At 48.4% G+C, this 57,671-nt stretch carries 49 protein-coding genes and 1 riboswitch (1 of these 50 only partly in view); of the genes, 36 read left to right on the plus strand and 13 right to left on the minus strand.

Annotated elements, in window-relative coordinates; all coding sequences use genetic code 11:
• Positions 1–135: 135 nt before the first annotated feature.
• The 3 genes from EQP46_RS06540 to EQP46_RS06550 form a co-directional block, all read right to left on the minus strand.
• On the minus strand, positions 136–693 hold the full coding sequence (locus tag EQP46_RS06540; protein WP_129492870.1) for a maltose acetyltransferase domain-containing protein: 558 nt from the start codon (positions 691–693) through the stop codon (positions 136–138).
• Positions 694–740: 47 nt separating this feature from the next.
• A complete protein-coding gene (locus tag EQP46_RS06545) occupies positions 741–1,955 on the minus strand; it encodes a patatin-like phospholipase family protein (RefSeq protein WP_129492871.1) in 1,215 nt (404 codons plus the stop codon).
• A gap of 130 nt (positions 1,956–2,085) precedes the next feature.
• Positions 2,086–2,178, minus strand: coding sequence for a YnhF family membrane protein (locus tag EQP46_RS06550; RefSeq protein WP_129492872.1), 93 nt, complete (start codon positions 2,176–2,178; stop codon positions 2,086–2,088).
• 900 nt (positions 2,179–3,078) lie between these two features.
• Between EQP46_RS06550 and EQP46_RS06555 the strand changes: the two genes are divergently transcribed.
• From EQP46_RS06555 to panP, 11 genes are all read left to right on the plus strand, one after another.
• Positions 3,079–4,578, plus strand: coding sequence for a sodium-dependent transporter (locus tag EQP46_RS06555; protein ID WP_129492873.1), 1,500 nt, complete (start codon positions 3,079–3,081; stop codon positions 4,576–4,578).
• On the plus strand, positions 4,575–4,673 hold the full coding sequence (locus EQP46_RS06560) for a MetS family NSS transporter small subunit (protein WP_102316397.1): 99 nt from the start codon (positions 4,575–4,577) through the stop codon (positions 4,671–4,673). Before EQP46_RS06555 ends, EQP46_RS06560 begins: the two co-directional genes overlap by 4 nt.
• A gap of 185 nt (positions 4,674–4,858) precedes the next feature.
• Positions 4,859–5,581 carry a response regulator gene (locus tag EQP46_RS06565; RefSeq protein WP_129492874.1) on the plus strand — a complete coding sequence of 241 codons (723 nt, stop codon included), beginning with the start codon at positions 4,859–4,861 and terminating at the stop codon, positions 5,579–5,581.
• On the plus strand, positions 5,571–7,013 hold the full coding sequence (locus tag EQP46_RS06570) for an ATP-binding protein (protein WP_129492875.1): 1,443 nt from the start codon (positions 5,571–5,573) through the stop codon (positions 7,011–7,013). The genes EQP46_RS06565 and EQP46_RS06570 overlap by 11 nt, the downstream gene beginning before the upstream one ends.
• Positions 7,010–8,269: an ABC transporter substrate-binding protein gene (locus EQP46_RS06575; protein WP_161972843.1), complete on the plus strand. Its 1,260-nt coding sequence runs from the start codon at positions 7,010–7,012 to the stop codon at positions 8,267–8,269. The genes EQP46_RS06570 and EQP46_RS06575 overlap by 4 nt, the downstream gene beginning before the upstream one ends.
• A 314-nt stretch (positions 8,270–8,583) precedes the next feature.
• Complete coding sequence (gene ugpB, locus EQP46_RS06580) at positions 8,584–9,888, plus strand: sn-glycerol-3-phosphate ABC transporter substrate-binding protein UgpB (RefSeq protein WP_129492876.1); 1,305 nt, start codon at positions 8,584–8,586, stop codon at positions 9,886–9,888.
• Between the two features lie 115 nt (positions 9,889–10,003).
• On the plus strand, positions 10,004–10,885 hold the full coding sequence (ugpA, locus tag EQP46_RS06585; RefSeq protein WP_129492877.1) for a sn-glycerol-3-phosphate ABC transporter permease UgpA: 882 nt from the start codon (positions 10,004–10,006) through the stop codon (positions 10,883–10,885).
• Positions 10,885–11,733 (plus strand): sn-glycerol-3-phosphate ABC transporter permease UgpE, encoded by an 849-nt coding sequence (gene ugpE, locus EQP46_RS06590; RefSeq protein WP_129492878.1) that lies wholly within the window; start codon positions 10,885–10,887, stop codon positions 11,731–11,733. The genes ugpA and ugpE overlap by 1 nt, the downstream gene beginning before the upstream one ends.
• 48 nt (positions 11,734–11,781) lie before the next feature.
• Positions 11,782–12,852 (plus strand): sn-glycerol-3-phosphate ABC transporter ATP-binding protein UgpC, encoded by a 1,071-nt coding sequence (gene ugpC, locus EQP46_RS06595; RefSeq protein WP_129492879.1) that lies wholly within the window; start codon positions 11,782–11,784, stop codon positions 12,850–12,852.
• 337 nt (positions 12,853–13,189) lie between these two features.
• The gene (locus EQP46_RS06600; protein WP_129492880.1) at positions 13,190–13,723 is read left to right on the plus strand and encodes a hypothetical protein; all 534 of its coding nucleotides are present in this window, start codon (positions 13,190–13,192) and stop codon (positions 13,721–13,723) included.
• Positions 13,724–13,902: 179 nt separating this feature from the next.
• Entirely contained in the window at positions 13,903–15,543 is a 1,641-nt protein-coding gene (gene panP, locus EQP46_RS06605) for a pyridoxal-dependent aspartate 1-decarboxylase PanP (protein ID WP_129492881.1), read from the plus strand.
• A gap of 85 nt (positions 15,544–15,628) precedes the next feature.
• On the opposite strand, the gene EQP46_RS06610 is transcribed toward panP, so the two are convergent.
• The 3 genes from EQP46_RS06610 to EQP46_RS06620 all read right to left on the minus strand — a co-directional run bounded on the left by EQP46_RS06610 (position 15,629) and on the right by EQP46_RS06620 (position 19,386).
• The gene (locus tag EQP46_RS06610) at positions 15,629–16,432 is read right to left on the minus strand and encodes an IclR family transcriptional regulator (RefSeq protein WP_129492882.1); all 804 of its coding nucleotides are present in this window, start codon (positions 16,430–16,432) and stop codon (positions 15,629–15,631) included.
• A gap of 216 nt (positions 16,433–16,648) precedes the next feature.
• Positions 16,649–18,388, minus strand: coding sequence for a cobaltochelatase CobT-related protein (locus EQP46_RS06615; protein WP_129492883.1), 1,740 nt, complete (start codon positions 18,386–18,388; stop codon positions 16,649–16,651).
• Between the two features lie 2 nt (positions 18,389–18,390).
• On the minus strand, positions 18,391–19,386 hold the full coding sequence (locus tag EQP46_RS06620; protein ID WP_129492884.1) for an AAA family ATPase: 996 nt from the start codon (positions 19,384–19,386) through the stop codon (positions 18,391–18,393).
• 266 nt (positions 19,387–19,652) lie between these two features.
• Here EQP46_RS06620 and xsc point away from each other — a divergent pair, with 266 nt between their 5' ends.
• The 6 genes from xsc to EQP46_RS06650 all read left to right on the plus strand — a co-directional run bounded on the left by xsc (position 19,653) and on the right by EQP46_RS06650 (position 26,831).
• Positions 19,653–21,464, plus strand: coding sequence for a sulfoacetaldehyde acetyltransferase (gene xsc, locus EQP46_RS06625; RefSeq protein WP_129492885.1), 1,812 nt, complete (start codon positions 19,653–19,655; stop codon positions 21,462–21,464).
• 113 nt (positions 21,465–21,577) lie between these two features.
• Complete coding sequence (locus EQP46_RS06630) at positions 21,578–21,985, plus strand: nuclear transport factor 2 family protein (RefSeq protein ID WP_129492886.1); 408 nt, start codon at positions 21,578–21,580, stop codon at positions 21,983–21,985.
• Between the two features lie 70 nt (positions 21,986–22,055).
• Positions 22,056–23,507, plus strand: a complete 1,452-nt coding sequence (locus tag EQP46_RS06635) for an NAD(P)/FAD-dependent oxidoreductase (protein WP_129492887.1) — start codon at positions 22,056–22,058, stop codon at positions 23,505–23,507.
• 246 nt (positions 23,508–23,753) lie between these two features.
• Positions 23,754–24,752, plus strand: a complete 999-nt coding sequence (locus EQP46_RS06640; protein ID WP_129492888.1) for a TRAP transporter substrate-binding protein — start codon at positions 23,754–23,756, stop codon at positions 24,750–24,752.
• A 147-nt stretch (positions 24,753–24,899) separates the two neighbouring features.
• On the plus strand, positions 24,900–25,466 hold the full coding sequence (locus tag EQP46_RS06645) for a TRAP transporter small permease (RefSeq protein ID WP_129492889.1): 567 nt from the start codon (positions 24,900–24,902) through the stop codon (positions 25,464–25,466).
• Between the two features lie 24 nt (positions 25,467–25,490).
• Complete coding sequence (locus EQP46_RS06650) at positions 25,491–26,831, plus strand: TRAP transporter large permease (RefSeq protein WP_129492890.1); 1,341 nt, start codon at positions 25,491–25,493, stop codon at positions 26,829–26,831.
• Between the two features lie 422 nt (positions 26,832–27,253).
• Here the strand turns inward: EQP46_RS06650 and EQP46_RS06655 are convergent, their stop codons facing one another.
• Positions 27,254–27,652: a hypothetical protein gene (locus tag EQP46_RS06655; RefSeq protein WP_129492891.1), complete on the minus strand. Its 399-nt coding sequence runs from the start codon at positions 27,650–27,652 to the stop codon at positions 27,254–27,256.
• A 314-nt stretch (positions 27,653–27,966) separates the two neighbouring features.
• On the opposite strand from EQP46_RS06655, the gene EQP46_RS06660 reads away from it, so the two are divergent.
• Positions 27,967–28,956: a 2-hydroxyacid dehydrogenase gene (locus EQP46_RS06660; protein WP_129492892.1), complete on the plus strand. Its 990-nt coding sequence runs from the start codon at positions 27,967–27,969 to the stop codon at positions 28,954–28,956.
• A gap of 356 nt (positions 28,957–29,312) precedes the next feature.
• On the plus strand, positions 29,313–29,561 hold the full coding sequence (locus EQP46_RS06665; protein ID WP_017009999.1) for a DUF3297 family protein: 249 nt from the start codon (positions 29,313–29,315) through the stop codon (positions 29,559–29,561).
• 333 nt (positions 29,562–29,894) lie between these two features.
• On the opposite strand, the gene EQP46_RS06670 is transcribed toward EQP46_RS06665, so the two are convergent.
• Complete coding sequence (locus tag EQP46_RS06670) at positions 29,895–30,365, minus strand: DUF2947 domain-containing protein (RefSeq protein ID WP_129492893.1); 471 nt, start codon at positions 30,363–30,365, stop codon at positions 29,895–29,897.
• A gap of 25 nt (positions 30,366–30,390) precedes the next feature.
• Positions 30,391–31,104, minus strand: a complete 714-nt coding sequence (gene torR / locus EQP46_RS06675) for a two-component system response regulator TorR (protein WP_129492894.1) — start codon at positions 31,102–31,104, stop codon at positions 30,391–30,393.
• Positions 31,105–31,520: 416 nt separating this feature from the next.
• On the opposite strand from torR, the gene torC reads away from it, so the two are divergent.
• The 10 genes from torC (at position 31,521) to EQP46_RS06730 (ending at position 46,604) form a co-directional block, all read left to right on the plus strand.
• Positions 31,521–32,684 (plus strand): pentaheme c-type cytochrome TorC, encoded by a 1,164-nt coding sequence (gene torC, locus EQP46_RS06680; RefSeq protein WP_420841366.1) that lies wholly within the window; start codon positions 31,521–31,523, stop codon positions 32,682–32,684.
• An 86-nt stretch (positions 32,685–32,770) separates the two neighbouring features.
• Positions 32,771–35,302, plus strand: coding sequence for a trimethylamine-N-oxide reductase TorA (gene torA / locus EQP46_RS06685; protein WP_129492895.1), 2,532 nt, complete (start codon positions 32,771–32,773; stop codon positions 35,300–35,302).
• Positions 35,303–35,416: 114 nt separating this feature from the next.
• Positions 35,417–36,064, plus strand: a complete 648-nt coding sequence (gene torD / locus EQP46_RS06690; RefSeq protein ID WP_129492896.1) for a molecular chaperone TorD — start codon at positions 35,417–35,419, stop codon at positions 36,062–36,064.
• Positions 36,065–36,807: 743 nt separating this feature from the next.
• Positions 36,808–37,815, plus strand: coding sequence for an HTH-type transcriptional repressor PurR (gene purR / locus EQP46_RS06695; protein WP_129492897.1), 1,008 nt, complete (start codon positions 36,808–36,810; stop codon positions 37,813–37,815).
• 316 nt (positions 37,816–38,131) lie between these two features.
• Positions 38,132–38,219, plus strand: a riboswitch (cyclic di-GMP riboswitch).
• A gap of 114 nt (positions 38,220–38,333) precedes the next feature.
• Positions 38,334–38,927: a TfoX/Sxy family DNA transformation protein gene (locus tag EQP46_RS06700; RefSeq protein ID WP_129492898.1), complete on the plus strand. Its 594-nt coding sequence runs from the start codon at positions 38,334–38,336 to the stop codon at positions 38,925–38,927.
• Between the two features lie 1,311 nt (positions 38,928–40,238).
• On the plus strand, positions 40,239–42,389 hold the full coding sequence (gene lpdA / locus EQP46_RS06710) for a dihydrolipoyl dehydrogenase (protein ID WP_129492900.1): 2,151 nt from the start codon (positions 40,239–40,241) through the stop codon (positions 42,387–42,389).
• A gap of 63 nt (positions 42,390–42,452) precedes the next feature.
• Complete coding sequence (locus EQP46_RS06715) at positions 42,453–43,595, plus strand: ABC transporter substrate-binding protein (protein WP_129492901.1); 1,143 nt, start codon at positions 42,453–42,455, stop codon at positions 43,593–43,595.
• 34 nt (positions 43,596–43,629) lie between these two features.
• Positions 43,630–45,330: an ABC transporter permease gene (locus EQP46_RS06720; RefSeq protein WP_129492902.1), complete on the plus strand. Its 1,701-nt coding sequence runs from the start codon at positions 43,630–43,632 to the stop codon at positions 45,328–45,330.
• The gene (locus EQP46_RS06725) at positions 45,299–45,988 is read left to right on the plus strand and encodes an ATP-binding cassette domain-containing protein (protein ID WP_129492903.1); all 690 of its coding nucleotides are present in this window, start codon (positions 45,299–45,301) and stop codon (positions 45,986–45,988) included. Before EQP46_RS06720 ends, EQP46_RS06725 begins: the two co-directional genes overlap by 32 nt.
• The gene (locus EQP46_RS06730; protein WP_129492904.1) at positions 45,981–46,604 is read left to right on the plus strand and encodes a CDP-alcohol phosphatidyltransferase family protein; all 624 of its coding nucleotides are present in this window, start codon (positions 45,981–45,983) and stop codon (positions 46,602–46,604) included. The genes EQP46_RS06725 and EQP46_RS06730 overlap by 8 nt, the downstream gene beginning before the upstream one ends.
• A 92-nt stretch (positions 46,605–46,696) precedes the next feature.
• On the opposite strand, the gene EQP46_RS06735 is transcribed toward EQP46_RS06730, so the two are convergent.
• From EQP46_RS06735 to EQP46_RS06745, 3 genes are all read right to left on the minus strand, one after another.
• Positions 46,697–47,332, minus strand: coding sequence for a DsbA family oxidoreductase (locus tag EQP46_RS06735; protein WP_129492905.1), 636 nt, complete (start codon positions 47,330–47,332; stop codon positions 46,697–46,699).
• A 75-nt stretch (positions 47,333–47,407) separates the two neighbouring features.
• Positions 47,408–48,781, minus strand: coding sequence for a tetratricopeptide repeat protein (locus EQP46_RS06740; protein WP_129492906.1), 1,374 nt, complete (start codon positions 48,779–48,781; stop codon positions 47,408–47,410).
• 322 nt (positions 48,782–49,103) lie between these two features.
• Entirely contained in the window at positions 49,104–49,964 is an 861-nt protein-coding gene (locus tag EQP46_RS06745) for a PA4780 family RIO1-like protein kinase (protein WP_129492907.1), read from the minus strand.
• 238 nt (positions 49,965–50,202) lie between these two features.
• Between EQP46_RS06745 and EQP46_RS06750 the strand changes: the two genes are divergently transcribed.
• Positions 50,203–50,667 (plus strand): GNAT family N-acetyltransferase, encoded by a 465-nt coding sequence (locus EQP46_RS06750; protein WP_192545483.1) that lies wholly within the window; start codon positions 50,203–50,205, stop codon positions 50,665–50,667.
• Between the two features lie 29 nt (positions 50,668–50,696).
• Here the strand turns inward: EQP46_RS06750 and EQP46_RS06755 are convergent, their stop codons facing one another.
• Positions 50,697–51,569, minus strand: a complete 873-nt coding sequence (locus EQP46_RS06755) for a LysR substrate-binding domain-containing protein (protein ID WP_129492909.1) — start codon at positions 51,567–51,569, stop codon at positions 50,697–50,699.
• Positions 51,570–51,722: 153 nt separating this feature from the next.
• Between EQP46_RS06755 and EQP46_RS06760 the strand changes: the two genes are divergently transcribed.
• From EQP46_RS06760 to EQP46_RS06785, 6 genes are all read left to right on the plus strand, one after another.
• Positions 51,723–52,622, plus strand: a complete 900-nt coding sequence (locus tag EQP46_RS06760) for a DMT family transporter (protein ID WP_129492910.1) — start codon at positions 51,723–51,725, stop codon at positions 52,620–52,622.
• Positions 52,623–52,719: 97 nt separating this feature from the next.
• Positions 52,720–52,896, plus strand: a complete 177-nt coding sequence (locus EQP46_RS06765) for a DUF6435 family protein (protein ID WP_129492911.1) — start codon at positions 52,720–52,722, stop codon at positions 52,894–52,896.
• 145 nt (positions 52,897–53,041) lie between these two features.
• Complete coding sequence (locus EQP46_RS06770; protein ID WP_129492912.1) at positions 53,042–53,950, plus strand: LysR family transcriptional regulator; 909 nt, start codon at positions 53,042–53,044, stop codon at positions 53,948–53,950.
• A 105-nt stretch (positions 53,951–54,055) separates the two neighbouring features.
• The gene (locus tag EQP46_RS06775; protein ID WP_129492913.1) at positions 54,056–56,038 is read left to right on the plus strand and encodes an alkyl/aryl-sulfatase; all 1,983 of its coding nucleotides are present in this window, start codon (positions 54,056–54,058) and stop codon (positions 56,036–56,038) included.
• Positions 56,039–56,353: 315 nt separating this feature from the next.
• A complete protein-coding gene (locus tag EQP46_RS06780; RefSeq protein ID WP_129492914.1) occupies positions 56,354–57,382 on the plus strand; it encodes a polyamine ABC transporter substrate-binding protein in 1,029 nt (342 codons plus the stop codon).
• On the plus strand, positions 57,382–57,671 hold the 5' portion of the coding sequence (locus EQP46_RS06785; RefSeq protein WP_129492915.1) for a histone deacetylase family protein. Its footprint extends 751 nt past the window's final position; only the first 290 of its 1,041 coding nucleotides appear in the window; the start codon lies at positions 57,382–57,384; its stop codon lies beyond the right edge, outside the window. Before EQP46_RS06780 ends, EQP46_RS06785 begins: the two co-directional genes overlap by 1 nt.

Genomic DNA, 57,671 nt, shown 5'->3' on the forward strand with positions numbered 1-57,671 from the left:
TTCGGTCAAGCCTAGCAGAACTATAACCTTACCGCCAACCAATCAAATAAACAGTGATATACCGCAATATGCAACTTACAGACAATGTACCAAATCTTGGGGAATTTAGCGCGACTAGTTACATATTAAATGTGGTTATCTTAGTCGCCTGACCACTACCGCCGGATTTCCAGCAACTACTGCAAACGGTTCCACATCATCTTCAACCACGGCACCAATATCAATCACTGCACCTTCACCAATGCAAACCCCTGCTTTAATTGCACTACTGCCACCAATAACAACATTATTACCAATGATAATAGGCAGAGAAATCTCTTGCTCTCCGCGTAAAATATCAAGAGGAAGCAAGCATTGGGAGTTAGTGTAAATGCCCACACTTGGGCCGATGTGCACGTTATTACCAATCTCCACATGCCCACTGTCAATAATGGTGCAGTTTGGGCCAATGGCGACATTGGTGCCGAGGTGAACGTTCATGCCATACGTGCAGGTGAATGGCGCTTCAATCGCCACTTCTTTGCCACGCCGTGCAAACAACTTGGTCACCACCATGTCCTGCTGTTCTGTCGCAGCGGGGTCGAGGGCATTAAAGGTTTGACACAATCTGCGTGAAGCAAATCGAAATTGGGTCAATTCGGGATCAGCAGGGCTGTATGGCTTGCCCTGCTGCATCTTCTCAAATTCTGTCACAACTCATCCTTGATATAATGCGTTTATTCCCAATTGGTTACAGTAAGTTACACTGTAATCGTAGACGCATTTTTTAACACATCAGCGTATTTTAATAAGAATTGCTTACCAGCCTTTACCCCATCCTGATAATCATGTTCGAGTTGATGAGGTTTGCTTAACAACGCGCTGCTTGTAAGAGGCGTTTCAGGCGCAATCTGAATAAGCGCAGTGCGCGCGGGAGGATTCGATAAAAATTCGATTGAATCTTGGTAGGTATGATAATGCTTCGTCAGCATTTCAAGCATGTCGGCGTTGATTTTATGTCCAGACATCTCGTGAAGCCGATAGATGACATCACCACCGAATAACCACCTTTCACCGTTTCTTTGCATGCGCTCAGGCACAATCTCTTTCAGCTTCAACCACACGTTTTCATGGTTTTTCTCTGCGTAGCGAAACTTCAATTCATTGAGGCGTGTAGACACTTGATGATGGAGATCTGACAGCTTTTCAAGTCGATGCTCGATGTTAAATCGTGCGGCGTACTCGGGCAGTCTCGCCTCCACTTTGTGGCGAAGATTCTCAACAAACGGTGAACTCGTGTGCTGCTCCTCTTGAACCACAGGTTCTGTACGAATGACCACAATGATGTCAGCCCCCCGATTGAAGGCTTCGCGCGCCGGAATCGCCCCACTCACCCCACCATCAACATAGTGTTGGCCTTTAAGTTCCACGGTAGACTCATAGAGCAATGGGATTGCGCAAGTTGCTTTCAACACCGAGCGCCAATCCTCTTTGAACATATGGAAAAATTCTGGTTCAAGCGTGTGTGAGTTTGTAGCACAGGCGTAGGCGTAGCGATTTTTTAATGTCTGTCTCGCAGTTTCAAAGCACAACCCATTTGGATGCGTTGGTTCTGCAAGTTCGAGCGCCCAATCCAAATCCATAAATTGCTGACGGCGCACGTATTTCATGAGATTGAAAAAACGATCGTCTGTTGTGAATTCAGTAATGAATTGGTGACCGAACCCTTTCTGGCGACAAATAAACGCAGATAGGTTTAACGCACCCGCAGAAGTACCAATAAAGAGCTCGAAGGGATCAAACCCTGCATCAAGGAAGCTATCAAGCACACCAGAGGTAAAAATCCCGCGCTGACCACCGCCCTGAGCAACCAAAGCGATGCGTTTTTTGCGGGTTGGGTATGTGGTTGAGATATGATTCTTTTCGGCGTCGGACAACAAAATGTCAAAAGAGAAACCGTCTTTATGACTCTGCACGCTAACCTCAAAACATGTGGGTTATCAATTACCGCATTCTACCTGTAGCAAAGGCAGCAGAGCCATTAAATTTGTGACGAATGGAGAGGGTTAGATCCAAGGTACTGCAAAATCAATGCGTTTTATCTGATCAAGAAAAAACAATCGCGACTGTCGCGTAGGTAAAGATCATCGCCAGCGCGAAGCCAACAGTAACCAGTGCAATGCGTAAGTTCGTGTCCATATTTACTTTCCTTCTGCAAACAATCTGACTAACAAGCTTGTTACATATAAATAATGCAGTGAAAAGAGCGGTGCAAGCTAGATTATTCACTTTCGAATGCCTGATCGTCTATCTACTGATTCGAATGTTTCAAAATGTGACACACTGCAACCACCTATCATTACAGGCTTCCACAGAATATATTGCTGTCTGATAACACATGGAAATAACATCAATACCCCGCATAAGCCTTGCGCATAACTATTCCATAAATACAGATAAACTCCCCTCACAACCTCAATAAACTGGCACTTAATGTGTATTTATAAACACCCAATGAATTTAACATTGCGTTAACGATAATTTTATCACCCAACCTCAATCATTCATTTTAATGTCACCATTTCAGCATGTTATACATTCAACATCGCTTACCCGCTCGTTCTGGAAAGAGTTATCAATGAATTTCAAGCACAACAAAACCACCTATTAGTGACCACAAGCATTTAATTTCAGAGATAAGACGCAATTTTGTTCATTTTTCCAACAAACGAACAGCTTTACCAATTCACAACTTTTCACTAACAGACCTATCGCTAGTTAGTTCATTACTCCAACAAGCCCTGTAAACCCTTACATCACACTGAATCATGATTATTTAACAGGATATTTACGAATATCAAACCAATCAATGAAGACTTATGCGCTATTGATTTACCTAATTCCAATGCTTAGTCTGCATTTAACCTCGTGAGCAGTTTTTTATTTTGCTTTTGACGATGGGAAAACCAAAGAACGAGAACAAAGGTGGTTGGAACACCTTAAAACGCAGAGGTTTACGCTGCTTACCCAAGAATATCAGCGACCTATAACGTCATTTGTGACGTGAATAATGCGTAAAAACTTCGACAAGGAGAAGTTATGAAAAGAGAACAATGGGGCTCTCGCGCCGGCTTTATTTTAGCGGCGGTGGGTTCTGCAATCGGGCTAGGAAACATTTGGCGTTTCCCTTATATGGCTTATGAAAACGGCGGCGGCGCATTTTTTATTCCTTACCTTTTCGCCATGATCACCGCAGGTATTCCATTCATGATCATGGAGTTTGGTCTTGGTCATAAACTGCGTGGTTCTGCGCCGGTTGTATTTTCAAAACTGAATACAAAGTTTGAATGGTTGGGCTGGTTCCAAGTAGGCATCGCTGCAACCATTGCGGTCTATTATGTTGCCGTTATTGGCTGGGCAATGTCTTACGTTGGCTTCGCTATCGATCAAAGCTGGGGCACGGATACCAATGCTTTCTTCTTTGGCGAGTATTTGAAGCTAGGCGAAAACTCCCCCACTAATTTAGGTAATTGGCAGTTACATATTGCCATCCCGATGGCACTCGCATGGGCCATCACCTTTGCCGCGGTATTTACGGGTGTTAAAGGCGGCATTGAACGTGCAAGTAAAATCATGATGCCTCTTTTATTCATCATGGTGCTGCTACTTATCGCTCGCATGGTATTCCTTCCAGGAGCGGTGGATGGATTGAACTACCTATTCACTCCTGACTTCAGCAAGCTCAGCGATACAAAAGTGTGGTCTGCAGCGTATGGGCAAATCTTCTTCACACTGTCGGTCGGCTTTGCCATCATGCTTGCCTACTCTAGCTACTTGCCAGAGAAATCCGATGTCAGCAATAACGCCTTCATGACGGTACTGATCAACTGTGGTTTCTCCATCATGGCAGGTGTACTTATCTTCTCTATCCTGGGTTACATGGCAGGCGAGCAAGGTAAAGCCATTACTGAGGTCGTAAGTGGTGGCGTTGGTCTCGCATTTGTTACCCTTCCAGCAGCGATTAACCTACTGCCAGCCCCCTATATCTTGGGTCCAGTGTTCTTCTTAGCGCTTGTTGTTGCGGGCTTGAGCTCACACATTTCGATCATTGAAGCAGTAACCTCTTCAATCATCGACAAGCTCGGCATCAGCCGTAAGAAAGCAGCATCTTTGGTGTGTGGTATCGGTTTTGCAGTTTCCATGGCGTTTGCAACTAACGGCGGACTCCTGCTCCTTGACTTGGTCGACTACTTCATTAACAACGTTGCCCTCTTAGCGAGCTGCTTGATTGAATTGGTTATCCTTGGTTGGCTCATTAAGATCTCAGACATTCGCGCACACGTTAACAAAGTATCTGAATTCAACGTGGGTGTTTGGCTTGAAGTGTGTATCCGATTCGTTAGCCCTCTGATGTTGGCATGGATTGTCGGTTCAAACTTGCTAAACACATTCGAGAACGGCTATGGCGGTTATGCGCAAGACGAATTGCTTCTTCTTGGCTGGGGCCTGACGGCAGCCCTCTTGGTTGTTGGCATTATCATTAACCTTGTTTCGCGCCCAGCACGTGAAACATCAAACGAACAGGAAGGTGCGGCATGACAACAGGTGCAATCATCATGATGCTCATTGGTTTTGGTATCACTTGGGGCGGCGCAGCATGGTGTATTAACAAAGCAATGCATTCTGGCAACTAAGCCCTTACATTCCCCCTAACGCAAAAACGCCTCAACACATGTCGGGGCGTTTTTTTGTATACGAAATCAACAATTCGAACACTGATTCTGCCCTAAACGACAAAATCCCTCCCTACTGCTAGCACTGAACCCATATCTCTAAGATAATATTGACCTTAATCTCAAGAATAAGAGGACACCCTTGCATGGTTAATCAGAAGCGGATCCTAGTGGTGGATGACGATTTCGAAATCCGCGAACTGCTTCAAGAATACTTGTCTAAGGCCGGTTACGACGTAACGACCGCGCAGAACGGACAAGAAATGAAAGCAAAATTAGCTGTGCAATACCCAGACCTCATTCTGCTGGACATCATGTTGCCCGGTGACGACGGCTTTACTTTGTGTAAATACGTTCGCCAAGATTCCAGTGTACCTATCATTATGCTGACTGCGGTGTCAGACGAGACTGATCAAATCATTGGCTTGGAATTGGGGGCCGATGATTACATCGCGAAACCTTTTAGTCCTCGCCAACTTGTTGCGCGTATTCGCGCCCTGCTTCGTCGCACGCAGCAGTTACAAGAAACCACCATGTCGAAGCAAAAAGCCATTCGCTTTGCCCAATGGCGGCTAGACCCGGTGACTCAGCGCTTGAATCATCAAGTTACAGGGCAAGACGTGGAAATGACATCGTCCGACTTTGCGCTTTTGATGTTGTTCATTGAGCATCCGCAACAATTGATGGACAGAAACGCCATTTCCCATGCCACGCGTGGCCGCGATGCAACACCACAAGAACGTGGGATAGATGTACAAGTCAGCCGTCTACGTCAACGCTTGAAAGACAATGGCCGTCAATCAACCATCATTAAGACCGTGCGCGGCAACGGCTATATGTTCGTTGCAGACATCACCTATGAATCTTAAACAGTATTTTTGGCCGCGCTCGCTGCTTTCTCGCACACTGGTGCTTACCATACTGTCTGTGTTTATCGCACAGGCAGTTGCCAGCCTCTTTTGGTATACCCAATCTAAACAGCGTGAAGTTGAAGGCCTTAAAGCCGCGTCGGAAAGCATGGCGCAGGTGTTTGCATCTACCACCTCATTCTTTCAATCCTTGCCCGTTGAATATCGCCATATCGCCCTTGAACAATTAAGGAACATGGGCGGTGCGCGCTTCTTCGTGTCATTCAATACAGAAGAAATCCGAATCGATCCGATTCCAGACACCCTTTCTAAGCGGGAGGCCGTGGAGACGATTCAAGGCGTGATGGAACAAAAACTGCCGAATGTCGAAAACATACTGATCAATTTCTCGCGTCCCGAAACACTGCGCGTGCTGAACAACAACCTGCTTTTGTCGGATTTACCCAAATCTTGGGCGCACCATACCCTCACGCTAGAGCCCTTAAATCCACCAGTGCTTGTGGTGCAAATTGAGTTAGATGCCGATCAATGGGTGTATATTGCCGCCCTATTGCCCGCACCTTACGTCACGTTAGAAAATGACTTAGTCAATGCAGACCAATTGGTGTTCCTCGTTGCGATCACCATATTGTTGCTCATCTTTACTTTTACATTGATTCGTAATCAGACACGCCCACTTAAACGCTTAGCCATGGCGGCAAACCGATTAAGTACTGATATCGAACAGCCAGAATTGGTTGAGGAAGGCGCAAGCGAAATCACCACAGTGACCCGCGCGTTTAACCTGATGCAGAAACGGATGCAGCGTTACATGCACGACCGAGAAAAACTGTTTGGTTCGATCTCACACGATTTAAAAACACCCATCACGCGTTTACGCTTGCGGGCAGAGCTGATTGATAACGAAGTGCAAGCCGCCAAGATCAACAAAGATCTCGATGAACTTGAGATCATGGTGAAAGGTGCACTTCAAACGGTGAAAGACACCGATATTCACGAGAACGTGACCAACATTGATGTGCTCAATATTCTGAATTCCGTGGCGGAAGTACACAATCAACAACGCCAACGTGTTTTCATTCGAGGCGCGCAAGATCTGCCGTTCAGTTGTAAACCTCTCGCCTTCAAACGCTGTTTGACCAACCTTATTGATAACAGCGTGAAATACGGCGACGAAGTGACGGTGTATGTGCAAGACAGCGAAAAGTCTCTCGACATTACCCTGATCGACAATGGCCCCGGCATTCCAGAAGAACTTCTGAAAAAGGTGTTCGACCCCTACTTCCGTCTTCATACAGATGTGCACGGCACAGGGTTGGGTCTAGGTATCGCCAAAAACATCATTCGCGCCCACGGCGGTGAAATCATTCTTTCAAACCGACCAAATGGCGGTTTGCAGATAGACATCGCATTCCCTAAGGTCGAACAATGATGCTTTCTCGCGCCGTAAAATACCTTGCCACCAGCTTGGTGCTTGCGTCAGCGTTACCTGCAAGCGCCGGTAATGTTGAAGTGTTGCATTGGTGGACCAGTGGCGGAGAAGCGCGCTCTGTTGATTCTTTGAAACAGATGATGAACGAGCAAGGGCACGAGTGGAGAGATTTTGCAGTACCAGGACGCGCGGGCGAAAGCGCCATCAACACGCTTCGTATCCGGGCGCTTTCTGGGAATCTACCCGATGCTGCGCAGATTAAAGGGCCTGACATCAAAGATTGGGGAAACTTTGGTTTTCTCACCAACCTTGACCGCATCGCCAAAGAGCAAGGTTGGGACAATCTGCTGCCTAAGCGAATCTCTGACATTCTCAAAGCCAACGGACACTACGTCGCCGTTCCGTTCAATATTCACCGCGTTAACTGGCTATGGGCAAACCCGTCTATTTTCAAAGACGTAGGCGTTGCCGTCCCAACAACCTTGGACGATTTTTTCATCGCGGCTGAGAAAATAAAGAAAGCCGGCTACATCCCGCTCGCCTTGGGTGAAGAGCCTTGGCAAGAAGCCACCCTGTTCGATTCCATTGCGCTCGCGACATTGGGCGCAGCAGATTATCGACGCGCTTTTGTCGAACAAGACAGCGAGACGCTCTCCAGCGAAAAAATGCGTGAAGCGCTGGTGATATTTCGAAAGATGAAGGCCTTTACCGATGCCGAAGCACCGGGGCGAAGCTGGAATGACACCACATCATTAGTCATTGAAGGCAAAGCCGCCATGCAGGTTATGGGTGATTGGGCCAAGGGTGAGTTTGCCGCAGAAGGCAAAATCCCAGGGCGCGATTTTATTTGTGTTCCCGCGCCGGGCACCCAACATCAGTTTGCGTTTAACATCGACAGCTTTGTCTTTTTCAAATCCAGCGACAAACGCAAGGTGGATTCTCAAGAAGCGTTAGCAACGTTGATCATGACGCCAGATTTCCAACGTATTTTTAACAAAGACAAAGGATCGATCCCTGTTCGATTGGACATGAATCTGTCAGATTTTGACAGTTGTGCACAAAACTCTTTCAACGCGTTCACGCGCGCCGCAGCATCAGATCAACTGGTACCAAGCTTCTCTCATGACATGGCTGTCGGCAGAGCATCACAACGCGCAATGTTCGATGTATTGTCCCAGTTCTTCAATAACAACAACCAATCCATCGACGAAACGCTACGCCAACTCCGCGCCGCCGTCATGGCAGCAAATCTGTAAATAATCTGACGTATTTCTGTCATCCCTTCATGGTTTTATAACACCGCAGCGCTTCAGTGATGCGGTGTTTTTTTGTGCGTAAATTCACGTAAACAACAGCATCAAACGCACCACATCATTAAGTTCTCTCTCAATAAAGCGACTTTTTATACAAGGGTCTATACATAGATGACAGAAACATAGCGCGGTGCTATAACAACTTTGTAACACTTCGCTCATATAACCATAAAGAATGCTCTAACGAGCATGAAAGAACTCGAAAGAAAGTCCCCATCCTAGAGAAAAAAGCAATTCGGTCCTAAAAGGAGTTAACAATGAAGTTGAACAAACTAGCAGGCGTATCTTCACTTCTACTGCTGTGCTCAGGATATGCACAAGCCGCTACCGAGATTGAATGGTGGCATGCTATGGGCGGAAACTTGGGCGAGAAAGTGAATGAAATTGCTGACAAGTTTAACGCAAGCCAAACGGAATTCGTGGTTAAGCCCGTTTACAAAGGTAACTACACAGAAACCATGACTGGCGCTGTTGCTGCATTTCGTGCCAAACAGCAACCCGAGATTGTCCAAGTATTTGAAGTGGGCACGGCCACAATGATGTCGGCGAAAGGTGCGATCTACCCTGTCTACGAATTGATGAAAGACACAGGTACACCGTTTGATTCATCAGAATACCTGTCATCAGTAACAGGTTATTACACTGATACCGACGGCAACATGTTATCCATGCCTTTTAACAGCTCAACCCCAGTGCTGTACTACAACAAAGATCTGTTTGCGAAAGCCGGTGTCACTCCACCCAAAACATGGGAAGAAATGGGTGACGTGGCGAAAAAGCTGCGCGACAACGGCGTAACATGTGGTTTCACCACAGGTTGGCAGTCTTGGGTTCAAATCGAAAACTTTGGTGCGCGCCACAACCAACCGATCGCCACTGCTGACAATGGCTTTGGCAGCACAGACGCAAAACTACTCATCAACAACAAACCGTTTGTTAAACACATTAACCAACTGGCTGAATGGCAGAAAGACGGTACGTTTAAATACGGTGGCCGCCGTTCAGACAGCGCCCCCCTCTTCTATAGCGGTGAATGTGCAATGTACATGAACTCGTCAGCATCATACGCAGGTATCAAAGGCAATGTTGACGGCTTTGAGTTCGGCGTAGCGCAACTGCCGTACTACGAATCTGAAATCAAAAACCCTCAAAATTCCATCATCGGTGGCGCAACCTTGTGGGTACTGCAAGGCCACGATAAGAAAGACTATGAAGGCGTTGCAGAGTTCTTCAAGTTCATGTCCAGCAGTGACATTCAAGCAGATTGGCACCAGTTCACGGGTTACCTGCCGATCACGCATGCCGCTTACGAGCAAAGCAAGAAAGAAGGTTTCTACGACAAAAACCCAGGTACTGACGTTGCGATTACACAGATGACCTCCGTAGAACCTACACCCGCATCAAAAGGCATTCGTCTTGGTAACTTCGTGCAGATCCGCGACGTGATCAACGAAGAACTTGAGAACGTTTGGTCTGGTGATGCTACGGCGCAAGAAGCCCTAGACAAAGCGGTAGAACGCAGCAACGTCTTGCTTGCTAAGTTTGCTAAAGCAAACAAATAACCCCTCGAACGCAACGTTGAATTCATAACAGCGTCAGTTCTAGTTGGCTAAAAACACGTAATCATACGGAGGGTGGGCTTGCCCCCCTCCTTCATGGAAGAGATGCAGATAGCTTATGGATAACAAACCCGTTTTCCACAATACCTTACTGCCACTCATGCTCCTCGCTCCGCAATTAATCATCACCTTTGTGTTCTTTTTGTGGCCTGCAGGACAAGCAGTTTGGCAATCAACCTTGCTAGAAGACCCTTTCGGTTTAAACACTGAATTTGTTGGCCTGAGCAATTTCTTCGAATTGTTTGAAGACAGTTCGTACTTTGAAACCTTTAGCACCACCATTTTCTTCAGCTTCGCTGTTGCCGTGCTCGCTCTCAGTGTTTCACTGTTACTGGCCGTGATGGCGGACCATGTCATCAAAGGCGCAACGACCTATAAAACCTTGTTGATTTGGCCTTATGCCGTCGCCCCTGCGGTGGCCGGCGTGCTTTGGTTGTTCATGTTCAACCCGACCGTTGGTGTGCTTGCCCATGCGCTGTCTGCAATGGGGGTGGATTGGAACCCCTTCATCAATGGCAGCCACGGCATGACCATGGTGGTTATCGCGGCCACATGGAAGCAGATCAGTTATAACTTTTTATTTTTCTTGGCAGGCCTTCAATCTATTCCACGCTCATTGATTGAAGCGGGTGCCATTGATGGAGCAGGCCCTGCAAAACGCTTCTTCACCATTATTTTCCCGCTGCTGTCACCCACATCGTTCTTCTTGTTGGTCATCAACTTGGTTTACGCCTTCTTCGACACCTTTGGCGTTATCCATGCCATGACACAAGGCGGCCCAGGCAGCTCCACCACCACCTTGGTGTACAAAGTGTACTCCGATGGCTTTGTTGGTTTGAACTTAGGTTCTTCTGCGGCACAGTCGGTTTTACTCATGATCTTAGTGGGTATTCTGACCGTGATTCAGTTCCGTTACGTTGAGAAGAAGGTGGCTTACTGATGGTAGAAAGACGACCCCTACTCACCTTTTTCAGCCACTTTGTGCTGATTGCTGGCGTGCTGATTGTCGCACTGCCGGTGTGGTTGGCGTTAACCGCCGCGACGCATGACAGTAAAGAATTCGTCAGTGGCATGACACCGCTGTGGTTTGGCGATCGCGGCCTTGATGTCTTCATTGAAGTTTTCACCGAAGGCACATCACGTGAGCTTGATATCACGGTGGCGGGCATGCTGTGGAACTCGACCTTAATGGCGCTAGGCATTGCCTTTGGCAAGCTGTCAATTTCCATCCTGTCAGCCTATGCCGTGGTGTATTTCCGCTTCCCTGGACGCATGTTGGCGTTTTGGGTCATTTTCATGACCCTGATGCTACCCGTAGAAGTGCGGATCATGCCGACGTTTCAGGTTATTGCGGATCTCAGCATGCTTAACACCATGTCCGGCTTAACCATTCCCTTAATAGCAAGTGCAACCGCCACCTTCTTGTTCCGCCAGTTCTTCTTAACCGTGCCTGGTGAACTGCTCGAAGCGGCGCGTATTGACGGCGCAGGCCCGATCAAATTCTTCTTTGATATTTTGCTTCCGCTCTCGCGCACGAACATTGCCGCCTTGTTTGTCATCACCTTTATCTACGGTTGGAACCAATACCTTTGGCCACTGTTGATCACCACAGATGACAACTACTACACCATCGTCATGAGTATTCAGCGGATGTTGGCCGTTGGCGATGGCGAAGTCGAATGGAACAGAGTGATGGCAACCACCCTAATGGCAATGGTGCCCCCCGTACTCGTGGTACTTGGTATGCAAAGACTCTTCGTGAAAGGTCTTGTCGAAACAGAAAAATAAACACCAATTATCCGATAGATAGAAAACTTTCACACAGAGGATGCGTGAATGGCAACAGTAACACTCAATCAGATCAGCAAAGTGTACCCCAATGGGTTTAAAGCAATTCATGGCGTCGATCTCGCCATCAATGATGGTGAAATGATTGTACTCGTGGGCCCAAGTGGCTGCGGAAAATCCACCTTATTACGCATGATTGCAGGCTTGGAAACCATTTCAGGCGGGACACTTTCTATTGATGAACAGCGCGTCAATGAACGCGAACCCGGCGAGCGTGATATCGCGATGGTGTTCCAGAACTACGCACTGTATCCGCACATGACTGTGTTCAATAATATGGCCTACGGTTTGCGTAACCGAGGCGTTCCAAAAGACGAAATCGAAAAAACGGTCAACGATGTGGCGCAAATGCTCGAACTCGACCATTTGCTGAAACGTCGCCCGTCACAGCTCTCTGGCGGTCAACGTCAGCGCGTTGCAATGGGTCGCGCGATCGTTCGTCGTCCTAAAGCGTTTCTCTTTGATGAGCCGCTATCGAACCTTGATGCCAAGCTGCGTGTTCAAATGCGCCTTGAGATCAAAAAGCTGCAACGCAACCTCAATACCACCGCGGTGTACGTGACACACGATCAGGTGGAAGCCATGACATTGGCGGATCGCCTTGTAGTGCTCAATGGCGGTGATGTTGAACAAATTGGCTCGCCGCTTGAAGTATATGACGAACCCCAATCTCTGTTCGTCGCGACCTTCATTGGCAGCCCATCCATGAACATCATTCCCGCTCAACTGGATGGCAATCAAATTGTGTTCGATAACGGCGAAACCTTACCCACCACCAACACAGCAGTGAGAGATGTGGTTGTTGGTCTTCGCCCTGAACATCTTCAAATTGCGGAAAACCCAGATGACAAGATGATCAGCATGACAGTGACCCTCACAGAATCACTCGGTGCTGATCTCCTCATCTACGGCGTTTTGGTGGGTACCACACATGAAATGACGTTACGCGTTGAAGGCCACGTGAAAGTGGACGACAACGCCACGCTGCCATTGACCATTTCAGAAAACAACATTCACCTGTTCGACAAGGACACTGAAAAACGTCTGCCTGCTCAGTAGCCAACAGCCATAAACACAACAAACGCCTTTCTGTTTTTGCAGTAAGGCGTTTTTTATTAGTGTAACGCCGAGATCAGTGCCTCAGGTTTCGCAGCAAAACCCCTACATGGCTACGTTTTCCCGATCTCCCATGTTACCGTTTTGTAGCCATATTTTCTTCGCTAGCGCTCATTCTTACTGAGATAGCAGTAAAATCACAGGGATTGTGACGCTCACCTTTCTATTCGTGAAATTTTCGTTTTCAATCAGTTATCACTACCATTACCATTGCAACCATAAAAATAAATTCGTCAGCAACTTCTTTGACGATAACTCTCGACCAAAAAGGATTTGCGTAATGCGTCGTTCAGCCCTGATTTTTTTAGCCACTATGATCCCTGGCATTGCTGTCGCGAAAGACATCAATGATATGGACATGGCTTGCGCCACTGAGAAATACCATAATTACGTTGATGCCTCGATATCGTGGTACGAAAGTTTGGTTGATTTGACCATTCAGAAAGACCAAAAACTGGAAAGCGTTGCCAAATGGTTTCTCGAAGGCCGTCGTAGCCACTTCACGTTGAACCAGAAAGCGTTCGACTACTACCTCGCAAACGACCCAAGCAAACTGAATTTTGATGCCCCTGTTGAATCGTGGCTAAGCCTGAGTCAAGAAGATGTGAAAGCACTGAGCGCTTCAAACGGTGAGCTGGCAGACTCCGCAAAATCCGTATTCTCCTTCCGACAAGGTAAAGCGCACGAAGGCAACTATGACCTGCGTTCAGCGCTGGCTGACTTGCTGAGCAACCCGAAAGAAATCGACGTGCCGCTTCAAAAATACAACGCAGAAATGCTGTCGCTTGCTGAAACGACATGCGATAAGTCATAAAAGCCATTCTGTATGAGGTAGAGTGAAACCGCTCTGCCTCTTCATTTCGTTTATTGCAGACAAAACACTTCAATAACCCCTCGATGTGCCCCGCCAGTCTGGCATTGTCCAACTTCGATGTTGTATCTTGCGAAAACATCGTGTAAATCATGCACATCAATCTTCAGAAAAGTACCCGGATGGTTAAGATTAAACAGGCAGAAGCAACACTGGAAAGCCTACACCGTATTTTTACAGTGCCTGAAGCACCGAATTCGACCCTCGGCGAGATCGAGCGCGCCATCTCTCAAAACCTAAATCGATTCCTGCAAGACCACATAGCAGCCACAGATTGCTCCCTCACGGAGATCGAAAAGGATTTTAATAACCCAACGATCCCCGACGCGCCCACCTTTGTTTCTGACCACACTGAGTTTTTGCTTGAAAAGTTGGTCGCGCAATCTGTGCATACGTCGTCACCGCGCTTTATCGGCCACATGACGTCAGCACTGCCCTATTTCCTGATGCCGCTTTCAAAAATCATGATTGCGCTGAATCAGAACACGGTGAAAATAGAAACCTCAAAAGCCTTCACACCGCTTGAACGACAAGTCCTGGGCATGTTGCACAATCTGATTTACCAACGTAGCGACGATTTCTACCAAAATTGGATGCACAGTGCCGCCCACTCGCTTGGCGCATTTTGTTCTGGCGGCACCATCGCCAATATCACTGCCCTTTGGGTAGCAAGAAACAGCGCGTTAAAACCGGAAGGCGATTTCAAAGGTGTAGCGGAAGAAGGCCTCTTCCGCGCAATGCGTCACTACGGCTATGACGATTTGGTGATTCTGGTGTCCGAACGCGGTCACTATTCACTCAAAAAGTCAGCAGATGTGTTAGGCATAGGTCGCGAAGCCTTGGTGGCCATTCCAACCGATGAAAACAACCGAATTTGTCTTGATGCGCTGAGTGAGAAAATCGCTGAACTCATGGCGAAGAACATCAAGCCTTTCGCCCTTATCGGCGTGGCAGGCACGACAGAAACAGGCAACATCGACCCGCTTGATAAAATCGCTGACATTGCCGAACGTGAAGGTATTCATTTTCATGTTGATGCGGCTTGGGGCGGTGCGAGTTTAATGTCAGAAAATCAGCGACCCAAGCTGAAAGGCATTGAACGGGCTGACTCGGTCACGATAGATGCCCACAAACAACTGTATGTGCCGATGGGCGCGGGCATGGTGTTGTTCAAAGACCCTGCGCTGGTGTCTGCGATTGAACATCACGCTGATTACATCTTGCGTAAAGGATCGAAAGACCTCGGCAGCCACACGCTTGAAGGCTCTCGAAGTGGTATGGCAATGTTGTTGTTTGCCAGCTTCAACATCATTGGACGTCAAGGCTATGAGCTTTTGATTGATCAAAGCGTTGAAAAAGCGGCGTACTTTGCCGACCTTGTGGAAGCGCAGAGTGATTTTGAATTGGTGAGCGCCCCAGAGCTGTGTTTGATGACCTACCGCTTTGTGCCGCCGTCGGTAAAAGCGGCATTGAAGGTTGCTTCTCCCGAGCAGGTGGATGCTATTCATGCGCTGTTAAATGATTTAACCGTCTTTATTCAAAAGCGTCAGCGCGAAGCGGGATATTCCTTTGTTTCCCGCACCTGCTTAACGCCAAGCCAATGGGATAGACGCGCCACCAACGTTTTCCGTGTGGTGTTAGCCAATCCACTGACCACAAAAGAAATCCTACAAGCGGTATTGGAAGAGCAACGAGACATCGCCTCAACCAGCAGCATCGCCCTGCCTAAGTTGCTTTCGCTTGCAGACTCTCTGCTTCGATGACGCAGCAAAGCCCAAGGTTCAGTCATAAAAAATGGCCCATTCAGGGCCATTTTTTATCGTGTTTTGAACACGTTCAGTTCAACACTCAGTCGGCGTTTTCCCAACTGTCTGCTTCGATTTTTGCCAACGCGTGTGAAGCACGCTGGAGTGCTGGAAGGAAATGTAATGCTTGTTCTGCCTTCAAGCGCATGATCGGTGCTTGAATGGCAACAGCAAGGTTTGAGCGCCCGCGCGGAGACGGCACCAACACCGCCACACAGAGCAGCCCCGGCAGAAACTCTTCGTTATCGATGGCATAGCCACACAAGCGCACATTTTCTAGCTCGGTTTCAAGCGCCTCAAGGTCCGTGAGTGTTTTCTCCGTAAAGGCGCTCAGCTCTACGTTATCCAGAATTCGGCGACGCTGTGACGGCGTCATGCTTGCGAGAAACAGTTTTCCCGTCGCTGAGCAGTGAACAGGCACACGAGAACCCGCATGCAAGTGGAAACGCAGCGGCGCTTCCGTTTCTACGCGATCCACGTAAACAATCTCACCACCAGACAAAGACGTGAGGTTACAACTCTCCCCGACTTCTTCTCGCAGTTGATTGAGCACTTGGTGTCTTGCACTGTGCGTGGTGGAATTCAGTAACACATTTTCGGCTAAACGGCGTAAACGTGTGCCCGTGCTGTAATGGCGTTCATCGCCATCACGCTGCACAATGGCGGCACTTTCTAACTGTTGCAGCATACGGTGAAGTGTCGGTTTTGGAATGCCCGTTTCTTCGGCTAACCCTTGCAAAGAGAAAAACTCATCCTTCCCAGCGATCAATTCCAACAAAGCAAACAAACGCAATGTTGGCGTATCTCCATCTACCTTCGCCAAATCAGGCTGTTCTATGTTCTTCATTCTTATGATTTCCTCTGCGGTATACCTCTGTATATCAAAATCAAAGTAAATAACAACTTCCGCTGTTAAAAACTGAAACAGAGTTGTTAAAAGCCGCCCTTGTTGCAACCATGCTCATAATAATAGAACATTTCGTTCCGTTATTTTAATGAAAACATCGTAGATACACCATAAGGAGAACATTAACCGACGCAAAGAGGACGGTACATTGGCGCTTTACCGCATTGAAGCTCGCTTAATTGATGAGGCCATTAGCGCCACAATGTCGACAAACACCCGATGATGCAGAGGCTGTGCAATGTCTAAGGCAAGGCTATTGCGGTAATAACGGCTTAAATCCAACCCGATACCAAGCCCCATGATGATATCTCCACACTTTTCTCGCTGCTCAACCACGCTTCTTAGATGATTATCGAGATAAAACGCATCGTTCATGAGGTTCGTTGCGGTATCCATGGGGCAACCGTCTGATAGCACGAGCAGCACGCGACGAGACACATCAACCCTTTGCATTCGTTGACATGCCCATTCAACAGCCTCGCCATCAATGCCTTCGCGGAAAAGATCCGCTTTCATCAATGCAGCAATGTTCTTTCGCCCCTGACGCCAATGCATGTCGGCATCCTTAAACACCAAGTGGCACACATCATTCAACCGACCCGGCAATGCGGGTCTACCCCTCGCCATCCATTGTTGGTGAGATTTGCCACCATTCCATGCATTCGTGGTGAAACCAAGCACCTCACTAGGAATACCGGCTAAACCAAGGGATCGCACCAAGCCATCCACCAGCAACGTAATGTGTTCGATGTGTTGCCGCATGGAGCCAGAACAATCAATCAGCAAGGTAACCATGCTGTCAGGCTTGGTGACGTATCGCTCTTTCATGAACAAGCGTGTTTCCATCGGCGACGTGACAATCTGCGCCAATCGTCGACCATCGATATAGCCCTCTTCCTCCCCAAACTGCCACCCATCTCGCTGAGGCTGACTGAGATACCGAGCCAGTTTTCGCGCAATGTCGCGACAATTAATACCCAAGGTTTGAAATTGCTTATCGAGCTGGATACGAAATGCATCAAGTTGTGCCACACGCACTAAGCCCGACGCATCGACTTCCGTATCGAATTCCCGCGTAAAGACCTGATACTCGCCATTATGCTGTTCAAATGCCGTGCTTTTTTTCCCTGATGCAATCGCTGTGTCTTCTGATAACGCAGCCTCGTCTTCGAGCAACAACGCAAACGTATTGATGACACGCTCAGCATCAGATTCTTCGTCATGCTCGTCTTGGCTCTGATGGATCATGTCAGCGATGGTTTGCGCCAACTTGAGCGCGTGAACGGCGTAGTCTGACTGCGATGATGTGCATCGACGAAGACCCAGCAGACTTTCACCAATCATGGGTGCAATGCCAGCACGCGTCGCTTCAATCAGGTCTTCATAATCTTCATCAATGGGCGTGGCAAACAGACGTGTTCGCACCATTTGAATGACAGTGAATAGCAAAATACCCAGCCGAGACTCCACTAGCTCTGCGTTTTTTGAAAGCGCACACCACGCATCAAATCGATATCGAATATTTCGCTGCACGCCAATGTGAGAGGTGGCACTGGACAAGGCCTCGGTTCGATACTGTTCAAGCAAATCAAACAGCATGCGAGCAAGAGAATCCTCGGGGCTAAGTGACTGATGCAATACCGGATCACTAAGCATCAATCGTGATGCGATAGCATCAATGCGTCCTCGTTCAGCCTTGAAGTCAGAATCCAGATCTTGTGCTTGGAGATGAGAAGCCGAGACAGGTATGAAGGTCGTATCGCGATACACTTGACCCGCTTTGAGGTGCAACGCACCGTCGCCCACTTCCGCACGCAAAGCCGCAGATGACAACATATGCATGCGCTGTTGAAGCACCGAAAACCGTGGGAATGCTGAAGCGTTAGTCTCTGCCATCTCTACGTTCCAGTATCAGAAGGTACGGATTCAAATAACGCGCTTTGGGTGATAATTTCTTCATCAAAACAGCGTTGGTAAAGCTCATTAAACACAGGCCATTCCGATTCATCGCATTTGTTCAGAAACGTGAGACGAAAAGCGAGGCGAACATCTGGGAAAAGCACGTGATTTTCAGCCCACATGATCACCGTTCTGGGTGACATTAACGTGGAGGTATCACCGCTAGCAAAAGCACGACGCGTGAGATTCGCAAGGGCAACCATTTGAGCCACCAGTCGCCTCCCTTGCTCCGTGTTCTTTTCTGGCACGCGCGATAATACGATGGCCGCTTCTCGTTCAGGCGCGAGATAATTCAAGGTCACCACAAGGTTCCAGCGGTCTACTTGCGCGTGGTTTAAAGCGTGCGTCCCATGATACAACCCTTGCAGATTGCCTAACCCAACGGTGTTCGCCGTCGCGAACAAGCGAAACGCCGCATGTGGTGTCAGCACGCGGTTTTTATCACTCAAGGTGAGCTTGCCCTCTTTCTCCAACAAACGTTGAATGACAAACATCACATCAGGTCGACCCGCATCATATTCATCTAAAACAAGGGCTATCGGACGCGTCACCGACCACGGCAACAAACCGTCTTGAAACTCGGTCACTTGTTTGCCGTCGCGGAGTACCAAAGTATCTTTCCCCACCAGATCGAGCCGACTGATATGACCATCCAGGTTTATCCGCAAACACGGCCAGTTTAATCGTGCTGCCACTTGCTCAATGTGGGTTGATTTACCCGTACCATGCATGCCTTGCACCAGCGTTCGTCGGTTGTGTGAAAAACCCGCCAAAATCGCCAATGTCACTTCAGGATCGAAGACATATTTCGGATCAATCTCCGGAACCAGCTCACTGGCCGTCGAATAAGCCGGCACGCGCAGATGACTGTCGATGCCAAACGTTTCTCGAACATTTACCTCTATGTCTGCCATCCCGCTCTTTTCCGCTTCCATTCTCTTCTCCCTCATTGCGACTTTTCACCGAAATCACACTCAGCAAAACCATTGATAGTGCGTGCTTTTCTTCCTCAACAGAGGGAAAGAGTTACTCTCTCTGAACACCACTGTCAGCATTTTCTCAAAAATCCGACGAATCAAATAAAGCATTCCACTTTGTTAATTTCATGTTGACGACAGGTTTTCTTAAGACTAGTTTTTATCAATATTCCGTTATACGAAACATTTAATTCCATTTAACGAAATATTTCAAGGAGAGAACTATGAGTGAGAAAGCGATGCGTACCGTCGTTGAAGGACCAACCAAGATGACCCCGTCTGAGGCGTTCGTAGAAACCTTAGTCGCGAACAACGTCACGACCATGTTTGGCATCATGGGTTCTGCATTTATGGATGCCATGGACATCTTTGCGCCTGCGGGTATTCGCATGATCCCGGTTGTGCATGAGCAAGGTGCTGCGCACATGGCCGATGGCTACTCGCGTGTTTCAGGTAATCATGGTGTTGTCATTGGACAGAACGGTCCAGGCATCAGTAACTGTGTGACCGCGATTGCGGCGGCATATTGGGCGCACAGCCCTGTTGTTATCGTGACCCCCGAAACAGGCACCACCACAATGGGACTCGGTGGCTTCCAAGAATGTAACCAACTCCCGATGTTCCAAGAGTTCACCAAATACCAAGGGCACGTGACGCACCCTTCTCGTATGGCGGAATACACAGGCCGATGCTTTGACCGCGCCATGAGTGAAATGGGTCCCACCCAATTGAACATCCCTCGCGATTACTTCTACGGCGAGGTGACCTGTGAAATTCCAAAGCCTGCGCGACTCGATCGCGGCCCAGGCGGTGAAAACAGCTTGAATGAAGCGGCAGACATTCTTGCCGAAGCCAAATTCCCCGTCATCATTTCCGGTGGTGGTGTTGTCATGGCTGACGGCCTTGAGGAATGTAAGGCGCTCGCAGAACGCCTTGGTGCGCCAGTCGTGAACAGCTACCTCCACAATGATTCATTCCCCGCCTCTCACCCACACTGGTGTGGCCCGCTCGGCTACCAAGGGTCAAAAGCGGCGATGAAACTTTTAGCACAAGCCGATGTGGTGATTGCACTTGGCTCTCGCTTGGGGCCGTTCGGCACCTTGCCGCAACATGGTCTCGATTACTGGCCGAAAACCGCCAAGATCATTCAAATCGATGCTGACCACAAAATGCTTGGCCTTGTGAAGAAGATTTCGGTCGGTATTTGTGGCGATGCCAAAGCGGCTGCCATTGCACTGACTGAGCGCCTAAACGGACGCACTCTCGCCTGTGATGCCAATACCGAAGAACGTATCGCAGTGATGAAACAAGAACAGGATGCGTGGGAAAAAGAATTGGACGAGTGGACGCATGAAAAAGATGCCTTCAGCCTCGACATGATTGATCAAAACGCGAAAGAGAAGCCGTTCTCTGGCGGCGAATACCTTCACCCGCGCCAAGTACTGCGTGAGCTTGAAAAAGCCATGCCAGAAGACGTTATGGTCTCAACCGACATCGGTAACATCAACTCCATTGCCAATAGCTATCTGCGCTTTGAAAAACCACGCAGCTTCTTCGCAGCCATGAGCTTTGGTAACTGTGGCTACGCCTTCCCGACCATCATTGGCGCGAAAATGGCAGCGCCAGAGCGCCCAGCCGTCTCTTATGCGGGCGATGGTGCGTGGGGCATGAGCTTGATGGAAACCATGACCTGTGTACGTCACAACATTCCCGTGACTGCCGTTGTGTTCCATAACCGCCAATGGGGCGCGGAGAAGAAAAATCAGGTCGATTTCTACAACCGCCGTTTTGTGGCTGGCGAGCTGGATAACCAAAGCTTTGCTGAAATTGCACGCGCAATGGGTGCAGAGGGCGTGACGGTTGATCGCTTAGAAGATGTCGGCCCAGCCCTTCAATCTGCTATCGACAAACAAATGAACGAAGGCAAAACAACGGTCATTGAAATCATGTGTACCCAAGAGCTGGGCGACCCGTTCCGCCGTGATGCACTGTCAACGCCGGTGCGTTTCCTCGATAAGTACAAAGATTACGTGTAAAGCTCAGGCCACCTAAGCGCGTCGAGGGCGATGGCATCTTACGGCATCGCCTCGACACGCTTTTTCTGGCTATGTAATCGCTATTTCACCCTCTCTAAAAAAGGAGTTTTAGCATGACTAACGTCGCGACCCCACACGCTCAACCCGCCACGACGCTTGAATTTCTCGACGCCTTTTCTGCTGCATGGAACAACCATGATGTCGATGCTCTCATGTCTTTCATGGCGCCGGACTGCGTCTTCCTTACCGCTGCAGGCAGTGGCCTTCAAGGCAATACCATTTCGGGTCAAGATGCCGTGCGTGAAGCCTTTGAACAAGTGTGGAAAACCTTCCCAGATGTCGCATGGAAGGATGCAGAACACACAATAATGAACGGGAATAAGGCCATCACTGAATCGACGTTTTGCGCCACGAAACCCGATGGAAGCCGGATCGAAGCACGAATGGTGGATGTCTTCACGCTGCAAGACGGAAAGATCCTCGTCAAAAACGCATTTAGAAAAGATCGCCCAGCGTTGTAAGCCATCGGAAGCTGGCGGCTACCGATAGAACACCAAACTCTTAATCTGAAGAATGAACAAGGAGCGAGTCATGGATTCAGCCATCACCAAACAATCAGCTGTCGACACCGAGAATGCCTTTCTCGCTACCCCAGCGTCCCGCGCCTATGACCCCGCATATGATCCCCTTGTTGACCAGACGCCGGGAAATGGCCGCGAATATGCCCCGACATATTGGATTGGTACAGCGGGCCCTGCTCCCGAAGATGATGGCCCAATCACGGGCGACATGGATGTCGATGTTGTGATTGTAGGTTCTGGATTTACTGGCTTGACCGCCGCGATTTTTTTGGCTGAAAACTACGGCATTAAAGCCACTGTGCTCGAGGCAAACCGCACCAGTTGGGGTTGCAGTACCCGAAACGGCGGACAAGCTCAGTGCGCGTCAGGGCGATTAAAGCGCTCGCAATGGATCCAACGCTGGGGTGTCGAAACCGCCATTAAAATGCATGAAGAGTGCATGGATGGCATGGCAACCTTTAAATCGCTGATCAAAGACATTGATTGCGATCCTCAGCCGGGCGGCCACTTCTATATCGCGCATCGCAGCAAAGTGATGCCCTCGCTAGAAAAAGAAGCCAAATTGCTTCGTGATACCTTCAACTATGACGCACAGATCATCGATGCCGACACCCTCAAAAATCAATTCGTCAATGACAGTGAGGCTGCAGGCGCAATGCATGAACCAGAAGGCATTGGCGTTCACCCTGCGAAACTCGCGTTCGGCTACTTAAAGAAAGCGCGCGCGTTAGGCGTGAAAGTCCACCCTTCTAGCCCAGTAATCAGTTGGAAGACTCAGCAAGGTATTCATTACCTCAACACGCCCAACGGCGTGGTAAAAGCGCGATCGGTCGGCTTAGCCACAGGTGGCTACACATCACAGGGCTTGCACACGGAAGTAAAGAACCGCTTACTGCCTATCTTGTCCAATTCCATCGTGACAAGACCGCTGACACCGGCCGAAATTGACGCCTGTAACTTCAAAACCACCCAAGTGCTGACAGACACACGGGTGCTTCGACACTACTATCGATTGTTACCTGATAACCGCTTACAAATTGGCTCACGCAGTGCAATCACCGGGGCTGACGCTCCTCAGAAGCAATACGAGAACAAACTCTATGCCGATATGGTGCGGAAGTTTCCCGCACTGAAAGGCATCACATTGGATTATTCCTGGTGGGGCTGGGTGGATGTCAGTCATGACATGATGCCAAGAATCGTTCAACCGAACGAAAATGAAAGCATCTACTACGCACTCGGTTACGGCGGCAATGGCGTGATGTATTCCGCGCAAGCAGGCAAGCGTTTAGCCCAATGGATTGCAGGCGATAAATCCGAGTTGAACTTACCGATTTTCCAATCTCGACTGCCCTATCCCAATGTTCAACAAATCATCGAATCCGAATACCTTGCTCCATTCCGTCGAATGGGTCAGCGGTTTTTATATCGTTGGTATCACTTGAAAGACGAAATTATTTAAGCCGTAAATCGACGAGAAAAGCACCCGGAATTCGCGACGTATTTTTAGTTATTCCTGATGTTAACCATCAGTTTTTGCGACATTTTTCCATCTCATTGCGCTAATAACAGTAAAGCCAAAAAGGCCAACTTCAGTGTGGCCAAAAGAGCTGAAACACCCCGAGAAAGTAAGATTCAGGCCGACACATTTCGGACTGCAACGCGCTAGAAAATGAAACACATTTCATTCACTCAAGAGGTTGTAATCATGAAACTTATTAGACGCAATGCACTCGCAATCATCTCGACCGTTTGCGTAGCACTTCTTTCTCCGCAACTCGCGGCGAAGACATTTAAAATGGCATTGGGTGACGCTGCAGGTGGCACCCAATGGGAGCTCGGCGAAACCTTCGCCAAAACACTCAATGAAAAAACCAACGGTCAGGTGACTGTCGATTTGTTCCCCAACGGGCAACTCGGCACCGAACAAGACACAGTGAACAACGCCGCTATTGGCTTATTGGATTTCTCTGTATTGGCGATCAACAACGTCACCCCGTTTTCGCCGACAGTCGGCTTACTCACCATGCCTTATGTCATCCAATCAGCAGCAGAGGCTAAGATGCTCACGCAAGGAGACATCGGCAAGGAGTTGGTGGACAACACCCTGCGTGATGCGGGTGTGCGCATTGTTGGTTGGGCGTATTCTGGTTTTCGCGTACTGACCAATTCCAAACGTCCCGTCAGAACCCCTGAAGACTTGAAAGGCATGGTCATTCGCGTCCCCCGCAATGAAATCATGATTGCCTCTTATCAAGCGCTGGGCGTTAACCCAACGCCGATGGCATGGTCTGAAACCTTCACTGGGCTTCAGCAAGGCGTGGTAGACGGCCAAGACAACCCATACATCACCATCGCGGCAATGAAATTCAACGAGGTGCAAAAATACGTCACTAACATTCGCTACATCTTCTCCCTTGAACCTCTCATCATTAGCGAAGCCGTTTTCCAAGAGCAATCTCCCGAGATTCAAAACGCCATTTTGGAAGCAGGCCAAGTCGCCACAGAGCACAGCTATGAGTTCTTACTCGCCACCGAAGACCGCATCAAGAAAGACCTTGCGGCCAAAGGCATGGAGATCACAGAGCCTGCAAACAATGAAAAAGAGTGGATAGACAGCATCACAACCGTCGTATGGCCGAAGTTCTACGAGAGCATTGGCGGTAAAGAAAAGCTGGATAACGCCTTAACCCTGCTAGGCAGATAACCACGTTGGCGAGCATCAGCAGCCAAGTACGCTGCTGATACTGTCACGGCTGTTCGAGCATGTTATCGACAACTGCTCATGTCTACCTAAACCCGCGCCAACCTCTTGGGGCGGGTCACTATTCATTACTTGAAGTTCGAGAAAGCCATGTCTGTGATCGTTAAGGTGCGACGCCACCTAAACAGAATCGAGGAATACACCTGTTGTTTGCTGTTGGCCGTGTTTGTCACGCTTCTGTTCTCTCAAATCCTGTTACGTCAGTTCTTCCAATATTCGATCCCCTGGGGGGATGAAGTCGCGACATATCTGTTCGTTTGGTTTACCTATTTAGGCGCAGTGGTTGCCGCAAAAATGTCAGCCCACAATCGCGTGAGTTTTCACTTCAAATTCTTTCCGCCCATCGTGAAAACCGTGTGCGAAACCTTCGCTGACCTCCTATGGATAGCGTTTAACCTCTACTTTGTGTATCTGAGCTATGACTTCGTTTTCAACAAAATGAACCTGTTCTGGAAGTCACAAACGACGGGGATTCCGATGAAGTATTTCTACCTCATTTTGCCGATCGCCTTCTTCCTTATGTCCATTCGCATTCTTTGGAACATGATTGACCGCATCAAAGGCGTTGAACATGACGATCCTGAAGCAGAAGAAATCAGGAAGCTTCAGCGTGAAAGAAATGAACGCGACGCCAAAGCCGGTGAATCCCACTCATAGCCATAAAACAAGGAGGAAATTGCCATGGAAGCCTATTTAACGCTCATTTTATTTGGCGGTTTCTTAGCACTATTGGTACTCGGTGCTCCCATTACCGTGTCATTGGCTGGCGCAGCGATGGCAGCCTATTTGATCTTGGATAAAAACCCCATCGCCCTTGTTCAAATTGCCTTTACCTCGGTGGGTAACTTCCCGCTCATGGCTCTGCCATCGTTTGTGCTTGCTGGTGCGCTCATGGAAGCGTCTGGTATTTCCAAGCGGCTCGTGGACATTGCCGAAAACATGGCTGGCCCAGTCACTGGTGGCCTTGGGGCTGCAACGGTCTTTGCGTGTCTGTTCTTCGGCGCTATTTCAGGCTCTGGCCCCGCAACCACCGCCGCCGTAGGCATGTTAATGATCCCTGCCATGGTGAAACGCGAATACGAGCCGAGCTATGCCTCTGCCGTCACCGCCGCCAGTGGCGGCTTGGGCATTATTATTCCGCCCTCGATTCCTATCGTCATTTTCGGCATCGCCGCCATGGGTTTAATGGCACCGCCAGAGGCCATCGCCTTGCATGGGCAGTTTGATACTGTGTCTATTCCCAAACTCTTTATTGCTGGCGTGATCCCTGGCCTGATCATGGCGTCCACCTTGCTCATTACCAATTACGTCATCTCAAAAAAACGCGGCTACAAAGGATTGCTCGAAGCATGGTCGACGGATGACATTAACAACTCGCTTCGACGCGGCATTTGGTCGATTCTCGCGCCCTTTCTTATCCTGGGCGGCATCTACAGCGGCATATTTACGCCGACAGAATCCGCCGTGGTGGCCATTTTCTATTCGTTGTTTGTTGGGTTCTGCCTGCACAAGGAATTGACGTTCAAAAACGTGCTGAAATCCCTCACCACCACCACATGGATAACAGGCCGTGTATTACTGATTTTGTTTGCTGCCACGGTGTTTGGTCGCCTCTTGATCGAACAGCGTATTCCTGTTCATGTGGCCGATGCGCTGCTCAGCGTGACGGACAATATGTATTTGGTGTGGGCGTTAACCATCATGCTGTTACTGTTTATTGGCATGTTCATGGAAACCCTTGCCGCGATCATGATCATTGTGCCAGTGCTGTTGCCCATCATGTATATGCTTGGCGCAGACCCAACCCATGTCGGTATCGTGATTGTATGTACGCTTTCAATTGGTTTTGCCACACCGCCCTTAGGGGAGAACATCTTTGTGGCCTCAGGGATTGGCGGCTCAACCGTTGAACAAATCACCGCACGTATTCACCCCTTTGTGTTGGCGTCTGTGATTGGTGTGTTCATCATCGCGTTCTTTCCTTCATTGACGCTTTGGTTGCCCGCCTTAGTGAGTGGTTAGGGCACTTTATTAACAGAAAATGGCGTAATGACGTGAAGGTGATGAACATAAGAAAAGATACTGGCAGAAAGCCGTAAAAAACGCGGGAGTCTGAAATGAAAAAAACCAGCACGGTAGGCCAATACCGACGCTGGTTTCTCTCGTGTTTTAAGTTGACAACCCGATGGTTGCCCTCTCATTTATTTCTTTCAGTTGATAGAACCAAACAGAAAGAAATGAAAGTCTTTTGGTTCAGAATCAGTCGGTAAGTGGCGGCCTTGCATTACTGACTGATTTTGAACACGGAGCTAATTTAGTACTTGATGAATAGGAAAACTGTGAGGTAAACAGGAAAGTTTCCTTATCTATTATCAGCATGCAAAAAAATGCGACTCATCTAAAAGGATGGAAACAGGATCACGCCTTTTTTTGTGATGCCGACGTCATGCGTTCGCAAAGTTCGTCGCGCATTCCGCTTGGCCGATGGCCATAACACGTTGTTCTTTAAGGATACGACGGGTTTCGTTCCATTCTGTGATCACCATTGCGCGATCTTTGCCTCGCCCCATGTCACTGAATAAATATCGATCAACCGTGTGATTAAAGGCTTCAAGATCCATCTTTTCTTGATAGATGACGCCCATGTATTCAAAGGCGCGTTGTTTTTCTTTACTCGAACCCACGACGGTAAATCGCTGCAAGGTATCCAGTGCGGCTTCATACTGACACTCAATGATTTGGTGCTCTGCCCCCAACAACTTTGCGTGAACACCGTATGTTGACACGTAACTACAGCCAGAGAGCAAGACAGTGGTAACAGCAACAATCTTTAGCGCTTTCATGCTAAATCCTTTTGTTTATGAAACGCTCGCCATCGCCACGGAAAAGCGGCAATGTCGAGGCGGCAATAACAAAAATAGCAGCAAATTGCATGCCATATGAAATAGTTGCGGGATAGCACTTCTGTTTAGAACCGCTGTTTAGAACCCCTCGTTGAAATTGTACAAACATTCATCATGTAGCACGCGTTCTGCCCTTTTCTTTCTTCGTAAGGTTGAAAACGCCTTTTGCTTCGCCCATCTTTCTCGTAATGAAACTATTTCCATTCGTCACGACGTAATACTCAGTCGCATTCAAACCCTCAAAGGGAGTCATCATGAAGGTTGCCGTTTTCAGTACCAAGTCTTACGACAAACAATCCCTCGACAAATACAACGCCAATTACAAGCACGATCTCACCTATTTCGATTTTCGCCTCACCGCACAAACCGCAAAACTGTTATCAGATTTTGATGCTATCTGTGCGTTTGTGAATGACGACTTAGACGCAGAGGTGCTCGCGGAATTAGCGACCCACGACGTGAAAGTCATCGCCATGCGATGTGCAGGCTATGACAAAGTTGACTTAGACGCTGCGAAATCCCTCGGATTGCAAATCGTGCGTGTTCCTGCCTACTCGCCGGAATCCATTGCAGAACATACCTTGGCATTAATGTTGAGTTTGAATCGCCATGTTCACCGCGCCTACCAACGCACGCGTGATGCAAACTTCAATCTTGAAGGGTTAACGGGGTTTAATTTCCACGGCAAAACGGTTGGCGTTGTCGGCACTGGACGCATTGGTGTGGCGACGATCCGTATTCTCAAAGGGCTCGGAATGAATGTGTTGGTTCACGACCCCTTCGAAAACCCAGATGCGATTGCATTGGGGGCGAGCTATGTCACCTTGGACGCGCTCTACGCGCAATCAGACGTCATTACGCTTCACTGCCCGCTCATGCGCGAAAACTATCACATGCTGGATAAGGACGCCTTTGCGAAAATGAAGGATGGCGTGATGATCATCAACACCAGCCGCGGGGGATTGATCAACTCCCAAGACGCCATCGATGCATTAAAAAGTCGCAGAATCGGATCGCTAGGCGTAGACGTGTATGAGAACGAACAAGATCTGTTCTTTGAAGATAAATCGAATGATGTCATTCAAGATGATGTGTTCCGCCGTTTGTCTGCGTGCCACAACGTGCTGTTTACAGGACATCAGGCGTTTTTGACGGAAGAAGCATTGGGAAATATTGCTGAAACCACCCTCTCCAACCTCACGGCGTTTGAACAAGGCGAGCGCACAGGCAATGAGGTGTTCTGATCTCGGGTTGGCGAACAAGGAAAAATGCCGACGGAAAAGGACGTAAAAATCACCACAACATGCACATTGAACGGGTCATTTTCGCTTCGAGTGCTTGGATGTATACCCAAGCAACCTGAAGATGCTAGATATCTGATGGTCTCCCTTCGGGCGAGTTTACTGACGCTATGCTCGGTGTTGTCCCTTTTTTGAAGGGGCTCACTTCATCGGCAAAAGGACGCCTTGATCATAACGTCAGTAAAGCTCGCTGAGTTCTGCATCTTCACGTTGTTTGGGTATAGTGCTATTTGTGCTTTATTAGTTCTGGATATTGCTTACAATAACGCGCTTTTTTATTTTATTTACAGGTCATGATTATGAACGACGCTACTTCACAACCAACGCTACCAGATCGCCTATCAGGCAACCCACGCAGCCCACACCACGTTGCTGAGTGCTTTGAATACAACATCGGTATTCTGCTGAACGGCAAAGAGCGTTTCGACGTTGAAGAGTACTGCATCAGCGAAGGTTGGGTGAAGATCCCGTCACCTAAAGCACTAGACCGTCGCGGCCAACCGCTTCTGATCACGCTAAAAGGTACTGTTGAAGCGTTTTACAAATAAGCCGCATCAACAAGATAACCGTATGAATTAAAAAAGGCAGGAAGTGAACACTTCCTGCCTTTTTGTTTTGAGTTTTGAGTTTTGAGTTTTGAGTTTTGAGTTTTGAGTTTTGAGTTTTGAGTTTCGAGTTTCGAGTTTCGAGTCTCTAGTCTCTAGTCTCTAGTCTCTAGTCTCTAGTCTCTAGTCTCTAGTCTCTAGTCTCTAGTCTCTAGTCTCTAGTCTCGAATCTTACAATCTCGTATCTTACAATCTCGTAATCTCGTAATCTCGTAATCTCGCAATCTCGCAATCTCGCAATCTCGTAATCTCGTAATCTCGCAATCTGCTCGTCGACTACGGTCTCTTACCCAGCTTCACCACACCATTTTGCTCAAACATCGCCACTTCTTTTTTCTTCTTCGCAATCAACAGCGGCTTGTCATCGTAGAACAGGAAGTTCTTCCAGTATTTCTTGAACATGCCCCAACGGGTTTCGATGACGTTGTTTTTGTCATAACAAAAATACACAACACCATTGTCTTCCATATTGAAAAACGACGTCACGCTTTCAGGAAGATCGGTTTCTTCTTCCCAAGGATTCATCCAGTTATCTTCGATTTCCCAAACGCTGCTCATGATCGCCCAATCGCCTTTCCCAAAATGATCAGGCGTTGGGCTTTGGTTGCTCACAAAATCGCGCCATGCTTGTGCGCCGCGTTCTTCAGACATGGGCTTAATTTCAGCACGGTCTTCTTCCGCCACGGGCATAGATTGGTGAGTAAAAATCCACTTACGTTTGTAGTCTTCAAAGGGTATGTAATTCATAGTTCTCTCATTGCTTGCAGCGTCATTAGATGCCCGCAAACATGTATCCTTCACCGTGCACTGTAATAAACACCTGAGGCTTCTTAGGATCTGCTTCTATTTTGTTGCGTAAGCGACGCACTAAGACATCGACAGTACGGTCATTGGGTGCATCGACACGGTGACTGATCAAATTCAATATGCGTTCTCGACTGAGCACCCGGTTTGGGTTCGCAGTGAACGCGACCAGCATTTCATATTCAGCTTTAGTGAGTTTGACGGCATCGGTGCTGCTTGTCAGCGCACGACGGTTAATGTCGAACGTCCAACCACTGAAGGTCATGATTTTATCATCTTCTTTCTTCAAACTCTCGACATTGGCCACTTTATGGCTACGAGAGATGCGCCAAAGCAAGTTTTTCACGCGAACAAGAAGCTCTCGCAATTCAATGGGTTTGGTGACGTAGTCATCTGCACCCATTTCTAGCCCGACAATGCGGTCTATGGCGTCAGTACGACTGGTTACCAGAATAATGCCTACATCTGATTGGCTTCTCAGCTCTCTTGTTAACATCAAGCCGTCAGCACCAGGGAGGTTAATATCTAACAGCACCACATCAACATGGTGCTCTTTCATTATGTTGTGCAGTCCCTTATCGTCAGCAGCCTGACTGACCTTATATCCCTGATTCTCGAAGTATCCGCTCACCATAGTGCGGGTTACTACTTCATCATCTACGACCAGAATGTGATAGCTCACGTCGCCCCTGTTCACAAATCGTCACGAAGGTGCGCACTGTACCACCTAAAGTGTCGCTTTTTTTGATATTTATCATGGTTATTGCATTTATTTATGATGAAGGTCACGCGATATTCGTGAGTACGGTCACACGTAAGTTTGCTATTTGTGTCAGATAGCAACATTTTCGGCACTTTTAGAAGCACGTAAACACCACGCAACGACTTTTCAAGAATTCCTGTTCACATTCTTTCACAACCCAACCCATTCCGTTCATTTATGCGCGTAACCATATTCACATCCGATCGTTAACATGCGCGACACGAAATAACGCATCAAAAACATGTAGCTAAAGTGAGCAGGCTGTTTCTCAAGACCTAGAGGAAAGGACTCTCCACTGTTTGGCTGCGCAAAACTCTATGGGTGTATCCATTTTTATGAAAAAGCTATTTCAAAAGCTGATGAAACCTAGCCGCAAGTACCCAATTATTGCGCTGGTACTGGTCGGGGTCGTTATTGCAATCTCTGGTGTAATTGCAATGAACAAAACCTTCGAAGTTTTCTCTACGACTGAGTTCTGTACGTCGTGCCACACGATGCAGCAAAACTACGAGGAATATAAGCAGTCTATTCACTACAGCAATGCGAAAGGCATCCGTGCTGAGTGTGTGGATTGTCACCAACCAAAAGACTTCGTGGGTAAAGTGTGGCGCAAAATGGGCGCTGCTACCGACCTATACCACCACTTCATCACTGGCAAAATTGATACGCCTGAGAAGTTTGAAGAGCACCGATTAGAGCTCGCACAGAAAGTGTGGGATCGCATGGCTGACGAGAACTACAAAACCTGTACGACCTGTCACTCATACGACGCAATGGATCACAGCAAGCAATCTGTGCAAGCAATGAAAGAGATGATCCCTGCTGCGAAAGAAAACATGGCATGTGTTGAATGTCATAAAGGTATCGCGCACGAATTGCCAAACATGGCGGGTGGTTTCCGTAAAACCTTCGAAACCCTCACCGCCTCTGCCGTTGCACCTGCTGGTGCGAAGAAGCTTTACTCGCTGAATGAGAAGAGCCTATTTGCTAGCGCTGACGCAACAGGCAAAGTCGAAGGCCAATTGCTGCCTGCGTCTGAAGTTATCGTGCTTGAAGAACAAGGCGACATGCTGAAAATCCGCGTTGAAGGTTGGATCGAAACCAACGGTAAAGGCCGCGTGATGACAGAGTACATGGGCAAACGTGTATTCAAGGCAACCGTTCGTGGCGATGTGAAAGCAACCGAAGTGGTGATGGCTGAGCAAGTTGACCCTGCAACCAACATGTCATGGAAAAACGTGGCCGTTGAAGCATGGGTGACCAAAGACGGCCTGCTCGACAGCATCGATCCTGTATGGGATTACGCATCAGAAATGTACGCGTCTTCTTGTAACTCGTGCCACGCAGCACCAGCACCGGGTCACTTCACTGCAAACGGCTGGATTTCAAGCCTGAAAGCGATGAGCGCTTACTACCGTCTGAATAAAACAGAAGAACGTACTCTGCTGAAATATCTGCAGAACCACGGTAGTGACACTGGCGGTGCAGGCGCGCACTGATCAGCCATTGCTGACTCGCGTTAACGATTATCGCGGCGGGTGCGCAAGCACCTGCCCAACAAAGATTGAAGAATAAGGATTCCTACATGGCGACTGAAAAACAAGTTCAGGGCATTTCTCGCCGTCGCTTTCTATCAGGCATGCTAACCGCAAGTGCGGGCGTTGTGATCGGCAGCAGCTTGCTTGCACCACGCTCAGCGATGGCAGCGACCGACGCGAAAAACACCTTCTCTGGTGACGTGATCCACGGTTCACACTGGGGTGCATTCCGCGCGAAAGTAGAAAACGGCATTTGGATCGACACTGTCGCGTTCGAAAACGACCCACACCCAACCTCTATGCTGAATGGCGTTCGCGAAGTGGTATACAACCCTTCTCGCGTTAAGTATCCAATGGTACGTATCGACTGGCTAAAGCACGGTTGGAAATCTGACACCACACAACGCGGTGATAACCGTTTTGTACGCGTGCCATGGTCGCAAGCACTGGACTTCTTCCACCACGAGCTAGAGCGTGTTCAAACCTCTTACGGCCCAAGCGCATTGTACGCAGGCCACTCTGGTTGGCAGTCATGCGGTAAGCTAAACACCGCAGGTACGATGATGCAGCGCGCAATCAGCCTGCACGGTACTTACCTAGCAAAAATGGGTGACTACTCAACCGGTTCTGCGCAAGTTGTTCTTCCTTACGTTGCAGGCGCAATGGAAGTGTACGAACAGCAAACCTCTTGGCCTTTAGTGCTAGAGAATGCGAAGAACATCGTTATTTGGGGCTCTGACCCAATCAAAAACCTACAAGTAGGTTGGTTGATCCCAGATCACAGCGTTTACGGTTACTACCAGCAGCTTGCTGAGAAAGTGAAGAAAGGCGAAATCAACGTTATCCACGTTGACCCAGTGAAGAACGAATCTTACAAGTTCTTCGGGGGCAATCAGGTTGCGGTTAACCCACAAACTGACGTGCCGTTGATGCTGGCTATCGCGCACACGCTGTACACAGAGAAATTGCACGATGAGCAATTCCTTGCTGACTACACCACAGGTTTCGATCAATTCCTGCCTTACCTATTGGGTGAGAAAGATGGCGTTGCGAAAACCCCTGAGTGGGCGGCTGGAATCTGTGGCATCCCTGCGGACCAAATTCGCGAATTGGCGCGCACCATGGCAAATGGTCGTACCCAAATCATCGCGGGCTGGTGTTTGCAGCGTATGCAGCACGGCGAACAGTACGCATGGATGATCGTTGTTCTGGCGGCAATGCTGGGCCAAATCGGTCTTCCAGGTGGCGGATTCGGCTTCGGTTGGCACTACAACGATGCGGGTACCGTTACGTCTGCAGGCCCATTGATGTCTGGTTTCAGCTCAGTGACTGGCGTTGATCCTATTCACAACGGTAGCTACAACGGTTACTCAACCTACATCCCAGTAGCACGTTTTGTTGACTGTATTGAGAACCCTGGCACTAGCATTGATTTCAACGGTCACACCGTGAAGTTCCCACACATGAAGATGGCTATCTTCTGTGGTAACAACCCGTTCCACCACCACCAAGATCGTAACCGTATGATCAAAGCGTGGCGTAATCTGGAAACCGTGGTTAGCGTTGAACACCAGTGGACAGCGACATGTCGCTTCGCAGATATCGTTCTGCCTGCGACCACCACTTACGAACGTAACGACATCGAGCAGTTTGGTAACCACTCGAACAAAGGCATCATCGCGATGAAACAAATCGTTGAGCCTATGTTTGAATCAAAAGATGACTTCGACATCTTCCGTGAATTGTGTACGCGCTTCGACCGTGAAGAAGCCTTCACTGGCGGCAAGACCAAGATGGAATGGATTGAAGAAATCTACAACGGTGCACGCCTACAAGGCCGTGGTATCGGTGTGCGTATGCCTAACTTCGTTAAATTCTGGGAAGAAGAGCAATTCATCGGTTTCCCTGAAGGATCTGAGTGGGTTCGTCACCAAGCGTTCCGTAACGAGCCAGACCTTGAGCCACTCGGCACAGCAACAGGTTTGATCGAGATTTACTGTAAGACTATCGCTGACATGGGATACGACGACTGTCAGGGCCACCCAATGTGGTTCGAAAAAGTTGAGCGTAGCCATGGTGGTCCTAAGTCGAAGACTTTCCCGATCCACCTACAGAGCTGTCACCCGAACCACCGCCTGCACTCGCAGCTGTGTTCGTCTGACGATCACCGTAGTACTTACGCGGTAGCGGGTCGCGAACCTTGTTACATCAGCACTGCAGATGCGAAAGCACGCGGCATTGTGTCTGGCGACATCGTTCGCGTATTTAACGACCGCGGCCAAGTACTGGCTGGCGCTGTTGTGACTGACGACTACAAATCAGGCGTTTGTCGTATCCACGAAGGCGCATGGTATGGTCCTCTAGAAGGCGGTAAGCCGGGTACACTGTGTACTTACGGCGATCCAAACGTACTGACGGTTGATATCGGCACGTCTAAACTGGCGCAAGCAACGTCTGCACACACTGCATTGGTTGAGATCGAGAAGTTCACGGGTAAAGTCCCAGCAGTAACGGGCTTTAGCGGCCCAATCGCGATAGACGACGTGAACCCACTGTTCCCAGCGATGGATATCGCATAAGAGACAGTGTGAAGAAAAAGGGCAGCTTAGCTGCCCTTTTTTACTCGAACTTATATACACTTGTCTTCGTAAACACTCATAGTCTCTCTGCCCTTCCCTAACAACGGAATGACAATGCAAGAATTTATCGCCATCAACGAACAACGCGCCGAATTTTATTGGTGGATGTCTTCTCTGTTCGCAACCGAGCTAACGCAAGAAGATCTCAATAACTATCACGGCGGAGACATGGATAACTATTATTCCGTGCTCGCCATGACCGACGAACTCAAAGCACCGATTGCGTCGTTTCGTGAAGCATTAACATCATTGAAATCGCGTGAGGATGCACAGTTAGAATTGGCTGCGGATTTCTGTGGTTTGTTCCTTAGCACACCGAAAACCGGCGCCCTGCCTTATGCCTCCATGTACATCGGCGAAAGTGGTTTGTTGAACGACAAACCTGCGCAAGAGATGGGCCAATGGATGGAAAAATACGCGATCGCTCAACGTAAAGACTTTAACGAACCGTTTGATCACCTCGCGGTCGTTCTCGATTTTATGGGCAATTTGATCGTCATGGCGAATGCCGAACAGGACGAAGTGAAGCAAGAAGCCTTGATGCAAGAACAACAAGCGTTTCTTGAAACCATGGTGATGCCTTGGATTGATATGTTCCGCCAAGCGCTTCATAAATATGATGCCTTTGGCTTCTATAAAGCATCCGGTGATTTGCTGCACGCCTTTATCGCGTTAGATTTGGCCTTCTTAAAAGGCGAGTAATTCCATTCACTGATTCATCGAAAAACCGGGGATCGCCCCGGTTTTTTTGTTTCTATCATTCTGTGTTTTTACTCAACACTGAAAAGAAGCGAACAGTTTCAACAAACCCGTTGAGCACACATAAAGCACAACCAACCAATCGTCTGCAGCGCTTGTTATTCGCTGGCTACAGACAAATAACAACCATGATACACGTCAAGCTTATGCGAGTAGTCTCAATTCAATAATTGCGGCAATCTGCAACTGACAGTAAACTGTGAACGCAAGCGATTGGCATTGAGAAATATTTGAAAAATTTCACTGACAACAACGAGGTAGCAAACCTCAAACATCGCGTCAGTGCTTTGAGCATTTTCTCAATCATCCGTTTTTAAACAGAAAATTGGATATTTAGGTTATTCCCGATGGTTGTTTTGCCGTATGCAGCACACTGCGTCAGACAAACAGCAAACATGACGTCAGCGAATAATCGGGATGCTTAACGCAGCTCAAGACGAAAATCCGCGCTCAACCGTGACGAATCACGATGTAAGTTGATTCTCCATAAACAGCGCCCATTTCGCTTTGCAGAAAACGTTGAACGCATGATGTTGGCTTCATGCATTCACTCATTGATACGAAACGGTAGAGAAAACGGATACCCGTTTCGTCGAATCCAGTACGCCGCTTTCAGTAAGCGGCGTAAACATGTAAGGCAGCCAGCATTTCTCATGCTGCCTTTGAAAATGATAAGAAGATAACAAATGGCAACGATCAAAGACGTCGCGCGCATGGCCGGAGTTTCAACAACCACGGTTTCTCACGTGATCAACAAGACACGCTTTGTCGCAGAATCGACCACGAAAAAAGTATGGGCTGCCGTCGACGACCTTAACTATGCGCCAAGTGCCGTTGCGCGCAGCTTGAAATGCAACACGACCCGTACCATCGGCATGCTTGTGACTAAATCTACCAACCCATTTTTTGCCGAAGTGGTTCATGGTGTTGAGGAGTATTGTTACAAAGAGGGTTACACACTTATTCTGTGTAATACCGAAGGTAACCTTGCAAAGCAACGTGATTATTTACGTATGCTGGCAGAAAAACGCGTCGATGGTTTGTTGGTGATGTGTTCAGATCTGAATGAAGAGCTGCTGATGCTGCTCGAGAAGAAAAAAGATCTGCCAATGGTCGTGATGGACTGGGGCACACAGCATGTTAATACCGACTGTATTCAAGACAATGCGGAACTGGGTGGCTACATCGCGACCAAGCATTTCATCGATAATGGTCACACCAAGATCGGCTGTATGTCAGGTCAACTTGATAAGCTAACCTGTCAGGCACGATTGACGGGTTACCGCAAAGCATTGGCAGAAGCAGGGTTAAAGGAAAATCTAAATTGGATCGTCGAAGCGGACTTTGAATGTGATTCTGCAGTAGAGGCAACCGAAAAGCTGTTAGCACAAGACGAATTGCCGACTGCCCTATTCTGTTTCAACGACATCATGGCATTGGCCGCGATCAGTACTTTCCGTCAGAACGGTCTGGATGTTCCTAACGACATTTCGATCATTGGTTACGACAACATCGATTTGGCCGGTTTCTTCTCTCCACCGCTCACAACGATCCACCAGCCTAAAAACCGTTTGGGTAAAACCGCGATCAAGCTGTTAATGGAGCGTTTAGCGAACAAAGAGAGTAAACAACAGATCTTCGAAATGCAGCCTGAACTTGTCGTTCGCCGTTCGGTGAAAAATCTTAACGATTAATCATTTCAGGCAACACATCAGCAACATCAATAACCTAAAGCTCGAGATTAGATCTCGAGCTTTTTGTTTTTTGACAAGAACTCTTACTACCCTTGCCTCTTTTATGCGACAGAACTCATATTTAACTTTTTGTCTAGTTTTCTGGTGCTAATCTTCCTCTCAAATGGTATTTCGGCAGTCTGTTCAAAATTGCTTCAATTACAAAGACAAGAGCATACTTTTAAAGTCATCAATAACACTCTTTTTGAAGTAAGATCACATTTTTACAGACTAGCAATAAGGACAAGTTCAGAGGTTTCGGTTAAGCTAAATGTTGTCAAGAAAAAGGCAAACCTCGCGAAAGCGTGGGACGCAAAGCCACCGGCCTAACATCGATAATGATGGATGGCAGCGGAGCTACCGATGACGCTAGCATTTCACTTCCGGCCAGCCCGGATCGCTGACAATTCTCTGAATTAGCTTTGCTACGTTACCCCTTGACCATTCATCCAGGAACGTATTGATTGAGAATTAGTCACATGGACAAACCTACTCTTAAAAACACACTAAAGTTCTTCGAATGTCTGGGCACTATCAAGTCTCGATCTATGTTCGGCGGCTTTGGTGTTTTCTGCGATCAGACCATGTTTGCGTTGGTGGTGAATGACCGCCTTCACCTTCGCGCAGGCCAGCAAAATGAGCGTGAGTTTAAACGTCTCGACATGCAGCCTTATATTTATAAAAAGCGCGGCTTCCCCGTTGTCACTAAGTACTACAGCGTACCCGATGATTGGTGGGAACAATCAGACACCATGATGGACTTTGCCAAGCAAGCGCTTGCCATTGCACGTGATGATCAGGAAGAAAAGAAAACCGCGACGCCTAACCGCATTAAAGACTTGCCTAACCTGCGCCTTGCAACCGAACGCATGTTGAAAAAAGCAGGAATAGACAGTGTGGAGCAACTTCAACAAGAAGGCGCAGTGCGCGCGTATCAGGCGCTTCAGAAGTCACATAACGACGCACTAAGCCTTGAGCTGTTATGGGCATTGGAAGGTGCCATTGAAGGTAAGCACTGGTCAGTGATCACGCCACAACGACGTGATGAACTGTTAAACACCTTACAGCAATAGATCGCCGCGCTATTAAACGCTCTATACCCAATCAGCCTCATCTTTAATAAGAACCATGAGATTGCTTGGGTATACCGTTTCTTCACTCCAGCCCTCGTTCAACATACCTTTTTCGCACTTTGTGTATTCAGGGCATGTCACTTTCTTTTTTACCGAAAGCCTCTATTAGCCAAGTCGCTCTCCTAGCCAAGAATCTGCCTTAACCGACAGCGATATCAGCTTTGACGCACTCTATCTGGTAAAACTAACGACAGCACAATTTAGTGCCTCTATTTTGTCGTTTCTGGCATTGTTATAGCAAAAGTAACCCCCTAAACCGATGCCCATGTGACGGGCTTCTCTCTATAAAACCAAGTAAAAATCGTCGTTAAATTCACTATATTGCTCCTACCCTCCAAAATTTCACATTGAATACTTTATGTGACATATGTCACATATATAATACTAAATTTCGGACTTTGATTATCATCTGGCGAAATTTTGAACTAAGCCGAAGATATAGGCAGCAAAATGGCAATAGAGCGATGCACCACACTAAACCGTTTCCAGATCAGATTGATTGCATCTTTAGAGATCATTTCAGCAAGTGGCCACGTCGATTTAAGTGGACGGTCTTCTTTTGTTTTTGCTTCCCCATCACAGTGTATTTCGCCCTGACCCAAGGCACCTTTGCCCCTTCTTTTGTCACCATGATGGTATTGTCACTGAGCACGTTTAATACGCTCGTTGTACTTTGGGGACTGAGGCTGAATAGCTTCGCGCAACGTTATTGGCATCGCAATTACCATATTTCCGGTACAGTCATACTCTCATTGCTCCCTCTATCAACACTCGTTTTTCAATACACGGTTTATTGTCTCTAAACGTCATACCTGAATAGCATGTACGAGATAAAGGCTCACCTGTTATGCCTCTGCGCGCATTAAAGCAGCACCTGTAACACGTATTTCACCTCCTCCCCCTCTGTATCTGCAAAATCCACGTATACTGAATGTCATAACGGTCAATCAAATCAACACGTTAAATCAACGAAAAGTTGCCAAACATTCACGTTTATCACGTTATGTTCGAAAAATTTGAGGATGACTGTAATTATTCCGTGTGCATTCAGGTCTTTTAGTCAGAAGCACAATCCATAAAAAGTGGTTAAAACGGGGTATCACGGCGTATTACGCTGCTCAGTATTGGTTGCAAATCACAATTATCAATAAAAGCAAATTTAACCCTCTGGTTTCGCTTTGATTTTTGTGAAGAGTCGTGAAGCTTTTGCCATAGTTAACGCCAAGACAACGTCGTCGAAAAGGAAGCAAGATGGACAAGAAAAAAATATCCATAGTCATAGTGATAGCCGCGATTTTTGTCACGTGGTTTGCCTTCGATTTAGGTGCGCTATTTACGCTAGAAAATGCGAAAGCGCAGCATGAAGCCTTACAACAGACTATTTCTGATAATTTTGTTACCGCGAGCGTTGTTTTCTTCGTGGCTTACATCGCAATGACAGCCCTTTCTCTGCCAGGGGCTGCAATCGCAACACTGCTGGGTGCAGCCCTGTTTGGGTTCTGGTGGAGTTTGTTGTTGGTGTCATTTGCCAGCAGTATCGGCGCAACCATTGCGTTTTTGGTCAGTCGATTCCTATTGAAAGACTGGGTACAAGGCAAGTTTGGCAACAAACTGGCGACCATTAACCAAGGCGTAGAGAAAGACGGTCCTTTCTACCTTGTGACGCTGCGCCTCATCCCTGTTTTCCCTTTCTTCCTCATTAACTTGTTGATGGGTTTAACGCCTATCTCAACGGCAACTTTTTACATTGTTAGCCAAATCGGTATGTTGCCGGGCACCATGGTTTTCCTCAATGCAGGTACACAGTTAGCACAAATAGATTCCTTGAGTGGCATCGTTTCTCCTGGCGTGCTGATTTCTCTCGTGCTTCTTGGCGTGTTCCCGATCATTGCTAAGTTCATCATGAACGGCATCGAAAAACGCCGTGTGTATAAGAAGTGGCAAAAGCCTGTCGTGTTCGATCGCAACCTTATTGCTATCGGTGCGGGTGCAGGTGGTTTGGTCACGACATACATTGGTGCTGCGGTTAAAGCAAAAGTCACGCTTATCGAAAAACACAAAATGGGCGGTGACTGCCTAAACACAGGCTGTGTCCCTTCCAAAGCGCTGATCCGCGCAGGTCATTCCGTACATGAAATTAACCGCGCCAAAGAATTTGGTGTGACTGCGGGTGAACCCACTGTCGATTTCAAACAAGTGATGGGGCGTGTTCATCAAGTGATTGCCGACATTGAACCTCATGATTCAGTCGAGCGTTACACCAAGCTCGGCGTTGAGTGTATCGAAGGTGAAGCGAAGATCCTCTCGCCTTGGGAAGTAGAAGTGAACGGCCAACGCTTGACCACCCGAAACATCGTCATTGCGACCGGTGCTCGCCCATTGGTTCCGGGCATTCCAGGCCTTGCAGACGTCAGCTACCTCACCTCTGATAACGTGTGGGAACTGCAGGAATTACCGAAGAAGCTACTTGTACTGGGCGGTGGCCCAATCGGTGCAGAACTTGCGCAAAGCTTCTCTCGTTTAGGTTCAGATGTCACCTTGGTAGAGATGGCAGACCAACTGCTTATCCGCGAAGATGCAGATGCCGCTGAGTTAGTTGTAAAAGGCCTGAAAGAAGATGGCGTAAACATCTTGCTTGGCCACAAAGCGACACGCTTTGAGAAAGACGGCGACACGCAACGCGTTTACCTCGACAACAACGGTGAAGACGTCGTGGTTGAGTTCGACCATGTCATGCTGGCGCTAGGTCGCGTGGCAAATACCAAAGGTTTCGGCCTTGAGGACATCGGTGTTGAGTTGACCGAGCGCGGCACAGTGAAGGTGAACGATTACCTGCAAACCAACTACCCGAACATCTTTGCAGTAGGCGATGTGGCTGGCCCATTCCAGTTAACGCACGCAGCAGGTCACCAAGCATGGTACGCCGCTGTTAATGCCCTGTTTGGCGATTTCAAGAAGTTCAAAGCCGACTACTCCGTCATGCCTGCTGCAACGTACACAGCACCTGAAGTGGCACGCGTTGGCATCAACGAAAAAGAAGCCATTGCACAAGGCATCGATTACGAAGTGGCACACTACGGCATTGATGACTTAGACCGCGCGATTGCCGACGGCGAAGACCACGGCTTTATCAAAGTGATCACGCCAAAAGGCAAAGACAAAATTCTTGGTGCGACCATTGTGGGTTCACATGCTGGTGACTTGCTCGCAGAATTCACCCTCGCCATGCGTCACGGCCTTGGCCTGAATAAAATTCTTGGTACGGTTCACCCTTACCCAACAATGAGTGAAGCCACCAAATACACCGCGGGCGTTTGGAAACAAAATAACGCGCCTCAAGGTCTGTTGGTTTGGGTAGAGAAGTTCCACACATGGATGCGTAAAGAGCCAAAGCGTTCATAAGTCTCCACGCTTGGGTTCTATGAACAAACTGATTCAACCGATGATTAAGGAAGATTAAACACCATGAATGTCAAATCAATCGTCACAGCCTGTGCACTGGCTTTCAGTACCGCCAGTATTGCCGCGGACCCGTCCAACTGGGAAGAGATTGAAACAAACGCCAAAGGCCAAACCGTGTATTTCAATGCATGGGGTGGCAGCCCTGAGATCAATGCTTACTTGCGTTGGGCAGGTGACCAGCTTGATGATCGTTACGGCGTCACGCTAAAACACGTCAAAGTGTCTGACATCTCTGAGACCATCAACCGCTTAGTCGCAGAGAAAGCCGCAGGCAAACAGTCTGGTGGCAGTGTTGATATGGTTTGGATCAATGGTGAAAACTTCAAATCAATGAAATCAAACGGCTTGCTGTTCGGCCCTTTTGTCGAACAGCTTCCTAACTGGGCAATCGTTGATAAAACCCTGCCCGTGACGGCCGATTTCACTGAGCCGACTGAAGGTTTAGAAGCCCCGTGGGGTGTGGGACAGTTGGTGTTTATTCATGATGAAAAAACACTGGCGAACCCGCCGAAGTCGTTCAATGAGCTACTGAGTCTCGCTAAAGCATTTCCGGGGAAAATCACGTATCCGAAACCGCCGCAATTCCACGGCACCAGCTTCTTAAAAGCCGCGTTGTTGGAATTAGCGTCGGATACAGCGCCACTTTATAAACCCGTCGATGACGCACAATTTGACGCCATCAGCGCGCCGCTTTGGGCTTATCTCGACCAATTGAATGCCGTTGCATGGCGTGAAGGAAAACAATTCCCTGCAGCCAGCGCAGAAACGCTGCAGTTACTTGATGACGGAGAATTACTGCTTGCCATAACGTTTAACCCGAATGCTGCTGATACCGCCATTGAAAACGGCACATTGGCACCAACGGCTAAAGCCTTTGCTTTTGATAAAGGCGCGCTGTCCAATATTCACTTTATGGGGATCCCTTGGAATGCGAATGCAAAAGAAGGCGCATTGGTAGCCATCAACTTCTTGTTGAGCGAAGAAGCGCAAGCGCGTAAATCGAAAAGCACCGTATGGGGCGACCCTGCCGTGGTGAAACTGAACAGTGTGGGTAGCAAGCCATTATTCAAATCACAGCCTGAACCGCACCCAAGCTGGCAAGTGGCGTTGGAAAACGCATGGCTTGAACGCTACGCGCAGCAGTGAGTAAACACACAATGAAGACTCACAAGGGGTAAACATGTTACGTCTGCTGTATGTCATGACGCTGACAGTGTGTTGTTTACCCCTCATCCCGGGGCTTGGCGGTGTTTTGCTTTCCGCAGCCAGTTACCTCCCAGCCCTTGGATTAAACGAACCAAATTTAGATGGCTGGCACGCGATGACCTCGTGGCCAGGCAGTGGAACAGCACTTCAACTCAGCATATTCACTGGCGTAACCGCCACACTTCTCGCCATATTGATGACCTTTCTGATCCTCCAACGCTGTTGGGGCACACAAGGCTGGATTCGCATTGAAAAATGGCTCTCTCCCCTTCTTGCCATGCCACATGTCGCTTTCGCTATCGGTTTTGCTCTCACCTTTTCACCATCAGGTTGGCTATTCCGTTTGTTTGCCTCGCTGACAGGCGAAACAGAGCCGTATTTATGGTCACTGGTACAAGACAGCCAAGGGTTTGGCCTAATACTCGCGTTGGCGATTAAAGAAACCCCGTTTTTGCTTCTAATGAGCTTATCTGTGTTAAAGCAGATGCAGGTTGATCGACTGCTCACCGCCTCACGAAGCCTTGGATATAACACCAGCGCGTCTTGGCTAAAGGTCGTTTTTCCTCAATGGCTCACCAAAATGCGCTTCCCCATTTATGCCGTGCTGGCCTACGGTTTATCAGTGGTTGATGTAGCAATGATTCTGGGGCCGTCATCGCCGTCTACCTTTGCCGTGTTGGTTTGGCAATGGTTTAACGACCCCGATTTAACCCAAGTACCACGCGCCGCCGCTGGTGCCATCGCCTTGTTTATTGCCTGTTTTGGCGTGTTATTGCTTTACAGACTCGCAGAATACCTTCTGGTTAATGGCTGGCAGACTTGGCAATTCAGCGGCAGTAAAACCTACTCACTGCCCGGTAAATATCTGTTTGGCTTTATCGCCCTACTGCCTATTATCATCATTCCTATCTTGCTGGTTTGGTCGTTCGCCCTGCGCTGGCGCTTTCCTTCGCTTTTGCCAACACGCACCACCACACGCTTTTGGGAACAAGAAGTGGGCAACTTGCTTGAGTTGGCGGCCAACAGCCTTATTCTGGGATTGGTATCCGCGAGCGTCGCCCTTGTTTTTGCCATTGGTTGTTTGGAATACCGAGACAAATACCATAAATCCGTACCGCAGCTGGTTATCGCCATTCCAATGCTGATCCCGCAGCTTTCTATTTTGTTTGGTATCCAAATCGCCATTTATATGCTCCCAGGCCAATGGCACGTGCCAGCTACCATTTGGGCGCACATCCTGTTTGCCTTCCCGTATGTCTATCTCGCCCTCGATGGGCCTTGGCATTCCTTTGACCAGCGCCTTACCCAAACAGCTCGCAGTCTCGGCCACAGCGCTTGGAAAGCATGGTTATCCGTAAAATTGCCGATTGTCTTACCTGCGATCTTGCTGGCGTGGGCGGTTGGGCTGAGCGTGAGCTTTGCGCAATACTTACCCACACAGCTTCTCGGTGCGGGCAGAATAACCACACTCACCACGGAAGCGGTGAGTCTCGCCAGTGGGCAAGACAGACGCATTAGCGCGATATATGGCCTGATACAGGCGTTTTTACCTTTGGTCTTTTTCGGCATCGCCCTTGCTGCCAGCCGAATCGCTGATCCACAGCGTCGTTTAGCACGTCACGCTGACACAAAAGTGAGTTCCAATGAGCTTATCAGTACAAAACCTAACCATTAGATCGCCACAAATGACGCTGCTTCATGGCATGTCATTCACGATTGAAAATGGACATATCCTGTCAGTGATGGGGCCAAGTGGCTGCGGAAAATCGACGCTGCTGAGTGCCATTGCCGGCCACCTGTCGCCAGAATTCGAATGCTTGGGCGACATTCATGTGAACGGGAAAAGTATTTTGGCGCTGCCCGCCGAGAAACGCGCGGTAGGGATCTTGTTTCAGGACGATTTGCTCTTCCCACATTTGAATGTTTGGCAAAACCTCGCCTTTGGTTTGCCAGATACCATGACGGCCTCAGAGAAAAAATCCCGTTCGCTGCAAACGTTGGAAGACATCGATCTCGCTGACATTGCATTCAAAGCGCCGCAGCAAATTTCGGGCGGTCAACGTGCACGTGTCAGCCTTATGCGTACCCTACTCTCGCACCCTAATGTCATCTTGCTCGATGAACCGTTCAGTAAGCTCGACAAACCACTACGAAAAGCATTTCGCGCCTTCGTCTTTCAGCAGATTAAATACCGTAATATCGCCGCTGTGATGGTGACTCATGATGAAGACGACGTGCCGGAAGAAAGCACCTGTTTACAATGGCCAATGCCCTCGGCATCGGATATGTCACCGACCGCAACCTTGATAAAGCCAGAGGAAAAACATGCTTGATCGTTATGCCATTGCGGTTATTCGCTGGCCGCTAAAACAAGCAGCAAAACTGCCCGACACCATTGGTTGTTCCGCCAACCAAGTCACGGTTGCGGGCTTTCTCATCGGGTTGCTCGCCCTCCCCGCTATCGCTACCGAACATTACGGATTGGGCCTGTTGTTTATTGCGATTAATCGGATTTTCGACGGGCTGGATGGTGCATTGGCGCGGCGGCAAGGGATCACCGATGCCGGCGGTTTCCTCGATATCACCTTGGATTTTTTGTTCTATTCCATGATCCCCTTTGCCTTTGCGTTGGCGAACCCCGATCAAAATGCCGTGGCGGCAACGTTCTTGGTGTTTTCCTTCATGGGTACCGGATCGAGCTTTTTGGCCTTTGCCGTGATGGCGAGCAAACGAGACATTGAAAACCCTGTCTATCAGAACAAGTCGTTGTACTACATCGGTGGATTAACCGAAGGCACAGAAACCATTGCGTGTTTCGTGCTGTTTTGTTTGTTCCCGGGGTATTTTGCAGAAATTGCATGGACCTTTGGGGCGCTTTGTTGGGTGACGACAGCAACACGCGTCTGGGCGGGTTATCAAACATTGAACGTGGAAAACAGCGACAAATAATCAAGCAAAACGCTTAAAAAAGAACCAAACAAACCCTTTGATAGTAGTTCGCACCCGCAGCCTGTTTGTTTTGATGCTCAGTGCGAACAACACTACACCTGCTTTGCTACAACCCTATTAATGGCAAATGCCAGCGACTCGACATCCACTTGACCAAAGAAACGATAGCGTCCATCGTCAAATATCCACGCTGGGCTGCCCGGTACTTTATCCGTTTCAGCACGCTTAATGTCGCCATAAACAGAAGCCAATGCATACCCACTTTGCAGACATTCAATCACGTCAGGCACCGCCAAATGCAGGTCAGAAAGCACATCTTTCATCACACCAAAGTGGCTAATGTCTCTCGCATCGCAAAATAACGCTTCACGCAGCGCACGTTCAACATCATGCGCCTCTTTCTCCCCTGCAACATACGCAACCGCTTTAACGGCTTGGTGTGGCATCAGTGAACTGGTTGGACGCACTTTACGCCAAAGGTCAGGGTGAACATCTAAACCATCAAAACGTGCCATTAATCGCTCAGTGATTTCAGCGTATTTCATGTAGCCTTTGTCACCCTCACCTAACGCGCGCATTCGCTCCGGCACGTTTCCGTATAAAGCTAAACAATGGTGTTTCCATTCCACATCGTCATCACAAAGTGGCATCACTCGATCGTTATGTTGTTGGCCGACCCAACCCCAAAAACAAAGCAAGTCGCTATAAAAATCGATAGTTACCGTCATGTTTAATCCGTCCTTTTCATTGCGTACTTGCTTCGAAGTGCTCTAATTATCCAATGGCTTTGGTTTGCCCATTTTTTACTGAACTTTTCTCAACAGCTGACGGAAAACATCCTCTGACATACCGTCTTTCATCGCATCAATTTGCTGCCACATTTGCATAAACTGTTGAGGTTTTTCATCCCATTGCGTACGACGGGATACCCGCTCTTTCATTAACCCCGTCACCGCACTCACGTTACTGTTTTTGTGCTGTGCATTGATGAGATACTGGATAAGAATATCTTGTTGCGCATGGCTGCCCCCAAGAACAGAAAGGCTGTATCGCTGAGGATGCAACATCTTTGCTGCGATGTCGTAATCCTTAGCCTCATAAGCCGAAATACCTGAGATTAACTCTTGAGCAATCGACGTTTCATTGGTGTACCGGGTTTTGCTCCAATCTGACAACGAAGCGTGAAGTTGTGGAAGTTGATAAGTACTCCCCGACCGATTCAGTATCATCGCGGTATGCAGTTCAGTGAAAAGATAGAGGTAATCGCCAACGGAATCTTTTACCCCTTGATAAAGGCGTTCCCATCGGTTGCCTACATCAACGCCTACGAATTCAAGCCTTTTAAGCAAAGACGCCCCGTTTTGTATGTTGAGATAAAACGATGAGGCTTCCGGGTAGATGTATTCATCAAACAAAGACAGCACTTTTTCGATATGACCTTGCTCTAAATGAAACAAACCCAGATGCCACCAAATGTGACCGACGAAGGCATTATGCTTTGGCAAACGTTCATGCCTCTCTTCAATCCAGGCGATGCCTTCATCTGTTCTTGCATTCATTTCCAGCACATGTGCCATCGAGTGTACTGCCCACATATCAGATGGGTTTATTTCAACAGCGCGGCGCGCATATTTCTCAGCGAGCGAATATTCCCCCACCTCTTCCAACGCAAAACTGAACGCACCAATAAAATAGCCATACCCTGGCGTATTCTCAGTCCAATGCGGTGCGATTTTCGCAGCGGTGTCCACCAAACGCTGGCGCTCTCCCATCCAAAATAAATTCCCTGTCGATTGACGGAACGCAAGCAGATCCAATGGCCATTCGTTCAAAATATCAGCCCAAATTTCTACAGCTTTCTTCGTATCGCCTTGCGCATAAGCGGACAACGCCAGCACATGTTTTCTTTCCCTCGGCGTCGAAGCGATCCTGATCGTGCTATTTTCAATAAACGTGAGTGGAATATTGCTCAGTGCCCCAAAGCGACCTTCACTTGCAATGCTGTAACCCTTGAGCACCCATGCCATAAGAAAGTCCGGATACTCCGCCAACAGCGCATCTACTTTTTCCAACCCGTTGGGTAGGTAATCAAAATTCCACGCCATTGCTTCTTCAAATTTCGCGATACCTGCTTGATCTGTTCCGGAATAAGAAAGACCTCGACTGTCTTTGTTCATAGTTATCTCCCTATCTTTTCGTCCTCTGCTTTAGTGCTTTTTGATGAAGACGCGTTAGCCACTGACTTAACCTTCCTCGAGCATAAACAGCCGTTAGGGCACAAACAACGCAGCATAAATTGGCGGGCTAAGAAGAAATTGTTTGTCGGTAGAAGAAATTGTTTGTCGGTAGAAGAAATAATGAAACGGACAGAGCGATACGCGCTCATCACCCGCATATTTGGATCGCAAAGGGTTTGAACAAAGCCCTGAACGCAAAAAGCCAGTCATAAGACTGGCTTCAAAAGGTATGCATTCAGAAAAGTGATAGAAGACTGGAAGATTATTCTTCGCCAGATTCCGCCTGCAAGCGACGCTCTTTGCGTAAACGCGCTTCTTCCATGACGGCGTTGATTTCTGCCATCAGGCCATCAACGTCGGCATCGCTGCCATCATCGACAAACACGCCCGTGAGTTCTGTGTTTGGCGTTAAGTCGCCCGCCTCGTAAAGCGCCCACATTTCTTTGGCGTATTGTGTGCCAATCAACTCTGGCGCGTATTGCCCATAGTAGTTGGTCATGTTGTTCACATCACGCTCAAGCATCCACTTCGCATTGTTGTTTGCTGAGGCATCAACCGCTTGTGGTAAATCGATGATCACAGGGCCGAGGTGATCCACCAGCACGTTAAATTCTGACAAATCGCCATGGACGATACCCGCACATAGCATGCGCGTGACGTCTTTAATGATCTGAGCATGGTCTCGCAATGCTTGCTCGCGCGTGAGGGTCACATCGTTCAAACGTGATGCAACGGAGTCGTTATCGTCAGTGACAAGTTCCATCAAGAGCACGCCATCAAAGCAACCATAGGGCTGAGGAACACGAACCCCCGCTTCAGACAACGCGTATAAGGCATCCACCTCTGCGTTCTGCCACACTTTTTCTTGTTCATCACGGCCGAATTTCGAGCCTTTCGCCATTGCACGTGCACGGCGACTGTCTTTTACTTTGCGCCCTTCGCGGTACGCCACCGCTTGTTTAAAGCTACGTTGATCGATTTCTTTGTACACTTTCGCACAGCAGATACGGCCGCCACTCGATACAACGTATACCGAGGCCTCTTTGCCACTCATCAACTGAGAAATCACTTCATCAACCATGCCATCTTCAACCAATGGCAATAATCTCGCTGGTATCTTCATTTCACCTTCGTATGTGAATAACGCAACAATACTTTGCTACCTGCTTATTTTAGCCAATAGCCGTAAAGATTCCGGCACAATAGAGCGCGAATCGACACTTGTAAAGCAACAACCGCAGTTGCGCTCCTATCCCTATCGATAAAAGGCTGAAAAAGGAAAAGACACGGCCGATAATGCGCTGTAATCTCAACAAAACTCGCCATTCCCTTATGAGAAAGTCACTATGCTTATCCGCCCTATGACTCACGCTGACTTGCCTAACGCCGCAGCCATTCATCAAGAAGCATTCGTTCGCCAGCAACGCTCTTATGAATGGCTCGAATGTAACCTCAATGCCACCCCGCGCTTCCTCAACTTTGTCGCTGAATCTGATGGAGACATTCTGGGCTTCATCACGTGGACGCAAAAGAGCGGATTTCGCGCTGAAGCTGTGCTGGATCTCGAGTTACTGGCGGTCGCGTCAAGGGCACAAGGCAAAGGCGTAGGACGCGCATTGATTGAAGAGTCACTCCCTCACGTCAGAGCATCGCTTGCTGAACAGGGTTCAACCTTAAAGCACATAATGGTGAACACCCGCGCTGACAATTTTGCGCAAGCACTTTATAAAAAGACATTGGGCGCAGAGGTAGAAGTCACGATCCCAGACCTCTATTCTGCGGATGAAGTGATCATGATTGCGCGTTACGTTGATGGGAAAGCATAGCCAGCAAAAGATGGCGCATGACACGGAAATTACGCCCCCGCAGTGATCTCCTGCCGCAACCATTCCATGACACATCGTTTTTCTGCACTGAATTGCCTGCCCTTTGGGTACACAAGGTAGAAGCCTTGATGCTCTGGGGCGGGAACATCGCCAAGCACGACCATATCCCCTTGCGAGACATAGCTCGACACCAGCACAAAAGGCGAAATACACAATCCCTGCCCGCACAGTGCCGCATCGATGGCCAAGCCAGTTTGATACATATTGAGTGTCTTTCCGAGCTTAGCGCCGTTTTGTTTACCGATCACTTTTGTCCAATTCTGATGCGAATCATCAATCAATTGATGACCGGTAAAATCATTGTTCCCAGTCAAGGGGGGATGCGATTCAAGATACAGCGGGTTATAAACAATCTTGAGGTTAACGGGTGATAAGAGATGCCATTCAAGTTCATCTCCGAATGGAGGAACGCCAAAGCGCACCACAAAATCCACGTCATCCGCAAAGAAGTTACTGACGGCTTCGGAAGAGGAAAGCCGAAGATCGATGTCGGGATGACGTTCCTGAAATTGCCCAAGACGCGGAATCAACCATTTCACACCAAAGGATGGCGGCACGCTCATCAACACGGATTGACCAACATCGCTCAGCGTTTTTACGGCATGATTGAGTATTGATAAGCTTCTCGATACTTCGCCAAAAAGCACCTTTCCGCCTTCCGTCAAACTGACACCTCGTGCCTCCCTGAGAAACAGCACATGATCGAGCTCCTCCTCAAGTCGTCGAATACGTTGCGCCACCGCACTGGGTGTGAGGTTTAGTTCCTCAGCGGCGATTCTTACATTGCCATGACGTGCAACCGTTTCAAAAATTCGCAAGCTGTTGAGATTCGGGAGTCGCATCAATCATCCAGACTGTAGTTTTTCTTCACACTAGCACAATTTTTTCGCGCTTGTTCCCGTCGCGCTGAGACGGATAAAATTTTTCTCAATAAAAGATCACACTGACGCGCCGTAGTAAGGTGCGTCGACAACGGAAATCATCAGAGGTGTTTCATGCCATCTTTAGCCGCCATTGCTTTCATTGCCTTAGGGGTCGTTTGGGGAACCATGTTTCTCTTCACCAAATGGGCTGCTGAGTTCATCACCCCCGTGCAAATCGTCTTTCTACGCGTGGTATTTGGCTTCCTACCGCTGTTTTTCTATGCCCTGTATAAACGAGTATTGCGCTGGGAAGATTTAAAGCACTGGAAACATTTTGTGGTGATGTCACTCATCGCAACGTCACTTTATTACATCGCCTTTGCGGAAGGGACGGCCTTATTGCCTTCAAGCATCGCAGGCATGTTAAGTGGCGCAATCCCCCTATTCACCTTCGTGTCAGCGGCGCTGCTATTGCGTGACGAACCGATTACTCTCGGTTCCATTGCAGGCACGGTGATGGGCTTTCTCGGCGTATTGTTGATTGCACAACCTTGGCAAAGTGATGTTGGAAGCGTGAATGGCCTTGGTACGCTCTACATGATTGCAGGGGCATTTAGCGTTGGCATTTCGTTTGTGTACGCGAAACACTTCATTAAACCTTTAGGGTTGAAACCCCTCGCACTCGCCACGTACCAAACGGGGTTTGCCATGGTGTTCTTGTTCTTCGTTACCGACATGTCTGGCATGACCCTTGTGTTTGAAGACACAAAAGCATCACTGGGGTTGGTTTTCGGTCTAGGCATTTTAGGTACAGGCTTGGCTTACATCATTTACTACTACTTGGTCGATCAGATGGGCGCCATAGTGGCATCAGGCGTGACCTACATTCCGCCTGTCGTCGCGCTGCTTATTGGGGCACTGTTAGTCAATGAACCGATTAGCGGGATCGACCTTGGCGCAATGGCGTTTATCATGGTTGGCGTGTGGTTCGTGCAAAAGGCACGCACACAATCTGTCAAGCAAGCGTCATGAATTCGTCGCAATAACGGGGGTACTATGACGACATCCATGATCATTTATGCAATACTTTGCGTAGTGATTAGTACATCTAGTATTAGAGAGGTGTCGTATGTTTTCACTGTTCAAGAAAGACCCAACGAAAAAACTGCGTGAACAATATAACGCCAAGCTAGAACGCGCGATGCAGGCGCAACGCAATGGTGATATCAGTTCTTACTCATTTATCCACGCAGAGGCTGAAGATCTTTGGCGAGAAATCGAACGTATCGAGAACGGCGCCAAATAACCTTTTCACATTACCCTATCAGCCGATATCCAACTTAAAAGCCATTGATTCTTTCAATGGCTTTTCCTTTTGTCGCTCACGCCATCTCGCCAGCACATCTTTACCGTGATAAGCTTACATTCTTAACCATTGCTTAATGAAATCCATGCTACGCAATTACGATTTGAACCTTTTGACGGTTTTCGATGCCGTCATGACATTAGGCTCTGTGGCAAAAGCCGCCGATAAACTCAACATGACCTCAGCAGCCGTCAGCCAAAATCTTTCTCGGCTTCGCGATCATGTTGGCGAACCGCTTTTTGTTCGACAAGGCCGCGGCATTCAGCCCACTCAGCAAGCCATCAACATGCACAAACACATAGCTGAGGGCCTCAGCGCCATTCGATTTGGCTTAGAAGCAAACACCTCGTTTGATCCGGCCACCAGCACAAGGGAATTTATGCTGGGCGGACATGCCTATTTTGATCTTGCCGTGCTACCGCAATTATTGCGCCGACTCAGCGAGATAGCGCCAAATGTCACCGTGAATTTAACGCCCTACGAAGACAACCATTTCACGCCAAGTCAGGTGCTTAGTGAACGTGGCGTGGATTTATTCCTTTCATCGTTGCCTATTAGTCACCCTTCCGTTATTACCGCGAAAGTGTCTGACGAAACCCTTGTGGTGACCTACGCAAAAGATCACCCGCGGATAAAAGGAAAAATCAGCCTTCAGCAGTTTTTTTCGGAGAAACACACCGCACTCACAAGCCGACGTTTCGGTAGCTTTATGTTTTCTAATCTGATTGAGAAACCCCTGCCTACGCGTAAAGTGCATTATCAAAGTGATTCCATGCTCAATTTGATGGCCACCGCAGCCATAACAGATTTGCTGTGTTTTACGCCGAAGCGCCTCGCGGATTTGTGGGCAGAAAAGCTCGGATTAAGCGTGCAACCTTTGCCTTTTGAAATCCGCCCTATCCCCACATTTGTCTGTTGGCATAAAGCGAAACAGCATGACGAAGGCATCACATGGCTTCGTCAGCAGATAGAAGAAATCCTCTCATATAGTTAAGCCCTGCTTAATAATGGATTATTGCAGCACGTATCGTTCTCCACACGCTGCTTCCTTATAGTGACGCTCGTTTCCTGTTCTATTAACGAAGAAAGCGAGATCACTATGAAAACAATATTCCAGCCTACGTTAATCGCAGTATTGATTGCATCAGTCAGCGTGCCAGCCATTGCGCACACTTACACACCAAACACCAAAGCGCCGACGGCAACAACCCAAGCCTTCGCCGCAGAGCAACGCGCCACGCTTCCTTTCTCAGATAAAAAAGATTTTGAATTAGTTGAAAAAGGGCTTATCGCACAACAAGACAACCTCGAAATCAAAGATGCCAACGGCAAAGTGGTATGGGAACTCGGTAACTATGAATTCCTGCTGGACGGCAAAGACTACGACAGTATTCATCCAAGCCTTCAGCGCCAAGCCCAATTGAACATGCACCACGGTTTGTACAAAGTCACCGACCGCATTTATCAAGTGCGCGGTTACGACCTTGCAAACATCACCTTTGTTAAAGGTGACACAGGTTGGATCGTCTTTGACCCGCTAACCGTGCCTGCAACCGCGAAAGCAGCGCTAGATTTTGTGAACAAAGAACTTGGCGAGCGCCCTGTGAAAGCCGTGGTATATAGCCATGCACACGCTGACCACTTCGGCGGCGTAAAAGGCATCGTGACCCAAGAACAAGCTGACAGCGGTGAAGTAGACATCATCGCCCCACGTGGTTTCTTGCATCACGCTGTGGCAGAAAACGTCCTTGCGGGCAATGCCATGTCGCGTCGCGTGACCTACCAATACGGCAACGCACTTGAAAAAGCGGCCACAGGCCAAGTCGATGCGGCAATTGGTAAAGGCGTCGCGCAAGGGGAAGTCAGCCTTATCGCGCCTACCACGGTGATCAATGAAGAAACGGAAACCAAAGTGATCGACGGCATCACCATGGAATTCCAAAACACCCCAGGTACAGAAGCACCGGCGGAAATGAACACCTTCTTCCCGCAGTTCGATGCGCTCTGGATGGCAGAAAATACCGTTGGTGGCCTGCACAATGTATACACCCTTCGCGGCGCAGAAGTGCGTGACGCAAAAGCGTGGAGCAAGTACATCAATGAATCTATTCACATGTACGCCAACAAATCTGACGTGATGTTCGCCTCTCACAGTTGGCCTCGCTGGGGCAAGGAAGAGATCAATCACTTCCTTCGTAAGCAACGTGACATGTACGGCTACATTCACGACCAAGCACTACGCATGGCAAACCACGGCGTGACCATCAATGAAATTCAAGATGAGTTCCACGTGCCAGATGTGCTTGCAAATGAATGGTACAACCGCGGCTACCACGGCAGTTACCACCGTAATGCCAAAGCCGTGATCAACAAGTACTTGGGTTACTTCGACATGAACCCAGCCACACTGCGCCCTCTTGCGCCTGCAGATGCTGCACCAAAATACGTCGAAGCCATGGGCGGTATAGACAACGTGCTAAGCGTCGGTCAAAAAGCCTTTAATAACGGCGAGTACCGCTGGTGTGCGGAAATCGTCGACAAAGCGGTATTTGCCGAACCAACCAATCAGAAAGCGCGTTACCTACAAGCCGACTGCTTGGAACAATTGGGTTACCAAAGTGAATCTGCGGGCGAGCGTAATACCTACCTAATGGGTGCGTTTGAGCTTCGTAACGGCACACCAAAAGGCGATGCGACCAAAACAGCAGGCGCTGATATGGTTGTTGCCATGGACACCGAGTTGTTCTTGGATTACCTCGGCGTGCGTTTGAACGGCACTAAAGCGGCAGGCATAGATTACACCATTAACTTCGTACTGCCAGACGTGAACGAAACCTTCCTGGTGGAACTGGAAAACGCGCACTTGAACAACCTTAAAGGTATTCAATCTGACAACCCAGACATGACACTGACGATGAACCGTTCAGAATTGAACAAAGTCTTGATGGGACAAGCAAGCATTGCTGACCTCGTGAAATCTGGCAACGCCAAGGTTGAAGGTAATGGCAAAGCGTTGAGTGACATTGCTAGCACAATGGATAACTTCGACTTCTGGTTCAACATCATCGAACCAAAGAAGTAATCATCACACGCTAGACATGAAAACAGGTTTTTATCACGCCTGATTCGACAAAACCTCCTCATCTCGGGGAGGTTTTTTTATGCCTTCCTCTCCCGTAGCTCAAGATGGACACGGCACGTCGTCAACGTAATGTCTGGCTTATTATTCTCCTGAGTAATGAGACCAATACATTGTCGGGGTGAGATCAATTGAAATGACGTAAAAACCCATAAATTCAAGGGATTTATTGCGAGTCAGTTCGTTTTCCTATGTAATTCGCGCGCGCAATATTGCGTGTTATTAATAGAAATCATGTTTTCGGAAAACAGTACATAAATGAAAAAATCCTTTGTTATCGCAGCGACGTCTAGCCTGCTTTTCTCCGCCTCAGTGCACGCCGAACAATTCTTGAACATCTACAACTGGTCAGAATACCTTCCTCAACAACTGATCGAACAGTTCACCAAAGAAACCAACATCAAAGTGAATTACTCCACGTTCGAGAGTAACGAAACCATGTACGCCAAGTTGAAACTGCTCAACGCAAAGGGCTACGATTTGGTGGTGCCTTCGACGTACTACGTTTCTTTGCTGGCACAAGAAGACTTGCTGCACGCATTGGACAAAAGCAAAATTGCTGCCTTTGCCAACCTTGATGCGTCTATCCTTAATCAACCGTTTGACCCAGAAAACCGCTACTCCCTGCCATACATGTGGGGCAGCACCGGCATGGGTTACAACGCAGACATGGTTGACGGTAAAGATGTTAAGCGTTGGGCAGATCTTTGGAACGATGATTTCGCAGGCCAATTGCTCCTGACCGATGACGTACGTGACGTGTTCGGTATGGCGCTCATCATGAATGGACACAGCGTTAACAGCCGCGATGAGAATGAAATTCGCCAAGCCTATGAAAAGCTGAAAACGCTCAAACCGAACGTGACCCTGTTCAATTCAGACGCGCCGCATACCCCACTGATCATGGGCGAAGTAAACGTCGGTATGCAGTGGAACGGCACCGCGTATCGCGCAACGGTTGAAAACCCAGCCATCCACTATGTTTACCCAGAAGAAGGCACGATTTTCTGGATGGACAACATCGTCATTCCAAAGCATGCAGAGAACAAAGATGCCGCTTATGCCTTCATCAACTTCTTGATGAAACCGGAAAACCAAGCGGTATTGGTGGAAGAAATTGGTTATGCCGTGCCAAACCTAGGCGCGCTAAAACACCTTCCTGATGCGCTGAGAAACAGCGACGTTATCTTCCCTCCCACAGAGGTGAAGCAGAAAGGTCAATTCCTGTCAGACATCGGTGATGCCGTGTCTATCTACAACCAATACTGGCTGGAGCTAAAGAAATAATGAAGGTTATCTACAGCGAGAAGCAAAAGCTTCACCAAGTAAAATACGAATTCCTTGGCGGCGAGCCAACGGCGTGTTTTGAAAAACCAGAACGCGCAGACATGGTGCTTAACGCCATTAATAGCGATGGCGGCTATCAGGTTATTGAACCACAAACGTTCGGCACCGACCCAATGTTGTGGGTGCATACCCCAGATTACGTAGAATTCCTGCAAAACGCATGGAACGAGTGGGAAGCCACTTACGGCCCTGAACATGATGCGTCACCGTACTGCTTTGCCCCAGCTCG

Source organism: Enterovibrio baiacu, assembly GCF_004120195.1.
GTDB classification, from domain to species: domain Bacteria; phylum Pseudomonadota; class Gammaproteobacteria; order Enterobacterales; family Vibrionaceae; genus Enterovibrio; species Enterovibrio baiacui.

Bases quoted from the DNA above. Each gene is read 5' to 3' on its own strand.
- ugpE (WP_129492878.1), top strand. From the start codon at position 10,885: ATGGTAGAAAGACGACCCCTACTCACCTTTTTCAGCCACTTTGTGCTG.
- EQP46_RS06725 (WP_129492903.1), top strand. From the start codon at position 45,299: ATGAGCTTATCAGTACAAAACCTAACCATTAGATCGCCACAAATGACG.
- EQP46_RS06655 (WP_129492891.1), bottom strand. From the start codon at position 27,652: ATGAAAGCGCTAAAGATTGTTGCTGTTACCACTGTCTTGCTCTCTGGC.
- EQP46_RS06720 (WP_129492902.1), top strand. From the start codon at position 43,630: ATGTTACGTCTGCTGTATGTCATGACGCTGACAGTGTGTTGTTTACCC.
- EQP46_RS06650 (WP_129492890.1), top strand. From the start codon at position 25,491: ATGGAAGCCTATTTAACGCTCATTTTATTTGGCGGTTTCTTAGCACTA.
- purR (WP_129492897.1), top strand. From the start codon at position 36,808: ATGGCAACGATCAAAGACGTCGCGCGCATGGCCGGAGTTTCAACAACC.
- EQP46_RS06775 (WP_129492913.1), top strand. From the start codon at position 54,056: ATGAAAACAATATTCCAGCCTACGTTAATCGCAGTATTGATTGCATCA.
- EQP46_RS06565 (WP_129492874.1), top strand. From the start codon at position 4,859: ATGGTTAATCAGAAGCGGATCCTAGTGGTGGATGACGATTTCGAAATC.
- EQP46_RS06550 (WP_129492872.1), bottom strand. From the start codon at position 2,178: ATGGACACGAACTTACGCATTGCACTGGTTACTGTTGGCTTCGCGCTG.
- ugpC (WP_129492879.1), top strand. From the start codon at position 11,782: ATGGCAACAGTAACACTCAATCAGATCAGCAAAGTGTACCCCAATGGG.
- xsc (WP_129492885.1), top strand. From the start codon at position 19,653: ATGAGTGAGAAAGCGATGCGTACCGTCGTTGAAGGACCAACCAAGATG.
- EQP46_RS06740 (WP_129492906.1), bottom strand. From the start codon at position 48,781: ATGAACAAAGACAGTCGAGGTCTTTCTTATTCCGGAACAGATCAAGCA.
- EQP46_RS06700 (WP_129492898.1), top strand. From the start codon at position 38,334: ATGGACAAACCTACTCTTAAAAACACACTAAAGTTCTTCGAATGTCTG.
- panP (WP_129492881.1), top strand. From the start codon at position 13,903: ATGGTTAAGATTAAACAGGCAGAAGCAACACTGGAAAGCCTACACCGT.
- EQP46_RS06780 (WP_129492914.1), top strand. From the start codon at position 56,354: ATGAAAAAATCCTTTGTTATCGCAGCGACGTCTAGCCTGCTTTTCTCC.
- EQP46_RS06645 (WP_129492889.1), top strand. From the start codon at position 24,900: ATGTCTGTGATCGTTAAGGTGCGACGCCACCTAAACAGAATCGAGGAA.
- ugpA (WP_129492877.1), top strand. From the start codon at position 10,004: ATGGATAACAAACCCGTTTTCCACAATACCTTACTGCCACTCATGCTC.
- torA (WP_129492895.1), top strand. From the start codon at position 32,771: ATGGCGACTGAAAAACAAGTTCAGGGCATTTCTCGCCGTCGCTTTCTA.
- torC (WP_420841366.1), top strand. From the start codon at position 31,521: ATGAAAAAGCTATTTCAAAAGCTGATGAAACCTAGCCGCAAGTACCCA.
- EQP46_RS06730 (WP_129492904.1), top strand. From the start codon at position 45,981: ATGCTTGATCGTTATGCCATTGCGGTTATTCGCTGGCCGCTAAAACAA.
- EQP46_RS06635 (WP_129492887.1), top strand. From the start codon at position 22,056: ATGGATTCAGCCATCACCAAACAATCAGCTGTCGACACCGAGAATGCC.
- EQP46_RS06615 (WP_129492883.1), bottom strand. From the start codon at position 18,388: ATGGCAGAGACTAACGCTTCAGCATTCCCACGGTTTTCGGTGCTTCAA.
- EQP46_RS06630 (WP_129492886.1), top strand. From the start codon at position 21,578: ATGACTAACGTCGCGACCCCACACGCTCAACCCGCCACGACGCTTGAA.
- EQP46_RS06755 (WP_129492909.1), bottom strand. From the start codon at position 51,569: ATGCGACTCCCGAATCTCAACAGCTTGCGAATTTTTGAAACGGTTGCA.
- EQP46_RS06555 (WP_129492873.1), top strand. From the start codon at position 3,079: ATGAAAAGAGAACAATGGGGCTCTCGCGCCGGCTTTATTTTAGCGGCG.
- EQP46_RS06735 (WP_129492905.1), bottom strand. From the start codon at position 47,332: ATGACGGTAACTATCGATTTTTATAGCGACTTGCTTTGTTTTTGGGGT.
- EQP46_RS06770 (WP_129492912.1), top strand. From the start codon at position 53,042: ATGCTACGCAATTACGATTTGAACCTTTTGACGGTTTTCGATGCCGTC.
- EQP46_RS06745 (WP_129492907.1), bottom strand. From the start codon at position 49,964: ATGAAGATACCAGCGAGATTATTGCCATTGGTTGAAGATGGCATGGTT.
- EQP46_RS06640 (WP_129492888.1), top strand. From the start codon at position 23,754: ATGAAACTTATTAGACGCAATGCACTCGCAATCATCTCGACCGTTTGC.
- EQP46_RS06600 (WP_129492880.1), top strand. From the start codon at position 13,190: ATGCGTCGTTCAGCCCTGATTTTTTTAGCCACTATGATCCCTGGCATT.
- EQP46_RS06765 (WP_129492911.1), top strand. From the start codon at position 52,720: ATGTTTTCACTGTTCAAGAAAGACCCAACGAAAAAACTGCGTGAACAA.
- EQP46_RS06560 (WP_102316397.1), top strand. From the start codon at position 4,575: ATGACAACAGGTGCAATCATCATGATGCTCATTGGTTTTGGTATCACT.
- lpdA (WP_129492900.1), top strand. From the start codon at position 40,239: ATGGACAAGAAAAAAATATCCATAGTCATAGTGATAGCCGCGATTTTT.
- EQP46_RS06570 (WP_129492875.1), top strand. From the start codon at position 5,571: ATGAATCTTAAACAGTATTTTTGGCCGCGCTCGCTGCTTTCTCGCACA.
- EQP46_RS06575 (WP_161972843.1), top strand. From the start codon at position 7,010: ATGATGCTTTCTCGCGCCGTAAAATACCTTGCCACCAGCTTGGTGCTT.
- ugpB (WP_129492876.1), top strand. From the start codon at position 8,584: ATGAAGTTGAACAAACTAGCAGGCGTATCTTCACTTCTACTGCTGTGC.
- torD (WP_129492896.1), top strand. From the start codon at position 35,417: ATGCAAGAATTTATCGCCATCAACGAACAACGCGCCGAATTTTATTGG.
- EQP46_RS06670 (WP_129492893.1), bottom strand. From the start codon at position 30,365: ATGAATTACATACCCTTTGAAGACTACAAACGTAAGTGGATTTTTACT.
- EQP46_RS06660 (WP_129492892.1), top strand. From the start codon at position 27,967: ATGAAGGTTGCCGTTTTCAGTACCAAGTCTTACGACAAACAATCCCTC.
- EQP46_RS06665 (WP_017009999.1), top strand. From the start codon at position 29,313: ATGAACGACGCTACTTCACAACCAACGCTACCAGATCGCCTATCAGGC.
- EQP46_RS06620 (WP_129492884.1), bottom strand. From the start codon at position 19,386: ATGGAAGCGGAAAAGAGCGGGATGGCAGACATAGAGGTAAATGTTCGA.
- EQP46_RS06750 (WP_192545483.1), top strand. From the start codon at position 50,203: ATGACTCACGCTGACTTGCCTAACGCCGCAGCCATTCATCAAGAAGCA.
- EQP46_RS06715 (WP_129492901.1), top strand. From the start codon at position 42,453: ATGAATGTCAAATCAATCGTCACAGCCTGTGCACTGGCTTTCAGTACC.
- EQP46_RS06610 (WP_129492882.1), bottom strand. From the start codon at position 16,432: ATGAAGAACATAGAACAGCCTGATTTGGCGAAGGTAGATGGAGATACG.
- EQP46_RS06760 (WP_129492910.1), top strand. From the start codon at position 51,723: ATGCCATCTTTAGCCGCCATTGCTTTCATTGCCTTAGGGGTCGTTTGG.